The organism is Pseudomonas paralactis, assembly GCF_001439735.1.
Taxonomy (GTDB): domain Bacteria; phylum Pseudomonadota; class Gammaproteobacteria; order Pseudomonadales; family Pseudomonadaceae; genus Aquipseudomonas; species Aquipseudomonas paralactis.
This window is the reverse complement of sequence record NZ_JYLN01000013.1, coordinates 1-57671: the sequence shown is the minus strand read 5'-3', so window position 1 is coordinate 57671 and position 57671 is coordinate 1. Positions and strand designations below refer to the sequence as shown.

Here is a 57671-nt window from a genome sequence, read left to right as displayed (position 1 = left end):
AAAACCAAAGGAGCAAATCACGATGCGCGTGATGAAGTGGAGCATGATCGCCCTGGCTGTTTCAGCAGGCACCTCGCAGTTCGCAATGGCGTCCGCCCAGGACGATTCCAAGGGCTTTGTTGAAGACAGTACTTTCAGCATCAATACTCGCGCTCTGTACTTCAGCCGCGACTTCCGTAATGAGCCAGGAGGCGGTTACAGCACCGTCAACGGCAAGCGTAAAAGCCGTGCCGAAGAAACCGGCCTGGGCTTCAATGCCCTGTACGAATCGGGCTTCACCCAAGGCACCATTGGTGTCGGTGTGGACGTGATCGGCCTGATGGGCCTCAAGCTCGACAGCGGCAAGGGTCGCGCCGGCACGGGGCTGTTCCCTACCGGTTCCGACGGTCGCTCGCAGGACGACTACTCCAAAGGCGGCGGCGCAGTTAAGTTCCGCATCTCCAATACCGTGTTGAAAGTGGGTGACCAGTACACCACCGCACCGGTATTCGCCTCTGATGACAGCCGTCTGTTGCCGGAGCTGCCACAAGGTATCTCGATCACCAGCAACGAGATCAAGGGCCTGAAGCTTGAGGGCGGCCACTTCACCTCCAGCGCCGCGCAAAACCAGACCTACCATGACAGCCTGGGCCTGACCAAAACCGACTTCGTCGGCGGCGTCTACGCATTCACCCCGGAATTCACCGGCAGCCTGTACTACGCCAAGACCGAAGACTACTTCCGCAAGTACTACAGCAACCTGAACTGGACCCACGCCCTGAGCGATGATCAGTCGTTCGCGCTGGACTTCAACATCTACGACACCAAGAGCGACGGCGCCGGCCTGCAACGTGCAGAGAAGGATGGCGTGACCAAGCTCGATAACCGCGCCTTCAGCTTGCAGGGTGCGTACACCATCGGCGCGCACACCTTCACCCTCGCAGCCCAAAAGGTTACCGGTGACGGTGACTACGGTTACGGCGTAGACGGCGGCGGTACAGTATTCCTGGCCAACTCCATCGCCCGTTCCGACTTCAACGCCGAAGGCGAGAAGTCCTACCAGGCGCGTTACGACATCAACATGGCGACCTTCGGCATTCCTGGCCTGAGCTTCATGACGCGTTACGTCACCGGTAGCGGCGCCAACACCGGCACTACCAGCAACGGCAAAGAGTGGGAACGCGACATCGAAGCCAAGTACGTGATTCAGAGCGGCCCGGCCAAAGACCTCAGCCTGCGTCTGCGTCAAGCGACTTACCGCTCCGGCGATGGCGTTTACTACGGTTCGCCGTCGATCGACGAACTGCGTCTGATCGCGAACTACCCGCTGAACATCTTGTAATTGCCGGTCTAATTACAACGATGACTTGAGGCCTTGGCCTTAAACAAAAAGCCGCTCCTCTGGTTAACAGGGAGCGGCTTTTTTATTGCAGTTTTGTTTCAACCAACAAAACAACTAGCAAGCTAAGTAACTAGTTTTTCAAAGCTGACCTTTCGGCCAACTTCGATAGCATCACGCCAACTTACTTCGGCGCACTTTCCTGCATCACCCGAATAACCCGTTGCGGAAACGGAATATCAATCCCGGCCGCTTTCAAACGGTCACGCGCCAGTTCATTGAACATAAACATCACGTCCCAATAATCCGGTGTGTTGGTCCAGCAACGCAGGGAGACGGTGATGGAACTGTCGCCCAAGGTCGACACCACCGCCACGGCGGCAGGGTCCTTCAGTACACGCGGGTCTTCAGCCAAAGCCAGCAGCACTTCACGGGCCTTCTGCAGGTCCGCCTCATAGTCCACACCCACGTCAAACACAACCTTGCGGGTCGGCTGGCGGTTGGTGTTGGTGATAAGACCGTTGGACAGGCTGCCGTTGGGGATGATCACCGTCTTGTTGTCGCCGGTACGCAGCACCGTGTGGAAGATCTGGATGCTGTCGACGGTACCCGAGGTACCCTGGGCTTCGATCCAGTCACCGATACGGAACGGGCGGAACAACAGAATCAACACGCCGCCGGCAAAGTTCGCCAGGCTGCCTTGCAAGGCCAGGCCGATTGCCAGGGTAGCGGCACCGATCGCCGCAACGAACGAGGTGGTGGCCACACCAATCATCGAGGCCACGTTGACCACCAGCATGACTTTGAGCGCGATGTTAGCAAGGCTGGTGATGAAGTGTTGCAGTGCCAAGTCAGCGTTACGCATGGCCAGCAGACGGCCCACGCGGCGAGTCAAGACGTTGATCAGCCACCAGCCGATGGCCAGGGTGACCAACGCCAGCAATACGCGGCTGCCGTATTCCATGATCATGGGGAGCCAAGACTGGGAGGTCTTGATCAGGTGATCCATTTCAGCGTTCAAATCCATCTACTTTCTCCTGTTGTACGGCGATAAGGCTGTATTGACTGCCTGACAACGCAATTGAGCCCCGAAGGGCTCAATTGTAGGCAATGATGCTTGGGGCGTGGGACGTCAAAAGTGCCCACAGGTTCCCCAAAGTGCCATCAGTCGCGGAAGTTATTGAACTGCAGCGGCATGTCGAAGGTCTTGGCGCGCAGGGCTGCGATAGCCTCTTGCAGATCATCACGCTTCTTGCCGGTGACGCGAACCTGCTCGCCCTGGATGGCAGCCTGGACCTTGAGCTTGGCGTCCTTGATGTGCGCCACGATCTTCTTGGCCAGCTCCTTGTCGATGCCTTCCTTGAGCACGGCTTCCTGCTTCATCAGCTTGCCGGAAGCGTAGGCGTCCTTGACTTCAAGGCATTGCACGTCGATCTTGCGCTTGACCAGGGCCAGCTTGAGGATCTCGATCATCGCTTCCAGCTGGAAATCGGCTTCAGCGGTCAGGTTGACGGTCAGTTCCTTTTCCTTGAATTCGAAGCTGCCTTTGCCTTTCAGGTCATAGCGACGGTCCAGTTCCTTGACGGCGTTCTCGACGGCGTTGGTGACTTCGTGTTTGTCCAGTTCAGATACCACGTCGAACGAAGGCATGTGATTTCTCCAATATAAGGGGCGGGCTCAGTAGAGATGGAGCGCGCCCGAGCTAAAATGCCGGGGCATTATAGCGGTTCTTTCGCGCCGTTCACCGCTGGCGACCTTATGGAGCACACACTGATGTCGACCACCTGGCATATTCTTGGCGCCGGCAGCCTGGGCACGCTCTGGGCCACACGGCTGGCCCGCGCAGGCGTGCCCGTCAGGCTGATTCTTCGTAACCCGGCACGCCTGGCCAGCTATCGCGCCGGCCAAGGGTTGACCGTGGTGGAACACGGCGTGGAACAGACTTATCCGGTCATCGGGGAAACGCCTGACAGCCCGGTGCCGATTCGGCGTCTGCTGGTGGCGTGCAAAGCCTACGACGCCCAAAGCGCCATCGCCCAGTTGCAGCATCGACTGGCACCGGACGCCGAGCTGATTCTGTTGCAAAACGGCCTCGGCAGTCAGGACGCCGTGGCGGCGCAATGGCCGTCGGCGCGCTGCATCTTTGCCTCCAGCACCGAGGGCGCATTTCGCGATGGCGATTGGCGGGTGGTATTTGCCGGCCATGGCTACACCTGGCTGGGGGACGCGAGCCATCCCACCCCGCCGCTGTGGCTGGATGATTTGCAAGCGGCAGGCATTCCCCATGAATGGGCCACCGATATCCTCACGCGGCTGTGGCGCAAACTGGCGCTCAATTGCGCCATCAACCCACTGACCGTGCTGTACCACTGCCGCAACGGCGGTTTGAGTGCCCACCACTGCGAGGTCGCCACGCTCTGCGCCGAACTGGCCGAACTGCTGGAGCGCTGCGGCCAGCCTGCCGCTGCACAGGACTTGCACAGCGAAGTCGAGCGGGTGATCCAGGCCACCGCCGCCAATTATTCCTCGATGTACCAGGATGTCGCGAACGCCCGGCGTACAGAGATCAGTTACTTGCTGGGCTACGCGTGCCAGGCCGCGGCCCGTCATCAGTTGGCAGTGCCGCATCTGCAACAGGTGCACGCGCGGTTGGTGGCGCATTTGCTCGCACGCGGATTGGCCAGCGACTGAGGCACGCGCTACCCTGCGTACCTGTCTATCACCTGGAAAAACCCTGATGCCACTGCGCCAGCGTCTTGAAAATCTACCGGTAGGGCAGAAACTGCTGGCGGCCCTGCTGGTGCTGTTGACCACTGTATTGCTGGTGGCCAACCTGACGTTTATCAGCGCCGCTTACTGGATCTCCCAGGAAAGCATGGCCCCGCAGGCGTTGCAGGCCATCGGTCGGCTGGTGTCCAACCCGTCGCTTGCCGCCCAGGCGCTCGAATCGCCGGCCAAGGCAGAGGCACTGCTCAACGAACTGACCAGCTATTCACCGCTGCGCGCCGCGGCCTTGTACGACGGCGAAGGCAACCGTCTGGCGCAGATGCAACACGGCGACCGCCTGCACCTGCCGGACCACTACCGGCATATCGAAGCATGGCGTGTTACCGAGTTTCGCAGCAACCAAGTCATCACCCTGCCCCGCGGCGCCCAGCCTTCCGGGCATTTGCTGCTGGTGGCCAGCAGTGAGTTGCCGGTGGCCTTCTATACCGGCACGCTGACCGCGAGCCTGGGTATCCTGATCTTCAGTGTGTTGCTGTGGCTGGTCATCGCCCGGCAGATCAAACGCCTGATCACGCGGCCTATCCATGAACTGGAAGAACTGTCGCGCCAGGTCACTCGCGAAGAGAACTACGCCCTGCGCGCCGGGCCTGGCAACCATGATGAAATCGGCAGCCTGGCCGAAGCCTTCAACACCATGCTGTCGCGGATCGAAGCCCGCGAGCAACAGCTCAAGCGCGCGCGCGACGACTCCCAGGCCGCTTACGACCAGGCCCAGGGTTTGGCCGAAGAAACCCGGCATACCAACCGCAAGCTGGAACTGGAAGTTCAGGTGCGCAGCAAGATCGAGAAAAAACTCACGGGTTTCCAGAACTACCTCAACAGCATCATCGACTCGATGCCCTCGGCGCTGATCGCCCTGGATGAACAGCTCTACGTCACCCAGTGGAACCAGGAGGCCACCGCCCTTTCCGGTACGCGCCTGGACGAAGCCCTGAATCAACCGATCTTTCTCGCCTTCCAGCCGCTCAAGCCGTACCTGCCGCAAATCAAGGCGACGGTGGAGCAACACACGGTGGAACGGATCGAGCGGGTCACCTGGGTCAAGGACGACGAGCCCAAGCATTACGCCCTGACGTTCTACCCCTTGATGGGCGGTGCCGGGCGCGGGGTGGTGATCCGGATCGACGACATCACCCAGCGCCTGTCCCTGGAAGAAATGATGGTGCAATCGGAAAAAATGCTCTCGGTCGGCGGTCTCGCGGCCGGCATGGCCCATGAAATCAACAACCCGCTGGGCGCGATCCTGCATAACGTGCAGAACATTCGGCGGCGCCTGTCCCCCGACCTGCCCAAAAACCTGGAGTTTGCCGAGCAAGTGGGGATTGAGCTGGACACGGTCAATCACTACCTGCAAGGCCGCGAAGTCCCGAAATTGCTGGACGGCATTCAACAGGCTGGCGCGCGAGCGGCGAAAATCGTCACCCATATGCTCAGCTTCAGCCGCCGCAGCAATCGCCAGATGGCTCCCTGCGACTTGCCGGCCCTGATCGACCAGGCCGTGGAAATTGCCGGCAACGATTTCGACCTCACCATTGGCTTCGACTTCAAGGGCCAAGCGATCATCCGCCAGTTCGACCCGCAACTGGGACCCGTGCCTGGCACCGCCAACGAGCTGGAGCAAGTGCTGCTCAACCTGCTGAAAAACGCCGCCCAGGCGATTCACCTGCGCGAGGACGACAGCGAGCCGGGGCGCATCATCCTGCGCACCCGCCTCAACCCGCCGTGGGCGGAAATCCAGGTGGAAGACAACGGCATCGGCATGAGCGAAAACGTGCGCAAACGCACGTTCGAGCCGTTCTTCACTACCAAGGAAATCGGCCAGGGCACCGGGCTTGGGCTGTCGGTGTCGTATTTCATCATTACCAACAACCACAAGGGCCAGATGGAAGTGCATTCCACCCTGGGCCAGGGCACCTGCTTTACCTTGCGCCTGCCCCTTGCCGGCAGCCAATTGCCCGCCACTGAACTTACCCAACTGGAGCACTGACCATGGGCTTTCGCCTGTCGAAAATCTACACCCGTACCGGCGACAAGGGCGAAACCGGCCTCGGCGATGGCCGCCGCGTACCCAAGGACCACCCGCGCGTGGAGGCGATTGGCGAGGTGGATACGCTGAACAGCCAGTTGGGTTTGCTGCTGGCCAACCTGGAAGAACAAAGCGGCAAGCATCCGGCGTTAATGGATGTGATTGAGGTGCTCACCCCTTGTCAGCATCGTTTGTTTGACCTGGGCGGTGAGCTGGCGATGCCGGTGTACAAGGCACTCAATGCCGCGGAAGTGGATCGGCTGGAAGCGGCGATTGATCGCTGGAATGAGGAAGTTGGGCCGCTGGAGAACTTCATTCTGCCTGGCGGTTCGGCGTTGATCGCCCAAGCCCATGTGTGCCGCAGCCTGGCGCGCAGCGCCGAACGCCGCTGTCAGCACCTGAATGCGCTGGAGCCGTTGGAGGGTGTGGGGCTGGCGTATATCAATCGGTTGTCGGATTTGCTGTTTGTGGCGGCCAGGTTGATTGCCAAGCGCCAGGGGGTTGCGGAAGTGTTGTGGCAGGCGGCGGCCAAGCCACACTGAGCATAATGTGGCGCTTGAGAGTGCCCCATCGCAGGCAAGCCAGCTCCCACACTTGAAGTGTTCACCTATCAAATGTGGGGCTGGCTTGCCTGCGATGGGGCCATCAGAGCTGCATCACACCTGCGGCCAGAACGCTCGAATACCTGCCACACCTTGCGCACCAGCCTCCCAAGCCTGCTCCCGCTGCGCCGGCCCAACCCCGCCCAACAGAAACACCGGCTTGCTGAACCCGGCGATCAACTGCTGCACCTGCTCCCAACCCAACGGCTGCGCATCCGGATGGGTCTGGGTCGGCTGCACCGGCGACAGCGTGACAAAATCCACGTCCATCATCTCTGCCAGCGCCAGTTCTTCCGCGTTGTGGCAGGACGCCGCCAACCAGCGGTCTTTGGGCAGCGGCCGGCCCTTGCTCGCGTATTTGCGCAACTGCGCCGAGGTCATATGCCAGCCGGCGGCGGGGAAATCACCCAGCCACTCGAACGGCCCCTTGAGCATCAGTTGCGCCTTGCCTGCACACAGGCCCACCGCATCCACCGCCAGGTCACGGTATTTGGGGTCGTAGCCGTTAGGCGCACGCAGTTGAACCAGCTTGGTACCACCGGCGATAGCCTTCTGGATACCGCGCAACAATGTCGGGGTTTCCAGCTCACCGGGGGTGATCAGGTACTCGGCGGGCAGGCGCGCAGCGGCAACGATCGGCGCATTCGCCGCCGGGAACTCATAGTTGAGCAAGTCCCGCGGCGACACCCATTCCAATGGCTGCCCTTCGGCGCCATGAGGCTCGCCGGTAAAGGCCGAGACTTCCCAGACATCCAGCAATACCTGTTTGTCCGGGTAGTCATGCTGCACCTTGATCAGCGGCCGCGCCGTGATGACCTGGATGCCCAGCTCTTCCTGCAATTCACGGGACAAGGCCGTGGTGACCGACTCATCGGCCTCCACCTTGCCGCCAGGAAATTCCCAGAGGCCACCTTGATGCTGGGTATCGGCACGGCGCGCCAACAGGATCCTGCCGTCGACACCGCGGATCACCGCGGCTGCTACATGCACTCGTTTCACACCACTGCTTCCTCTCGTCATAGCCCTTGTAGGAGCGAGCTTGCTCGCGAAAAACTCAATGCCACCGCGAATATCCAGGATGCCCGCGTTATCGTTGACGCTCTTCGCGAGCGAGCTCGCTCCTACAGGGGGAGGGTCATTTTCAGGTACGGTATTCCGCGTTGATCTTCACGTATTCGTGGGACAGGTCGGTGGTCCAGATGGTTTCGCTGCACTCGCCGCGGCCCAGTTCGATGCGGATGGTGATTTCTTCCTGCTGCATTACCGCCGAACCCTGGGCTTCGGTGTAGGTTTCGGCGCGGGCGCCACGGCTGGCGATGCACACCTCACCCAGGAACACGTCGATCTTGCTTACGTCCAGGTCCGGCACGCCGGCACGGCCAACGGCAGCCAGGATACGGCCCCAGTTCGGGTCCGATGCAAACAACGCAGTCTTGATCAGCGGCGAGTGCGCCACGGTGTAGCCTACATCCAGGCATTCCTGATGATTGCCGCCGCCATTGACTTCAACCGTGACGAACTTGGTCGCACCCTCGCCATCGCGCACGATGGCCTGGGCCACGTCCATGCACACTTCAAACACTGCCTGCTTCAACGCCGCAAACAATGGGCCTTCGGTAGAGGTGATTTCCGGCAGGTTGGCCTGGCCGGTGGCGATCAGCATGCAGCAGTCGTTGGTGGAGGTGTCGCCGTCGATGGTGATGCGGTTGAACGACTTGTTGGCGCCGTCGAGCATCAGGCGTTGCAGCACATCGCGGGAGACTTTGGCGTCGGTGGCGATATAACCGAGCATGGTGGCCATGTTCGGACGGATCATGCCTGCGCCCTTGCTGATACCGGTCACGGTGACGGTCACGCCGTCGTGCACGAACTGGCGGCTCGCGCCTTTTGGCAGGGTGTCGGTGGTCATGATGCCGGTGGCCGCAGCCGCCCAGTTATCCACAGACAGGTCATCCAGCGCGGCCTGGAGGGCACCTTCGATTTTTTCCACCGGCAGCGGCTCACCGATCACACCGGTGGAGTACGGCAGCACCTGGCTGGCGTCCACGCCGGTCAGTTGCGCCAGCTTGGCGCAGGTGCGCGCAGCTGCCACCAGGCCAGGCTCACCGGTGCCGGCGTTAGCGTTGCCGGTATTGGTCAGCAGGTAGCGAATCGATCCGGCCACCCGTTGCTTGGCCAGAATCACCGGCGCAGCGCAAAAGGCGTTGAGGGTGAACACACCCGCCACGGTCGAGCCTTCGGCACAGCGCATCACTACCACATCCTTACGCCCCGGGCGCTTGATGCCGGCCGAAGCAATACCGAGTTCGAAACCGGCGACCGGGTGCAATGTGGGCAAAGGACCAAGACCAACAGCCATGTATGCGCTCCTTGAAATAGATGATGTCTGTGCCGTCGCTATCGACGGTGGGAATTAATGGCAAAACGCCGCGACGGCTGATGCCGGTCGCGGCGCGGGGTGTTGCAGCGTCAGGCGAAAATCTTATTCGATCTGGCCGTGGCAGTGTTTGTATTTCTTGCCCGAACCGCAGAAGCACAGCTCATTGCGGCCCAGTTTCTGATCATTGCGAACCGGGCTTTGAGCCAGGGCCACGTCGACCTCTTCGCCCAACGCCTCAGGTGCTTCCAGGCCCGGTGCCTCGTCATGCTGGAACTGCATGCGCGCAGCCAGCGCCTCGGCTTCCTGACGCAGGCGTGCCTCTTCCTCGATAGGGTCTTCACGACGCACCTGAACGTGGGAGAGCACGCGAATCGAATCGCGCTTGATCGAATCCAGCAGTTCGGAGAACAGCGTGAACGACTCGCGCTTGTACTCCTGCTTCGGGTTCTTCTGGGCGTAACCGCGCAGGTGGATACCGTGACGCAGGTGGTCCATGGTCGACAGGTGGTCTTTCCACAGGTCATCCAGCACGCGCAACACGATTTGCTTCTCGAAGGTGCGCAGTGCTTCGGCACTCGCCTGCTCTTCTTTCTCGTTGTACGCGGCCAGCAGTTCGGCCATCAGTTTTTCGCGCAGGGTTTCTTCATACAGGTGGTCGTCTTCGTCCAGCCACTGCTGAACCGGCAAGTCGACACCGAAGTCGCTCTTCAATGCCGCTTCCAGGCCGGCAACATCCCACTGCTCAGGCAGGGACTGTGGCGGGATATGGGCGCTGACGGTAGCGTTGAGCACGTCCTGACGGAAATCAGCGATGGTCTCGCCAATGTTGTCGGCAGCCAGCAACGTGTTACGCATGTGATAGATCACTTTACGCTGTTCGTTGTTGACGTCGTCGAACTCAAGCAGTTGCTTACGAATGTCGAAGTTACGACCCTCAACCTTGCGCTGGGCCTTCTCGATGGCGTTGGTCACCATGCGGTGCTCGATCGCTTCACCGGACTGCATGCCCAGAGCCTTCATGAAGTTCTTCACCCGATCAGAGGCGAAGATGCGCATCAGGCTGTCTTCCAGCGACAGGTAGAAACGGCTGGAACCGGCGTCACCCTGACGACCGGCACGGCCACGCAACTGGTTGTCGATACGGCGCGATTCGTGACGCTCGGAGGCGATCACCTGCAAACCACCGGATTCCAGCACGGCCTGGTGGCGCTTCTGCCAGTCAGCCTTGATCTGGGCGATCTGCTCAGGGGTCGGGTTATCGAGCGAGGCCACTTCCACTTCCCAGTTGCCGCCCAACAGGATGTCGGTACCACGACCGGCCATGTTGGTGGCGATGGTCAGCGCGCCTGGGCGACCGGCCTGGGCAATGATCTCGGCTTCTTTTTCGTGGAACTTGGCGTTCAGTACCTTGTGCTCGATGCCTTCCTTGTTAAGCAGGTTGGACACGTGCTCGGAAGTCTCGATGGTGGCGGTACCCACCAGGATCGGGCGGCCCTTGGCCATGCCGTCCTTGATGTCGTTGATGATCGCCGCGTATTTCTCTTCGGCGGTCAGGAACACCAGGTCGTTGTAGTCTTTACGCGCCAACGGCTTGTTCGGCGGAATGACCATCACAGCCAGGTTGTAGATCTGGTGGAATTCGAACGCTTCGGTGTCGGCCGTACCGGTCATGCCGGACAGTTTGTTGTACAGACGGAAGTAGTTCTGGAAGGTGGTGGACGCCAACGTCTGGCTTTCGGCCTGGATGTTGAGGTGTTCCTTCGCTTCGATGGCCTGGTGCAGGCCTTCGGACAGGCGACGACCGGGCATGGTACGACCGGTGTGTTCGTCAACCAGCACGACCTGGCCGTCCTGCACGATGTATTCAACGTTGCGATGGAACAGCTTGTGAGCGCGCAGGCCGGCGTACACGTGGGTCAACAGGCCCAGGTTATGCGCCGAGTACAGGCTTTCACCTTCGGCCAGCTCGCCGATCTGGGTGAGCATTTCTTCGACAAACTGGTGACCGGCTTCGTTGAGTTCGACCTGGCGGGTCTTCTCGTCGATGGTGAAGTGACCTTCTTTGGTCACCACGCCTTCCACTTCCTCGATGTGCTGCTCCAGGCGCGGGATCAACTTGTTGATCTCGGTGTACAGGCGCGAGCTGTCTTCGGCCTGGCCGGAGATGATCAGCGGGGTACGGGCTTCGTCGATGAGGATGGAGTCGACTTCGTCGATCACGGCAAAGTTGAGTTCACGCTGGAATTTTTCATCCATGCTGAACGCCATGTTGTCGCGCAGGTAGTCGAAACCGAATTCGTTGTTGGTACCGTAGGTGATGTCGCAGGCGTACGCGGCGCGCTTCTCTTCCGGCGGCTGGAACGGCGTTACCACGCCGACGGTCAGGCCGAGGAATTCATACAGCGGGCGCATCCAGTTAGCGTCCCGGCGGGCCAGGTAGTCGTTCACCGTCACAACGTGCACGCCCTTGCCGGACAGTGCGTTGAGGTAAACGCCCAGGGTTGCCACCAGGGTCTTGCCTTCACCGGTACGCATTTCGGCAATCATGCCTTCATGCAAGGTCATGCCGCCGATCAACTGAACGTCGAAGTGGCGCATGCCCATGACGCGCTTACCGGCTTCGCGGGCGACCGCGAAGGCTTCGGGCAGCAGCTTGTCGAGGGTTTCACCTTTGGCTATGCGGGCCTTGAACTCTTGGGTCTTGGCGCGCAATTGCTCGTCCGACAGAGCAACCATCTGCTCCTCGAAGGCATTGACCAGCTGCACCGTCTTGAGCATGCGTTTGACTTCGCGCTCATTCTTGCTTCCAAAAAGTTTCTTTAACAAAGGCGCAAACATATCGGCAGGTTCTTCCACACATAGGGATGGAGGGCGCACCGTGAGTGGCCCGAGCAGCCCTCACGGCCGCATTGCGAACGCGCATTCTACCCGGAATCGTGGGTGAGGAAAGTAACGTTGTTTCCCGATGCAGGCGCGGCGCTATGAGAGGGCTTGTTTAAAATAAGGGCTTTTGCGCGAACTTCAACCCATAGAGCGCAGAAGTTACTTATTGATTTCATGGGCAAAGCCCAGCCGAGGCATGGCCGCGGGGTGTACCGGCGCTTTCTGTTAAGATAACCGCTCTGTTACCTAAGGTGTCTAAACATGGCATTTCGCCCTCTTACAGCCCGCGCTCCCGGCGCGTTGCTCCGCGAAGCCAAGCCGTTGAAAGCCATCTTTGGCCATGCCAAGCGCCTGGGCCGTTTGCAGCGCCTGCTTGAAAGCCAGTTGCAACCGGCCGCACGTGAACATTGTCATGTGGCGTCCTGGCGTGAAGGCAATCTGCTACTGATTGTCACCGATGGTCATTGGGCCACGCGCTTGCGTTATCAGCAAAAACGCTTGCAGCGCCAGTTGATGGTGTTTGAAGAGTTCGCCGGTTTGACGCGCATTCAGTTCAAGGTGCAGCCGCCCACCGTGCCGCAAGGCGCAGTGGGGCATACGATGGATCTGTCGGAAAATGCAGCTGAAACCCTCCAGGCAACCGCCGAAGGGATCAGCGACCCAGGCTTGCGCGCCGCCCTGGAACGGCTGGCCGCCCATGCCCGGCCCAAGGCCTGAAACGCTATTTGCGTTTGCTGCCGCCCAGCAACGAACCCAACAGGCCACGTACCAACTGGCGCCCCATTTGATTGGCCGCCTGCTGCATTGCTGATTTCAGTGCCTTGCCGGCAGTAGTTCCAAGGAATGCACCGGCCTTGTCGGTAAAGCTCGGCTCTTCGGCGGTCGCTGCGGTTTCCTCGGTGGGCCCAAGCTCCTTGCGAGCCATCAGCACTTCATAGGCCGACTCCCGGTCAACCGGTTTGTCATAGCGACCCAACAGCGGCGAACCGGCGACCAACGCCGCACGCTCTGCTGCGCTGAGCGGCCCGATCCGCGATTGCGGGGGAGCAACCAGTACACGCTGGACGACTTCCGGCGTGCCCTTTTCCTGCAAGGTTCCCACCAACGCCTCACCAGTCCCCAGCTCTGTGAGCACCGACAAGGTATCGAAGGTCGGGTTGGGACGGAAACCATCGGCCACCGCCCGCAGGGATTTCTGCTCTTTGGCAGTGAACGCACGCAAACCATGCTGGATACGCAGGCCCAGTTGCGCCAGCACCGTATCCGGCAAATCGCCCGGCGATTGGGTGACGAAGTACACGCCGACGCCTTTGGAGCGAATCAAGCGCACCACTTGCTCCAGACGCTCCTGCAAGGCTTTTGGCGTATCGGCGAAGAGCAAATGCGCCTCGTCGAAAAACAGCGCCAACAGCGGTTTGTCGGCATCGCCCCGTTCCGGCAACTGCTCGAACAACTCTGCCAGCAGCCACAACAGGAAGGTCGCGTAGACCTTCGGCGCTTCATGCACCAGCCGGCTGGCATCGAGCAGGTGAATGCGCCCGCGGCCATCGCTGGCCGGCTGCAGAATATCTTCAAGTTGCAGGGCCGGCTCGCCAAACAGCGCTTCGGCGCCCTGCTGTTCCAGCACCGCCAGGCGCCGCAACAGTGCCTGGCTGGAGCCGGTGGTCATCAACGCCGCGTCGTCACCCAGCAGCTCCGGGTGATAGCGCAAGTGGTTGAGCAGTGCCTTGAGATCCTTGAGGTCCAGCAACAACAGACCTTCGCGATCGGCCACCTTGAAAGTCGCATAGAGCGCCGATTGCTGGCTGTCGGTGAGTTCCAACAGGCTGCCGAGCAACAACGGGCCCATTTCGCTGATGGTGGTGCGCAGCGGATGGCCGGTCTGCCCGTGGATATCCCACAAGGTGACCGGATACGCCTGGGCCTTGTAATCAAGGAACGGCATACCGGCAATGCGCTCGGCCACTTTGCCCTGGGGGTTGGCGGCGGCGCCCAGGCCGCAGAGGTCGCCCTTGATGTCGGCGGCGAACACCGCCACGCCCGCGTCACTGAAAGCTTCCGCCAGGCGCTGCAAGGTGACGGTCTTGCCGGTCCCCGTGGCACCGGCGATCAACCCATGACGGTTGGCCAGGCGCATGGACTGGGCGATGGGCTGGCCATCAAGGCCAGCACCGATAAGCAGTTGTGTGGAGTCAGGCATTTCGTCACCTATGGTTAATCTTTAGTGCTGCGAGGTCGATATAGACGGATGTAAGCCCGACAAAGACTAAAAAACGGTCAGATAATTCCGATACGGACCAACGGAGTTATCACCAGAAATACCACACCTTTTTTAACGCTGCCATTTTGCGCCTCCCCTATAGGACGCGCCTCGGATATTAAGACCTTAGCGGACCCTACAAGCCATGAATAAAAATCTGCGCTTCAGCCACAAGATCCTGCTTGCAGCCTCCCTTATCGTCATCGCCGCCTTCGCGTTGTTTACCCTTTACAACGACTACCTGCAGCGCAATGCGATTCGTGACGACCTCAATAACTACCTGCACGAAATGGGCGACGTTACCGCCAGCAACATCCAGACCTGGCTCACCGGGCGTATCGCCCTGGTGGAAAACGCTGCACAAAACATTGCCATCAACCCTGAACCCTCAGTGGTTGCCGGCCTGCTGGAACAGAAAGCGCTGACCTCTTCGTTCATGGCGACCTACGTCGGTGACAGCCAGGGCACCTTCACCATTCGCCCTGACACCAAGATGCCCGACGGCTTCGATCCGCGTGTTCGCCCCTGGTACAAGGGCGCCCAGGCCAGCAACGGTTCAACCCTGACCGAACCCTATATCGACGCGGCCACCGGCCAACTGATCATCTCCGTGGCCACCCCCAGTGCCAAGGGCGGCCAAAGTGTCGGCGTAGTAGGCGGTGACCTGAGCCTGCAAACCCTGGTGGATAACATTGGTGCACTGGATTTTGGCGGCATGGGCTATGCCTTCCTGGTCAGTGCCGATGGCAAGGTACTGGTGCACCCGGACAAGGCTCTGGTAATGAAGACCCTGGCTGACGTGTATCCAAAGGACACGCCGAAGATCAGCGGCGACTTCAGCGAAGTACAAGCCAACGGCAAAACCAACATCGTGACCTTTACCCCGATCAAGGGCTTGCCATCGGTGAACTGGTACCTGGGCGTGTCGGTGGATAAAGCCAAATCGTTTGCCATGCTCAGTGAGTTCCGCACTTCGGCCGTGATCGCCACCCTCATCGCAGTAGTGATCATCATCGCCTTGCTGGGCATGTTGATCCGCGTGCTGCTGCAGCCACTGCACCTGATGACCCGGGCCATGCAAGACATCGCCGACGGCGAAGGCGACCTGACCCGCCGCCTGGTCATTCAGAACAACGATGAGTTCGGCACCCTGGGCACCGCTTTCAACCGTTTCGTGGAGCGCATCCACACCTCGATTCGCGAAGTGTCGTCAGCCACCGAGCAGGTCAATGAAGTAGCTCTGCGCGTGGTCAGCGCCTCCAACTCGTCGATGGTCAACTCCGACGAACAGGCCAACCGCACCAACAGCGTCGCCGCCGCCATCAACCAACTGGGTGCCGCCGCCCAGGAGATCGCACGCAACGCCGCACAAGCCTCCAATCAGGCCAGCGACGCCCGGCATTTGGCTGAGGACGGCCAGCAAGTCGTTGAGCGCAATATCAAGGCCATGACGCAGCTGTCGAGCATGATCAGCACCTCCAGCAGCAATATCGAAGCACTTAACAACAAGACCGTGAATATCGGCCAGATCCTGGAAGTGATCACCAGCATTTCCCAGCAAACCAACCTGCTGGCACTCAACGCCGCCATCGAAGCCGCGCGCGCCGGGGAAGCCGGGCGTGGCTTTGCGGTGGTAGCCGATGAAGTGCGCAACCTGGCCCATCGCACTCAAGAATCGGCGCAACAGGTGCAGACGATGATTGAGGAACTGCAAGTGGGCGCGCGGGATTCGGTCAGTACCATGAGTGAAAGCCAGCGTCACAGCCTGGACAGCGTGGAAATCGCCAACCTGGCCGGTGAGCGCTTGAACAGCGTGACCCAGCGCATTGGCGAGATCGACGGCATGAACCAGTCGGTCGCCACCGCCACTGAAGAACAGACCTCAGTGGTGGAGTCGATCAACATGGACATCACCGAGATCAACACCCTCAATCAGGAAGGGGTGGAAAACCTGCAATCGACGCTACGCGCCTGCTCGGACCTGGAACAACAGGCCTCGCGCCTGAAGCAGCTGGTGGGCAGCTTCCGGATCTGAGGTCCGCCACCTTAATCCACCTGTAGGAGCGAGCTTGCTCGCGAAAAACGTCAACGATAACGCGGGCTGCCTGAAGAAACGCGGAGTCTGTGAGTTTTTCGCGAGCAAGCTCGCTCCTACAGCGTGCTGTTTGTCCGCACCGTCATCCTGCGAATCTAAACCGAACATCTATCCTTACCTCAGGTCCATCTAGGGAGAGCAATGGATCGGAGGGATGTTCACCGTGCATATCGCTGACATAACCATGTTCTACGCCCCGGCCAGTGGTGGCGTACGCACTTACCTCGACGCCAAGCACCGGCGTCTGGCGCTCAAACCCGGGATTCGCCATAGCCTGTTGATCCCCGGCGCGCACTTGAGCGAACAGGACGGTGTCTTCAAGGTACCGGCCCCTGCTCTGCCCTTTGGCAAGGGTTATCGCTTCCCCCTTCGCTTGGCGCCATGGCGAAATGTCCTGCACGATTTACAGCCCGATCTGATCGAGGTCGGCGATCCGTACCTGACTGCCTGGGCCGCGCTGGACGCCCGGCGACAGTTGGATGTGCCGGTCATCGGTTTTTACCACTCCGACCTGCCGTTGCTGGTCAGCAACCGCATGGGCCCCTGGTTCACGCCTAACGTTGAAGCCTACGTCAGCAAGCTCTATGGGAATTTCGACCGAGTGCTCGCCCCCAGCCAGGTGATGGCCGACAAACTCAGTGGGCTTGGCGTAAAAAACGTCTTCGTCCAATCCCTGGGTGTCGACCTGCACACCTTCACTCCGGAGGTGCGCGACCCCGGCCTGCGTGCCGAGTTGGGTATTGGCCAGGATACGCGGCTGTTGATTTTCGCCGGACGCGGTTCCAAGGAGAAAAACCTGCCGGTATTGCTCAACTGCATGAAGCGCCTGGGCGAGGGCTATCACTTGCTGCTGGTGGGCTCCGGTATGCCAGCCAACGTGCCGGACAATGTCACTGTGATAGACGGGTTCCGCCCCGCCCACCATGTCGCGCGGCTGATGGCCAGCGCCGACGCCTTGCTGCATGGCGGCGACCAGGAAACCTTCGGCCTGGTGATTCTGGAAGCCATGGCCAGTGGCATCCCGGTCGTCGCCGTCGCGGCCGGGGCTTTCACCGAGATTGTCGATAAGCGCTGTGGCCTGCTGTGTGCGCCCAACGACCCGAAGGCGATGGCCGATTCGGTGCGCGAACTGTTCAGCGCCGACAGCCGGCGTCTGGGCGCCCAGGCTCGGCGCCATGTCGAGCAGCATTACGCGTGGGACACGGTGGTCGACAGCCTGCTGGGGCATTACTACGCAGTGCTGGGCAGTCATAAGCCGATGCTTGCCCATGGCTGAGCCTGCGCTGATGCTGGTGCTGCACGATGTGGCACCGAGTACTTGGACCGACTACCGACCCTTTGTCGAGGCCGTTGATGCCTTGGGTAACGTGCCCATCACCTGGCTGGTGGTGCCGGACTTCCACCACCATGATGCCCTGGCAGCCCACAGCGATTTTCGTCGCCTGCTCGACAGCCGTGTCGCCAAGGGTGACGAACTCACCTTGCACGGCTATTACCACTGCGATGACCAACCTGCGCCGCGTTCACCGAAAGAGTGGTTTATGCGGCGCATCTACACTCATGAAGGCGAGTTTTACCAGCTGTCCGAGGCCGAGGCGTTGCAGCGACTGACCGCCGGTATCGAAATATTCCAGCGCAATGACTGGCCGCTGCACGGCTTTGTCGCCCCGGCCTGGTTGATGAGCGACGGCACCCGCCAGGCCTTGCGCCAATTGCCGCTTTGCTACACCAGCGACCCACAGCATCTTTATCGCCTGCCTGACTTCACCCCCATCAAGGCCCCGGGCCTGGTCTGGAGCGCCCGCAGCGCCTGGCGCCGGGGCTTGTCCAAAGTCCTCAGCGACCAACGCGAGCAGCGCTGGCACAAGGCCCCGTTGATCCGATTGGGATTGCACCCGGTAGACATGCGTCACGAGTTTTCCCGTCGTTATTGGCTGCAAACCTTGCAACGCTTGCTCAACGCGGGTCGACGCCCCCACACCAAGGCTGCCTGGCTAAAGATGCAGTCATGGGCCGACTGATCTGGCTGCTGTTGGCCCTCTTGGTCGCGCTGCTGATACCCGCGTGGCTGGGCGGCGGCGAAACGGTTGCGCGCCTTCGGCAGTTTCCCTTCCCCCAACTAGTGGGGATGTTTGCCATGATTATCGGCTGCTGGCTGATCAACAGCCTGCGTCTGCGTCTGTTGCTGGGCGAGCAAGGCCGCCAGCTGGGACGGCTCAAAAGCCTGGGTGCAGTGATATCGACCGAGTTCGCCATGTGCGCCACACCCGGCGGCAGCGGCGGGCCGCTGACCCTGATGGCATTGCTGGCGCGCAATGGCATACGCCCTGCCCGTGCGAGCGCGGTATTCGCCATGGACCAGTTGAGCGACTTGTTGTTTTTTCTGTGCGCCCTGGCGGGAATTGTTTTGTATGCGCTGTTCCATAGCCTCAACCCGCGCCTGGAATGGTTGCTGGGGCTCAGTGCCGTATCGATGATCGGCGGGGTTCTCACCGGCTTGGCGGTGGTGCGCTTTCATCGTCGGTTGATTCGCCTGGCCGGCGCGATGCTCAAGGCCATTAAGGTAAGGGCACGCACACGCCGACGCTGGGCCCGCAGGTTGCTGCGTTTTCTCGCGGCGTTCACTGCCACGCTGAAATTACCCTGGCCCTTATTGCTCGGGGTGTTCGCGCTGACCAGCCTGCATTGGTTGCTGCGCTACAGCGTGTTGTACCTGGCGTTGCGCGGTTTGGGGGGTGATGTGCAGTGGGCCTTGAGCTTCCTGATCCAGATGCTGTCTCTGACGGCGGGGCAGTTCAGTCTGTTGCCGGGCGGTGCGGGCGCGGCGGAGTTGACGTCTGCGGCCCTACTGGCCCCCATGGTCGGCAAGTCCACTGCGGCAGCGGCTATCCTGATCTGGCGGGCGGTTACCTATTACTTCTATCTGCTGGCCGGCGCCCCAGTCTTTGTGCTGATGGTCGGCAAACCGTTGCTCAAGCGTCTTTTACAGGGTCGACAGGTGGCTCGTCCTGCGCCTGCAGCTGTTCCCACAAACGGGCCGCATCGGGAAACTCAGTACCATCCTCGGCGCTCAGCGCCTGCGGGTCGTAGCGACTCAGACAGCCCTCGCCCACCGTAGCGGGCGCCCTGGAGGTGGCTTTATCGAGCGGATCGGTCATGGACGCCTCCTTAAGGCAGGAATAAAAAAGGGCCTGAGGAGTTTTACTCCCAGGCCCCTGCTTATTCAACCCAAGCGGGTCGATCAGAAGACTACGGTCTTGTTGCCATGTACCAATACCCGATCTTCCAAGTGGTAACGCAGGCCACGGGCCAATACCATCTTCTCGACGTCACGGCCGAACCGCACCATGTCTTCGATACTGTCACTGTGGCTGACACGCACCACGTCCTGCTCGATGATCGGGCCGGCGTCCAGCTCTTCGGTGACGTAGTGGCACGTCGCACCAATCAACTTTACGCCACGCAGGGAGGCCTGGTGATACGGCTTGGCCCCAACAAAGGATGGCAGGAAACTGTGATGGATATTGATCACCTTACCGGCGTATTCACGGCACAGTTCAGGTGGCAGGATTTGCATGTAGCGCGCCAGCACCACCACATCCGCTTCATGCTGCTTGACCAGGCGCGACACCTCGGCGAACGCCGGCTCCTTGTCCTGCGGGTTGACCGGTACGTGGTAGTACGGGATGCCATGCCACTCGACCATGCTGCGCAGGTCGTCATGGTTGGAGATCACGCAGGCAATCTCGCAGTCCAGCTCGTCGCTGTGCCAACGATGCAGCAGATCTGCCAGGCAGTGGGATTCGCGGCTGGCCATCAGCACTACGCGTTTCTTCTGTTCCGTGTCGGTGATGTGCCAGGTCATCGAAAACTCTTCGGCGATGGGCGCGAACGCCTCGCGGAAAGCTTCCAGGCCAAAGGGCAGCGTATCGGCACGGATTTCGTGACGCATGAAAAACCAACCGCTGAGATCGTCCGAGTGATGACTCGCCTCGGTGATCCAACCATTGTGGGAAGCCAGAAAGTTACTGACCTTGGCAACGATGCCAACCCGGTCCGGGCAAGCAATCACCAGCCGAAAAGTGCGCATTAGGGGGAACTCCAGAACTTCGCAAAGGCCGCTATTCTAGCGATTGCGCAGAAAAACTGCAGTATTCGTTGCGCCTTATTCTGCAGCCACCTCGTGACAACAGCCCTTAATAGCGTAAGGCCTTACCCTCGCTATATGACCGTACAACGGCAAGCTCAGACAGTTAGCGAAAATTAAGGTATTTATCTTTCGGCGTAACGGCTGCAATTAACACTTTTGCATCGCTTTGCCACAAACATTCAATCTCCTTCACATAAATATCGTCTTAAATGTTTACTTGGTGAAATTGCCTGACTATTATTAGGCCACTCACCCTGTCAATCAGCGTTCTACATAAGGTAGTCCACATGTCTCTGATCAACGAATACCGCGCCACTGAAGAAGCTATCAAAGAGCTGCAAGCCCGTTTGAAGAACCTGTCCCAAGACGACAAGCTGCAAACCGAGCTGGAATTCGAAGGCAAACTGCGCACCCTGATGGGTGAATACTCCAAATCGCTGCGTGACATCATCGCGCTGCTGGATCCAGAGTCGAAAGTTAAAGCGCCACGCGGTGCTGTAAAAACTACCGGCACCAAGCGTGCTCGCAAAGTCAAGCAATACAAAAACCCGCACAACGGCGAAGTGATTGAAACCAAAGGTGGCAACCACAAAACTCTGAAAGAGTGGAAAGCCAAGTGGGGCGGTGACGTAGTTGAAGGTTGGGCTACTCTACTGGGCTAAGCCTGGTCGGACGTTCCCCCGATACGCTACACATTAAAAACGCCAGCCTGCTGGCGTTTTTTATTGTCTGAATATTTTGTAATTACCGGCCTACAGGCTCAAGCGGGCCGCTAAAGAATCGGCATAGTCCTGCCATCCATCCAGCACCTGACGCTGGAATGAGGTGGCACTAAGCGCCAACTCCTCACGCGCCTGCTTAAATGCCATCAGGGTATTCGGTGCTCCCCATTGCGGATCCGACAAACGTTGCTGACAGAAAAGTCTCCAGCGTTGTTGTTCCTCGGCATTCAAGGTTTCAGGGAAGTTACGCGCGCGGTAGCGAAATAATAATTCCGGCAAACGATGGTCATCGAACGGCCACGACTGATGTGCTAATTGCGCGGGCTCCGCCAGGCGAACTTGTTCACATAAACGGCGATCCCGATCGCCAATAAAACCATCGTAGAGCTGCTGCTCCGGGTCCGCATTCGACGCAAAGTCTTCCTCGGCGTAAATGGCTGCCAACTTATCGCGCCAAACTTGCTGTGCGTCAGTTAGCCGCAGCGCCCGCGCCTGACAGGTGTCCATATCCAATTGCAAACGCTCGCGGTCTTGCGGGCGCAGCACCTTCAACGGTGCTACCACTGGGCAGCGGTTGATATGCAATAGTTTGAGAGGCACCGGCAGTTCACCGTCCGCCAACTCATCCCGGCGCGTATAGAGGCGCTCGCGCAAAGTCTGCGCATCCAGGTCCAGCAGCCCCTGTGGGTCGAGCCCAAGGTCGCAGACGATCAACGCATTGCGGTTGCGCGGGTGCCAGGCCAGGGGCAATACCACGCCCAGGTAATGGCGTTCGGCGGAAAAACGCCCGGAGATATGCACCATCGGTTGCAACAACCGCACCTCATCCATCACCCGCTGCTTGCTGCGCAGTTGAAATAACCACTCGTACAGCCTGGGCTGCTTTTCCCGGACCAATCGCGCCAGGGCGATGGTTGCACGCACATCAGACAACGCATCGTGTGCCTGACCATGATCAATGCCATTGGCTTGGGTCAGCCGCTCAAGCTTGAGGGTCACGCGCCCGTCTTGCTCAGGCCAGATAATTCCCTCCGGCCGCAACGCGTAGGCAGTGCGCATCACGTCGATCAAGTCCCAGCGGCTGTTGCCGCCCTGCCATTCGCGCGCGTAGGGGTCGAAAAAATTGCGATACAGGCTGTAGCGCGTCATTTCATCGTCAAATCGCAGGGTGTTGTAACCGGCGCCACAGGTGCCTGGCGCGGCCAGTTCGGCGTGCACCCGGGTCATGAAGTCGGCTTCGGCAAGGCCCTTCTGCGCGAGAACGCCTGGCGTGATACCGGTGATCGCGCACGCAGCCGGATGGGGCAGGATATCGTCGCCGGGCTGACAATAAAGATTGATCGGCGCACCGACCTCGTTGAGTTCAAGATCGGTGCGAATGCCGGCTACCTGGAGCGGGCGATCGTTGCGCGGGTTGATACCGGTGGTTTCATAGTCGTACCAGAAAATCGAGGTCACGGGCTATTCCTGTGCTGAAGACCGACAAAGTCTAGGCGTTGCAAGGCGTCTGGGGCCAGCGATACCTTTACTGTATAAATATCCAGCAAAACCTTGAGTGGTTGCTTCCAGCCTCGACACTGCTAGCATCCGTGTCTCTTAGTCGCTTTGCACTGCCAAGGATCGCAATGCCACCAGCTCCTTTGGATACCCATTACCAAATCGAGACCCCGGAGGGGATCGACCTGCCCTTGCGCCCTGCCGGCCTGCCACCCAGGGCATTGGCCTTTGCATTCGACCTGGGCGTGCGTGGCATCATCATGGGTATCCTGCTGGTGCCCCTGGCACTGCTGGGCAATATTGGCCTCGGGCTGGGTTCGCTGCTGCTGTTCCTGGTGAGCTGGTGGTACATGGTGCTGTTCGAAGTGCTCAACCAGGGCTGCTCGCCGGGCAAGCAGGTCATGGGCCTGCGGGTGGTCCAGGATGATGGCACGCCCATTGGCTGGTCGGCTTCGCTGATCCGCAACCTGCTGCGCTTTGTCGACATGCTGCCTTTCGGCTATTTCCTCGGCGCGATCAGTTGCCTGCAACATCCGCACTTCAAGCGCCTGGGCGATCTGGCCGCCGGCACACTGGTGGTCTATCGCGAACTACCGCTGGTGCGCCCGCGGGTCCCTCAAGCGGCCGCGCTGCGCCTGCCCTTTGCACTGGAGCTGAGCGAACAGCGGGCCATACTCGGCTTTGCCGAGCGCCAGGCCGAGCTCTCTGCCGAACGCGTGCATGAGCTGGCCGCAATCCTCGCCACGCCCCTGCAAGTCCCCCCGGCACGCGCCGTGGAACAACTCAACGGTGTGGCACGTGGTTTATTGGGGCCGACATGAAGCAAAGCCTTTTTGAAAGCCGCCACCAGCCGCAATGGCAAACCTTCGCGCAGCAACTTGAGCAGTTGGAGCAAGGCAAAGCCAAGGCGGGCGAGGTGGCGGACTTCCCTCACCAATATCGGCGCCTGTGCCAACACCTGGCCCTGGCCCAGCAGCGTGGCTACAGCAGCTACCTGGTAGACCGCCTGCAGCAACTGGCGCTGCGCGGCCATCAACAGTTGTATCGCCATCGCAGCGAACTGGCGGCCAATGTACTGGCGTTCCTGCTCGCCGATTTCCCGCGCCTGGTACGTGAACAATGGCGCTTCGTACTGATCGCTGGTTTGCTGTTCTTTGGCAGCCTGGTGGGCATTGCGCTGCTGGTTTACCTGTTCCCCGACCTGATCTACAGCATCGTCAGCGCCCAACAGGTGGCCGAGATGCAGGGCATGTACGATCCCGCTGCCAGCCGCTTGGGACGCGCCGCCGAGCGCGCAGCCAGCGAGGACTGGATGATGTTTGGCTATTATGTGATGCACAATATCGGCATCGCCTTCCAGACGTTTGCCGCTGGCCTGTTGTTCGGCCTGGGCAGCGTGTTCTTTCTGGTTTTCAACGGTTTGATGATCGGCGCGGTCTCGGGGCACCTGACCGACATTGGCTATGGGCAGACCTTCTGGTCATTCGTCATCGGTCATGGCGCATTCGAATTGAGCGCCATTGCGCTGGCCGGTGCTGCGGGTTTGCAATTGGGTTGGTCATTGATCGCTCCCGGGCGGCTGCCACGAGGCGAGGCCTTGCGCCTGGCAGCCCACAAGAGCGTGCGGATGCTCTGCGGGGTCATGGTGTTTCTGCTGATCGCGGCGTTCATCGAAGCCTATTGGTCCTCCACCACCCACTTCGAGCCCTGGCTCAAATACCTGGTAGGCACTGCGCTCTGGCTACTGGTGGCTGTTTACCTGATCTTCGCCGGACGGGCTCGCCATGCGCCTGACTGACGCCAGCGTGGTGATTCGCCCGCGCACTTCCTGGGAAGCCATGGACCTGGGCGTCCTGATGGCCAGGCAACATCGTTTGCTGCTGATGGGCAGTTGGGCAATGGTGAGCCTTCCTGTGTTTATTGCGCTGACCGTGCTGCTGTGGAATTACCCGTCGCTGGCCATGTTTCTGTTCTGGTGGCTCAAGCCGGCTTTCGACCGCCTGCCGCTGTACATTCTTTCCAAGGCCCTGTTTGGCGAGCGCCCCAGTCTCAAACAGGCCGTTCGCCAGTGGCCACACCTGCTCAAGGGGCAACTGTGTGCCAGCCTGACCTGGCGCCGCCTGAGCATGAGCCGCAGCTTCACACTGCCGGTCAGTCAACTTGAAGGGCTCGCGAGGCAGGCGCGGCAACAGCGCCTGGGGATATTACTGCAACGTAACGCCGGCGCCGCCCGCTGGCTGACGATTATCGGCGTACACCTGGAAATCGGCCTGTGGTTCGGCGCCATGGCGCTGTTCTATTTATTCATACCACAGCAGCTGGAAATGGATTGGGACTGGCAGCGCCTGGCGCTGGCAACCAGCTCGAACGTGTTGTGGGTGGAGCACCTGGGGAATGCCTTTTACGCACTGGTCCTGGTGTTTTGGGAACCCATCTACGTTGCCTGTGGCTTCAGCCTGTACCTCAACCGTCGTACAGCTCTTGAAGCCTGGGACCTGGAGTTGGTATTCCGCCGGTTGCGTCAGCGCCTGAGTAGCGTTGCGCCGCTGTTGCTGCTGGCCGTCGGCCTGGCGCTGATACCGTTCAGCCCATCCGCCATGGCCGATGAAACAACGGGCCACAAGCCACTCAATACCCAGGCTGCCAGTCAGTCCATCAAGGCACTGCTGGACAAGCCACCCTTCAAGAACCCGGAAACCGTCACCCGCTATCGGTTTGGTGAAGAAAAGCCGCCAGTCAAAAACACAGCCCGTGGCGACGGTAAATTACCCGGCTGGCTCCAGGCCTTACTCGACAACCTCAACAGCGACAGCTTCAAGCCCCTCGCCAAAACCCTGGAAATACTGCTGTGGAGCCTGGTGATTGGCGGACTGGCCCTGGTGGTATGGCGTTACCGGGAGTGGCTGCGCACCTTTGTCAGCCGCAACCGGCGCGCCCGCGCTAAAACCCCCGCACCTCCCCCTGCTCAGTTGTTCGGGCTGGAGCTGGGGGTCGAGACATTGCCGCAAGACATCGCCAGCGCCGCCGAACAGTTATGGCCCACCCAACCACGGCAAGCCCTTGGTTTGCTGTATCGCGGCCTGCTCAGCCGCCTGCTGCATGAATTCAATTTGCCGCTCAAAAGCGCCGACACCGAAGGCCAGGTGCTGGAGCGCGTTCAACAGTTGCAGCAACCGCAGTTGCTGGCGTTCAGTGACGAACTGACGCGTCACTGGCAAAACCTCGCCTATGGTCATCGCTTGCCGCCCTCCTCAATCCAACAAAAGCTGTGCAGCGATTGGCGCGCTCTGTTCAATGACGGAGCCAGCCAATGAAACGGCCATTATTGTGGTTGGCGCTGCTGGTAGGCCTGCTGGGTGTGGGTGGCTTGTATGCCTGGCATAAGGCAATCCCCTATGACGAAGTAGTGGATCGCGGCCCGTCGCCGGATGCACTGGCCAATCCTTATTTGGCCGCCGAGCATTTTCTGCACCAGCAAGGCCTGGTGGTGGAACACGCCAACGGCCTTGAGCAGCTTGCGAACCTACCGGCCAAAGGCCATAGCCTGTTGCTGCTGGGGGAGCGCAGCAACATGACCCCGCGCCAGGTCGAGCAACTGCTGGCGTGGGCAAAGTCCGGCGGGCACCTGCTGCTGGTCGCCGAGGCATTGTGGGACGAGGAAACCGGCAAGAGCGGCGACCTGTTGCTTGATCGCCTTGATATCCACCAGGCCTTGAGCGAAACCTTCGATGAACCGGCGCCCGCACGTAAAAAGCCCGCGGCAGACCTGACCAAATTTTATGTCGACAATGAAACTGACCCGGCGTATTTCAGTTTTGACACCGACTTCAACCTTATCGACCCCAAGCACCTGGCGCAGTTTTCCGCCAACAGCGCCGATTCAAGCCACCTGATGCAACTCAACCTGGGGCAAGGCCGCGTCACTGTGATTACCGATAGCGACCTGTGGAAAACCCCAAACATCGGCAAACACGATAACGCCTGGTTGTTGTGGTACCTGACCCAGGAGACTGACGTAACCTTGCTGTTCAACAGTGACACGGACGATCTGCTGACCCTGTTGATCCGATATTTCCCACAGGCCCTCGTCGCCCTTGCTGCACTGATCGCCCTGGCGCTGTGGCAGGCCGCCATGCGCCAGGGCCCGATCCAGGCACCGGTCCCCAAGGCACGTCGGCAACTTCAGGAACATTTGAAGGCCAGCGCCGATTTCCTGCTGCGCCGCAGCGGTCAGGGCACCTTGCTGCAAGCTTTGCAGCACGACCTCCTGCGCGCCGCTCGGCGGCGCCATCCAGGCTTTGAGCATCTCACTGCAGCAGAGCAGCGGCGGGTGCTGGAACACCTGACGCGACACCCCCCTCATATCATCAGCCAGGCGCTCGAACCACTGACGCAGAAACGGCTCTCCAGCGCCGATTTCAGCCGACAGGTTGCGTGCCTGCAAACCCTCAGGAATGCCTTATGAGCGACTCTCCAATGGCCACCGCCCTGACCGCCGAAAACCTGCAACGTGCCAACCAGCAGGCCCAGGCCCTGCGGGTGGAATTGCGCAAGGCCGTGATTGGCCAGGATCAGGTGATTGACGATGTGCTCACCGCCTTGATCGCAGGTGGCCATGTACTGCTTGAAGGTGTACCCGGCCTTGGCAAAACCTTGCTGGTACGGGCACTGGCCAGGTGCTTTGGCGGTGATTTCGCCCGTATCCAGTTCACCCCGGACCTGATGCCCAGCGATGTCACCGGCCACGCCGTGTACGACCTGCAGACCGAACAGTTCAAACTGCGCAAGGGGCCCGTGTTTACCCACCTGTTGCTGGCCGACGAAATCAACCGCGCCCCGGCCAAGACCCAGGCAGCGTTGCTCGAAGCCATGCAGGAACGCCAGGTCACCCTGGAGGGCGAGGCATTGCCCATCGGCCAGCCCTTCATGGTGCTGGCGACTCAGAACCCCATCGAGCAGGAAGGCACCTACCCATTACCCGAGGCCGAGCTGGACCGGTTCATGCTCAAGCTGCGCATGGACTACCCCGACGCCCAACAAGAACTGGACATGGTCCGCGAAGTGACACGCTCGTCCAGGGCAGACATGCTGGATGTGCAACCGTTGCGCACGGTGCTGCAAGCCGAGGATGTGGTGCTGATGCAGCAGATCGCCAGTGACCTGCCCCTGGATGAACAAGTGCTCGATTACGCTGTGCGCCTGGCTCGCGCCACGCGCAGTTGGCCAGGGCTGACCCTCGGTGCCGGGCCCAGAGCATCTATCGCCCTGGTACGCGGCGGCCGGGCCCGGGCGCTGCTGCGTGGTGCAGAATTCGTGACGCCCGATGACATCAAGGGCTGTGCCCTGGCAGTGCTGCGACATCGGGTACGCATTGCGCCGGAACTGGACATCGACGGCCTGGAGGTAGACCAGGTGCTCAAGCAGTTGCTGGACCAAGTTGCGGCACCAAGGCAATGACACGGCCATGAAACCAACCCGTTTGCTGCTGATCTGGCTGGGTGTGCTGCTTGGCCTGAACATCGTGTTGGGCGCTTCGGTTGCGTTGCAGATCAAGGTACCTGAAACCTTGCAGTCAGTGGCCTGGGGCCTGCTTCTGGCGTTGCTGCTGCTGGCGCTGCTGGATGCCGCACGCTTGCATCGATGCCCCTCGGCGCGCGTCCACAGGAAATTGCCCAGCAGCCTGGCGCTGGGGCGCTGGGAGGAAGTGCGCCTGTGCCTGGAGCACGACTATCCTCAGCCACTGACCGTGCAGGTATTCGATCACGTGCCCGATGGCCTGAGTGTGGATAACTTGCCTCAATCCATCCAATTGCGCCCCGGCGAGCACGGCGAGCTAGGCTATCGCGTTCGCCCCTTGCGACGCGGGCATTTCAGTTTCAGTCGCTGCGAACTTTGGCTGCCCAGCCCATTGGGCTTGTGGTCGGCACGGCGATGGGTCCAAACCCCCGACGCCACCCGGGTCTACCCGGATTTCGCCCGTTTGTACGGTGCGCAATTGCTGGGGGTGGATAACTGGCTGAGCCAGCTGGGCGTGCGCCAACATCAACGCAGGGGATTAGGCCTGGAGTTTCATCAATTGCGCGAGTTTCGTGAAGGTGACAGCCTGCGCCAGATCGACTGGAAGGCCACCGCCCGGCAACGCACACCAATTGCCCGGGAATACCAGGACGAACGCGACCAGCAAATCGTATTCATGCTCGATTGCGGCCAGCGCATGCGCAGCCAGGATGCCGAGCTATCCCATTTCGACCACGCCCTCAACGCCTGCCTGCTCTTGAGCTACGTCGCCTTGCGACAGGGCGATGCAGTGGGTTTATGCACCTTTGCCGGCGACCAACCGCGCTACCTGAAGCCGGTCAAGGGCAGTGGCCAGTTGAACACCTTGCTCAATGCTGTCTACGACTTGGAGGCCACCCGAAAAACCGCCGACTATGAGGCGGCCGCCCATCAATTGCTGGCACGGCAAAAACGCCGGGCACTGGTGATCATCGTCACCAACCTGCGAGATGAGGATGATGAAGCGCTGATGAGCGCCGTCAAACGAATCGGCAGGCAACACCGCGTACTGGTGGCCAGCCTCAGAGAGGAAGTTCTCGATCAACTGCGCCTGGCCCCTGTGCAAACACTCCCCGAAGCACTGGCTTATAGCGGCACAGTCGATTACCTCAACGCCCGCAACCAACTCCATGATCGCTTGAGCGCTCATGGGCTTTCAGTATTGGATACGTTGCCGTCAGACCTGGGCGCCACACTGGTGACGCGCTACCTGGGATGGAAAAAAGCCGGGGTTTTCTAACCAGCAGTGTTCAGACAGAGGCCTGTTGAGAATCAAAGCTGAAGTATTGCAACAAGGCGCTGATCAATTGCCCGTACTCTTCGGGCGGCTGCTGCACGCGAAATCCGGAGTCGTAATGCTGGGGATTGACATCCTCATGGCTCCATAAACAGGTCGCGGTGAGATTAATCGTCTGAAATTCGCCTTGTACCGTTGGTACTTTCAAACACAGTTCAAAATCTACATTGATCATCATGGGCAGTTGGCTGATGAGCATCAGCCCGTTTTCAGACACATTGCCCAAAAAACCGATGGGTTTGTCGGTGATACGGTTGAACACCTGCAAAAAGTAAGGCAATTGATGCCGTTCGATCCGTCGCTCAGTAAACATAATTATGTCGCCATCCAATAGCCAGAGTATGACCGTGCAGTGATTCGGAACAAGCAGCTGCTCGCTCTCCCTGTATCTCGGTGTGACGACGGATACCACCTGTCGTCAGACTGCTACCGAATCAGGGCCTTGCATCCGTTCGAATGGAAACCTATACAAACGGACATTCAAAGAATAGCCCAAGACTGGCGACGGGCCAGCTATGAAATGACAAATATCATTACAAAGACGCAGGCCGTGGTTTTGCGACGCTCCCGCCCTGGTAATGCCCCAGTTGCTGCAAGGTATCGAGCCGGGCACGGGCGCGGTAGGCATACTCGCTCGACGGGTATTGGCTGATGATGAACTGATAGGTTTGTGCGGCATCGACAAACAGTTTTTGTCGCTCCAGGCACTGCCCGCGCAACATCGAAACCTCCGGCTGCACATAGCGACGGGTCCGGCTTTCGCGGTCGACCTGGGACAATTCCAGGGTGACACGTGCGCAGTCGCCCACCCCATAGGCACGGTAGGCGTTGTTCAAATGGTGGTCCATGGACCAGCGGGTACAGCCGACAACACTGACGGCCAGGGCAGCAACAAGCAAAATTCGCATGGGGGTTCTCCTGTCATGTGCAGTGTATCGACCCCCGAGCGAAAATCTTCAAGGCTGTTTGCCTCTCCAACCGCAGCAAAAACAAAGGCAATCGTCGATAAGTAGTGCAAACGAACAATGACTACAACGAAAGAGCATAGTAGCCTTCCCCAGCGCTTGAACTCAGGAGTCTGTGCATGTCCGTCCGTCGTACCAAAATCGTCGCCACCCTTGGCCCGGCCAGCAACTCGCCGGAAGTCCTCGAACAGCTGATTCTGGCTGGTTTGGACGTTGCCCGTCTGAACTTCTCCCACGGCACCCCGGACGAGCACAAGGCTCGCGCCAAGCTGGTGCGTGACCTGGCCGCCAAACATGGCCGCTTCGTTGCATTGCTGGGTGACCTGCAAGGCCCGAAAATCCGTATCGCCAAATTCGCCAACAAGCGGATCGAGCTGAAGATCGGTGACAAGTTCACCTTCTCCACCAGCCACCCGCTGACCGAAGGCACCCAGGACGTCGTCGGTATCGACTACCCCGACCTGGTCAAGGATTGCGGCGTCGGTGACGAACTGCTGCTGGACGACGGCCGCGTGGTTATGCGCGTCGACACCGCGACCCCAACCGAACTTCACTGCACCGTGATCATCGGCGGCCCGCTGTCCGACCATAAAGGCATCAACCGCCGTGGTGGCGGCCTGACAGCGCCGGCCCTGACTGAAAAAGACAAGGCCGACATCAAGCTCGCCGCCGAAATGGAAGTCGACTACCTCGCCGTGTCCTTCCCGCGCGACGCCGCCGACATGGAATACGCCCGCAAACTGCGCGACGAAGCCGGCGGTACCGCCTGGCTGGTGGCGAAGATCGAACGTGCCGAAGCCGTGGCCGACGATGAAACCCTCGACGGTCTGATCAAGGCTTCCGACGCCGTGATGGTTGCCCGTGGCGACCTGGGCGTGGAAATCGGTGACGCCGAGCTGATCGGTATCCAGAAGAAGATCATCCTGCACGCACGCCGCCACAATAAAGCGGTGATCGTCGCGACCCAGATGATGGAGTCGATGATCCAGAACCCGATGCCGACCCGCGCCGAAGTGTCCGACGTGGCCAACGCCGTGCTCGACTACACCGACGCCGTGATGCTCTCGGCTGAAAGTGCCGCCGGCCCTTACCCGCTGGAAGCCGTCCAGGCCATGGCACGCATCTGCGTCGGCGCTGAAAAGCACCCGACCAGCAAGACCTCCAGCCACCGCATCGGCAAGGTCTTCGAAAGCTGCGACCAGAGCATCGCCCTGGCAGCCATGTACACCGCCAACCACTTCCCGGGCGTTAAAGCGATCATCGCCTTGACCGAAAGTGGCTACACGCCGTTGATCATGTCGCGCATCCGCTCCTCGGTGCCGATCTACGCGTTCACCCCACACCGCGAAGCCCAGGCCCGCGCGGCCATGTTCCGTGGCGTGTACACCATCCCGTTCGACCCGGCGTCGCTGGCACCGAACGAAGTCAGCCAGAAGGCGATCGACGAGCTGGTCAAACGCGGTGTCGTGGAGAAAGGCGACTGGGTCATCCTGACCAAGGGCGACAGCTACCACACCACCGGTGGCACCAATGGCATGAAGATCCTGCATGTGGGCGACCCACAGGTCTGAGTGACACGCTGAAAATACAAAGGCCCCGCCATGAAAATGGTGGGGGCTTTTGCATTTCAGTGCAGGCCACTGTGTTGAATTTCAGGGCCTCATCGCAGGCAAGCCAGCTCCCACAATAGTCAGACAACTCGGTCTACTGTGGGAGCTGGCTTGCCTGCGATGGCGTCATCAGCACCGGGCGATAAACTCCGATACAGCCTTGAACAGGCTTTTCATAAAGTGAACGGGCGGGATAGAAACACATCTGCCAGCAATTGATTACGCGGCAGTCCCGCCAGGAACAAGCGCTTGGAAAAGGCCTCGACGCTGGCAGGGTGCCCGCAAAGCAAGGCCAGGGTATGCCGGGAAGCCAGCCGCAGTTGCGCCAGTGCCGGCTGCAACTGCGCCGCAGTCAATAGCTCCACGGTCAGGTGCCCATGTTGCGCGGCAAGCGCTGCCAGGGGTTCAGCCAGATAATGAGCTTCGGCCTCATGAGCCAGGTGAATCACGCGAATCTCGCCTTGATGATCCTGGCGCAGTGCCTCGCGCAACACACCCCACAAGGGCCCCAGGCCAGTACCGGAAGCCAGCAGCCACAACGGCCGCGATTGCCAATCAGGGTCGTAGTGCAGCGCTCCACCCCGCAGTTCGCCCAAGCGTAGAGGCTCACCGACCTTCAACTGTCGTGCGGCATCGCTGAAGGCACCGGGTTGACGGCAATCGATATGGAACTCCAGATACGGCTCCTCCTGGGGCAAACTCGCCAGGGAATAAGGGCGCGCCACCTGCCCCGCCCACAGCACCAAATGCTGCCCGGCCCTGTACCGCAGGGCACGTTCCGGTTGCAGGCGCAGGCGCAGTACCGTCGAGCTCAGCCAATCGGCGCCCACCACCTGGGCGGGCAGGCCATCGCGCTGGGGGTCAAACGCTTCGACCTTCAGGTCCGCAATGACCCGGCACTGGCACGCCAGGCGCCACCCGTCCTGGCGTTGCGCCGCGCTCAGCGCGTCAGGCTGCTGGTCGTCAACCTCACCCTCGCAACGCACCAGGCACGCATGGCAACTGCCGGCCCGGCAACTGTAGGGCACGGCCACACCTGCCTGATTCAAGGCATCCAGCAGGTTGCTGCCGGTGGCGACCGACCAGTGGCGTTCGCCAACGTACAGTTCAGGCATAGCGCCGTCACCTCTATAGGTAGGAGCGAGCTTGCTCGCGAAGATCGCTAACGATAACGCGGACAACCTGATGAAACCCACCAGATTCACGCTTTTCGCCAGCACGCTCGCTCCTGCAGATAACCGGGCCGGGCATTCGTGACCATAGTCGGGTGTATCGGCCACCGTGCCGGGTTATACTGCCGCGCCTTTTTAGCGTCGCGCCTGCACCATTTTGGCGTGCCTTGGAAAGGTGAGCTCAGCCGACCGATGCAACACTGAGCCCACCTTTATTGAATGTTCCCTTAGAGAGGAGCGCGACTCATGACCGTGATCAAGCAAGACGACCTGATTCAGAGCGTTGCCGACGCCCTGCAATTCATTTCCTACTACCACCCCGTTGATTTCATCCAGGCCATGCACGAAGCCTACCTGCGCGAAGAATCGCCGGCAGCCCGTGATTCCATCGCCCAGATCCTGATCAACTCGCGCATGTGCGCCACCGGCCACCGCCCGATCTGCCAGGACACCGGTATCGTCACCGTGTTCGTGCGCGTGGGCATGGATGTACGTTGGGATGGCGCCACCATGGGCCTGGACGACATGATCAACGAAGGCGTGCGTCGCGCCTACAACCTGCCGGAAAACGTTCTGCGCGCCTCGATCCTCGCCGACCCGGCAGGCGCGCGCAAGAACACCAAGGACAACACCCCGGCGGTGATCCACTACTCCATCGTCCCGGGTAACACCGTGGAAGTGGACGTGGCAGCCAAGGGCGGCGGTTCCGAGAACAAGTCGAAAATGGCCATGCTCAACCCGTCCGACTCGATCGTCGACTGGGTGCTCAAGACTGTTCCGACCATGGGCGCCGGCTGGTGCCCACCGGGTATGCTCGGCATCGGTATCGGCGGCACTGCCGAGAAGGCCGCGGTGATGGCCAAGGAAGTGTTGATGGAATCCATCGACATCCACGAGCTGAAAAAGCGCGGCCCACAAAACCGTATCGAAGAGATGCGCCTGGAGCTGTTCGAGAAGGTCAACCAACTGGGCATCGGCGCCCAGGGCCTGGGTGGCCTGACCACCGTGCTCGACGTGAAGATCATGGACTACCCAACCCACGCCGCCTCCCTGCCGGTGTGCATGATCCCCAACTGCGCCGCCACCCGTCACGCGCACTTCGTGCTCGACGGTTCGGGCCCGGCGTCGCTGGAAGCGCCATCGCTGGATGCTTACCCGGAAATCGTCTGGGAAGCCGGCCCATCGGCCCGCCGCGTCAACCTCGACACCCTGACCCCGGAAGAAGTGCAGAGCTGGAAGCCGGGCGAAACCGTGTTGCTCAACGGCAAGATGCTCACCGGTCGCGACGCGGCGCACAAGCGCATGGTCGAGATGCTGAACAAGGGCGAAACCCTGCCGGTGGACCTCAAGGGTCGCTTTATCTACTACGTCGGCCCGGTTGACCCGGTGCGTGAAGAAGTGGTTGGCCCGGCGGGCCCGACCACCGCGACGCGGATGGACAAGTTCACCCGTCAGATCCTGGAGCAAACCGGCCTGCTGGGCATGATCGGCAAGTCCGAGCGCGGCCCTACCGCTATCGAAGCGATCAAGGATCACAAGGCCGTGTACCTGATGGCCGTGGGCGGTGCCGCTTACCTGGTGGCGCAAGCAATCAAGAAGTCGCGCGTGGTGGCATTCGCCGAGCTGGGGATGGAAGCCATCTACGAGTTCGACGTAAAAGACATGCCGGTTACCGTTGCAGTCGATAGCAACGGCGAATCTGTACACATCACCGGTCCTGCCATCTGGCAGAAAAAGATCAGTGAGAGCCTGGCGGTGGAAGTGCAGTAAGCGCTTTCTCCACAAGCATAAAGGCGACTGCGGCCCATGGCCCAGTCGCCTTTTTTATACCTGAAGCGATTGCCATGGCGAACGCCGTGAAATGTGGGAGCTGGCTTGCCTGCGATGACATCAAACCGGTGTGACTGAAGCACCGAGGTGTCTGCATCGCAGGCAAGCCGGCTCCCACACAAGCTCGTTCGCCACAAGATCCAGACAGCTCATGCTATGGTGCTCGCCCCTCACTGTGCCTGCTCATCATCGTATGATCGTGATCCCTCGCCCTCTGCGTCTGACGTTTTACTCGTTGCTGATCATCGCCGGCGCAGTGCTGGCCGCCGCCTTGGCCACCCGCCATGCCGAACGCCAGGCCCTGGTGGATGAGGCCGCCCGCGCCAATCAGCAACTGGCGCTGTACGCCAACTCTCTGCACACCCTGATCGAACGCTACCGCGCCCTGCCCGCCGTGCTGGCACTGGACTCAGAGATGATCCGCGCGCTGAAGGGCCCACTCGATAGCGCCACCCAGGATGCACTCAATCGCAAGCTCGAACGCATCAACGGCGCCGCCCAGTCCTCCACCCTGGAGCTGATGGACCGCACCGGCCTGGCAGTGGCCGCCAGCAACTGGAATTTGCCCAGCAGCTATGTCGGCCACAATTACGCGTTCCGTCCGTATTTCAGCCAGACCTTGAGCCAAGGCACCGGGCGTTTTTACGCGGTGGGGGTGACGACCGGCATTCCGGGGTACTTCCTGTCCAGTGCAGTGGTCGATGAGCAAGAGCAATTCCTTGGCGCCATGGTCGTCAAGCTGGAGTTCCCGGAACTGGAACGCGAATGGGCCCAGGGCAATGACTTGCTGCTGGTCAGCGATGCCCGCGGCATTGTGTTTATCGCCAACCAGCCGGGCTGGCGGTATCGCAACCTGCGGCCGTTGTCGGTGAGTGACCTGGCAGAACTCAAGGCCACCCGCCAATACGACAAGAAGCAACTGCAACCACTGGAAACCCAGACCCTGCAGCGCTTCGACGATAACAGCCACCTGATGCGCGTCAACGGCCCGGACGGCAGCGCCAACTACATCTGGGAATCCCTGCCGCTCAAAGCCGAAGGCTGGACCCTGCACCTGCTGCGCAAACCGCAATTTCCGTTTGAAGACCAACGCAACGCCGGCCTCGCCGCCGCCGGGTCCTGGCTGGCGCTGGTGTTTCTGGTGCTGTTCCTGAGTCAACGCTGGCGCCTGGCTCGCCTTCGCCAACGCAGCCGCGAAGAACTCGAACGCCTGGTAGAAGAACGCACCCAGGCCTTGCGCACCGCCCAGGATGGCCTCGTGCAGTCAGCCAAACTGGCGGCGCTGGGGCAGATGTCTGCCGCCCTTGCCCATGAAATCAACCAACCGCTGACCGCCCAACGCATGCAGCTGGCCACCCTGCGACTGTTGCTCGACCATGGCCGTGTGGACGATGCCTACAAGGCGCTCACGCCGCTGGATGACATGCTCACGCGCATGGCCGCGCTTACCGGCCACCTCAAGACCTTTGCGCGCAAAAGCCCCAGCGGCCTGCGCGAACGCCTGGATCTGGCCAGCGTGGTCGACCAGTCCCTGCACCTGCTCGACGCGCGTTTGCGCGATGAAGCCATCGGCGTGGTGCTGGACCTGGCCCGCCCGGCCTGGGTACGCGGCGACGCGATTCGCCTGGAACAGGTGCTGATCAACCTGCTGCGCAACGCCCTGGACGCCATGGCCGACAAGCCGCGCAAACGCCTGGAAATTCGTCTGCACGCCGATCAGCAGCTGTGGCAGTTGAGCGTCAGCGACAGCGGTGGCGGGATTGCCGAAGAACATTTGAACAACGTATTCGACCCGTTTTTCACCACCAAACCGGTGGGTGACGGGCTCGGCTTGGGGCTGGCGGTGTCCTACGCTATCGTGCATGAATTGGGCGGGCGCCTGATCGCCGGCAATCGTGGCGACGGCGCGGTGTTTACCCTGACCCTGCCCGTCGCACTGGAGACACCCGACCTATGTTGAACGCAGTGATTGTGGTGGATGACGAAGCCAGCATTCGTACGGCCGTCGAGCAGTGGCTGAGCCTGTCGGGGTTTGATGTTCAGTTGTACAGCCGTGCCGAGGAATGCCTGGCGCACCTGCCCAGGGACTTTGCCGGGGTGATCTTGAGTGATGTGCGTATGCCTGGGCTCAGTGGTCTTGAACTGTTGGCCGAGGTACAGCGGCGCGATGCCGACTTGCCGGTGATTTTGCTCACCGGCCATGGCGACGTGCCGATGGCCGTCGAAGCCATGCGCGACGGCGCCTACGACTTCCTGGAAAAACCCTTCAGCCCCGATGCACTGCTCAACAGCCTGCGTCGTGCGTTGGACAAGCGCGGCCTGATCCTGGAAAACCGCCGCCTGCACCAACAGGCTGATCACCGTGCACAACTGGAATCCAGCCTGCTGGGGGTGTCCAAGGGCCTGCAAACCCTGCGTCGCCAGGTGCTGGACCTGGCGACGCTACCGGTCAACGTGTTGATTCGGGGTGAAACCGGCAGCGGCAAAGAGCTGGTTGCCCGCTGCCTGCATGATTTCGGCCCACGCGCCAAGAAGCCGTTTGTGGCGCTCAATTGCGCAGCGATCCCCGAGCAGTTGTTTGAAGCCGAGCTGTTCGGCCACGAAAGCGGCGCGTTCACCGGCGCCCAGGGCAAGCGTATCGGCAAGCTGGAATACGCCCACGGCGGCACCCTGTTCCTCGACGAAATCGAAAGCATGCCTCTGGCGCAACAGGTAAAACTATTGCGCGTGTTGCAAGAGCAGAAACTGGAGCGTTTGGGTTCCAACCAGAGCATCAATGTCGACCTGCGCATCATCGCCGCCACCAAGCCGGACCTGCTCGAAGAAGCACGCGCCGGACGTTTTCGCGAGGACCTGGCTTATCGCCTGAACGTCGCCCAACTGCGCCTGCCACCGCTGCGCGAGCGTCGCGAAGATATTCCGCTGTTGTATGAGCATTTCGCCCAAAGCGCCGCCGAGCGTCTGGGCCGCCATCTTGAGCCACTGAGTGGGCCGCAGTTGAGTCGCCTGCTCAGCCATGACTGGCCGGGCAACGTGCGTGAACTGGCTAACGTCGCCGAGCGCCAGGTGCTGGGCCTTGGAGAACCTGAACCGGAAGCTATTGAACCTGGGCAATCGCTGGCGGCGCAGCAGGAGGCTTTCGAGGCGCATTGCCTGAAAGCCGCGCTGACCCGGCATAAAGGCGATATCAAAGCGGTGCTGGCCGAGTTGCAACTGCCACGTCGCACCTTTAATGAAAAGATGCAGCGGCATGGGTTGGCGAGGGAGATGTTTCTGTAGCGACCTTCTGATCGTCATCGGGGGCAGGCCCCCTCCCACAGTTTGATTTGTGAATACATTCAAGTGTGGGAGGGGCGGTGCGACAATTCGACTTGCTCCCGATGACGCCCGCAGCCATAAGCGGATTTCCGCTCACCACCCAAAAATCATCGGCAACTTTCCGCTCAAAAAAATCCTGTAACCCTTCTATTCCGGGCCTTCATCCACCTGGCACAGCTTCTGCTATAGCCCAAGTCAGGCAGTGCTCAAGCACGCTCCATAAAAACAACTAGATGAAGGATCCTTCAATGGATAACTCCAACTCCCTGCCTCTGGGATCGGCGTCTGCGCCGGCAAAAGAACGCACCACCTCCAGCCGTATCAAGTCGATCTTCAGTGGATCGGTCGGCAACATGGTCGAGTGGTATGACTGGTACGTCTACGCCGCCTTCTCGCTGTACTTCGCCAAGACCTTCTTCCCCGCCGGCTCTTCCACCGCACAGTTGATGAACACTGCCGCCATCTTTGCCGTGGGCTTCATCATGCGCCCCATCGGCGGCTGGTTGATGGGCCTCTATGCCGACTACAAAGGTCGCAAGGCCGCCTTGATGGCCTCGGTATTGCTGATGTGCTTCGGTTCGCTGCTGATCGCCCTGACACCGGGTTATGACACGATTGGTATCGGCGCGCCGATCCTGCTGGTGTTCGCACGCTTGCTGCAGGGCCTGTCGGTAGGCGGCGAGTACGGTACGTCAGCCACCTACCTGAGTGAGATGGCGACCAAGGAACGCCGTGGTTTTTTCTCCAGCTTCCAGTACGTGACGCTGATCTCCGGCCAGCTCATCGCCCTGGCAGTATTGATCGTGCTGCAACAAACACTGACCACCGAGCAGTTGTATGCCTGGGGCTGGCGTATCCCGTTCGCCATCGGCGCCCTGTGCGCAGTCGTTGCGCTGTTCCTGCGTCGCGGCATGGAAGAAACCGAATCGTTCACCAAAAAGGAAAAAGCCAAGGAAAGCGCCATGCGCACCTTGATGCGTCACCCCAAGGAAGTGATGACCGTCGTCGGCCTGACCATGGGTGGCACCCTGGCCTTCTACACCTACACCACCTACATGCAGAAATACCTGGTGAACACCGTCGGCATGAGCATCTCCGACTCCACCACCATTTCGGCGGCGACGCTGTTTCTGTTCATGTGCCTGCAACCCCTGGTTGGGGGGCTGTCGGACAAGGTCGGTCGCCGGCCGATCCTGATTGCCTTCGGCTTGCTCGGTACCCTGTTCACCGTGCCGATCCTCACCACGCTGCATACCATCCAAAGCTGGTGGGGCGCGTTCTTCCTGATCATGGCGGCGCTGATCATCGTCAGCGGCTATACCTCGATCAACGCTGTGGTGAAAGCAGAACTGTTCCCTACGGAAATCCGCGCACTGGGCGTAGGCCTGCCGTATGCATTGACCGTTTCGATCTTCGGCGGTACCGCTGAAGTCATCGCACTGTGGTTCAAAAACATCGGCATGGAGACGGGCTATTACTGGTACGTGACCGCGTGTATCGCGGTGTCGCTGGTGGTCTATGTGACCATGAAGGACACGCGTAAACACTCGCGTATTACCACAGACTAAAAATCGGGGGAGCGGGCTTGCTCCCGATAGCGGCGGTTCAGTTAACAAATCAGTGACTGATACACCGCAATCGGGGGCAAGTTGAATCGTCGCACCGCCCCTCCCACATTGGATATGATGAACGCCTCAGAATTAAGAGCAGAACAGGCCATGTCCGACGATATTCACTTTTACGAACCCGCCAATGGCCACGGCCTGCCACACGATCCGTTTAACGCCATCGTCGGCCCGCGCCCGATTGGCTGGATCTCCTCGCACGACAGCGAAGGCCGCCTGAACTTGGCGCCGTACAGCTTCTTCAATGCGTTCAACTACATTCCGCCGATCATTGGGTTTTCCAGTGTCGGGCGTAAAGACAGCCTGAATAACATCGAACAGACCGGCGAGTTTGTGTGGAACCTGGCCACCCGCCCGCTGGCCGAGCAGATGAACCAGAGTTGCGCGGCGGTCTCGGCGGATGTGAATGAATTCGAGTTGTCCGGCCTGACGCCGGTGGCCTCGAGGGTCATCGCTGTACCAAGGGTCGGCGAAAGCCCGGTATCGTTCGAATGCAAAGTGACGCAGATCATCCAACTGCAACGCGCCGACAAGGAGCTGGTGCCGAGCTGGCTGGTGCTGGGCGAAGTGGTTGCGGTGCACATTGCCAAGTGGCTGCTCAAGGATGGCATCTACGACACCGCTGCCGCCGAGCCGATTTTACGTGGGGGTGGGCCGGCGGATTATTTCCAGTTGGGGCCTGAGGCCCTGTTCAAAATGCACAGACCAGGCGCCACCAAACCCTGACTAAAATGCAATCAAAACTGTGGGAGCTGGCTTGCCTGCGATGACGGTGGGTCAGTTAACTCAGGAGTGACTGATACACCGCTATCGCAGGCAAGCCAGCTCCCACATTGGTTAGGTGTGCTGCCTCAGCGTTCAGCAGTCGCCCAGGTCAGTTGGCCTTCTGCATCCACATCGACCAAATGCTCGAGTTGCAACGTCGCCGCATCATCGGCATCGGACGCAGTCTTGAACGTCTGCCCATCAAGGATCTTGTGAAACCTGGGCGCGCCCATGCCGTCCAGTGCCTTGACGGCAACGGCGGCGCTGTAGCCACCTTCTCCCGGTACGACGGCGGAAACGGCTTCGTGGTGAGCAAATTGTTTACGTGCCATGTTGCAGGTCCTGGCCAATGGAAAGTTGGCCATTGTAAACCGGTTCAACCGGCCAGTTGCAGGTACTCGCCGTAGGCGTTGACGGCGGATGCGTCGGTGAAGGTCTGGAAGTCCATGCTGCGCACGACCATGTCGTTGAGCAACTGCGTAAAAATCATCAAGGCCGGCGAGCTGAAGTAGGTACTCATGGCCTCCTCGCTGCTCCAAAAACCGGATACCAGCCATACATCGGGGTCGACCTGGGAATGCTGCAACGAGAATTGCAGGCAACCCGGGGCCTGGCGACCCGGTTCGATCAAACTGCTCAAGCGTGCACCCAGTTCGGTGCTGCACCCGCTACGGGCGCGGATAAAGGCCATATGGCTCGCGGGAATGGGGGTGGACATGTTCGACTCTCCCGTTGAGAAGTGATGCTCGGCAAGCACGGTGAGGGTGTGTTGCCACAGCATCAAAGATAGCGGCCCGGCTGTGGCTGCGGTTAGTCGATTCCTGCAGGCTTATTGCACAATCCTGCGAGAAACATAGAAAGGACGTTCGGCCCCCGGGATTTATTCCATGCACAGGTCCAGTGTTTCAGGGAGATGACAGGCGGCCTGCTTGCCTGATTCACTACCTATCGCAGGATCAGGCAAGGATCCTGCAGGATCGGCGTAACACTTTTTGAAAAGCTGCCGCTAAGCTGAGCCCATCAAAGCAGCGTGTAGAGGACGTTCCATGTCGTCGCCCGAACCAAAGTCCATCCCCGTCGATGCCGAGATGGAGAAACAACGCGCCGAGCTGGCCAGTATCGTGCACCGCCACACCTGGGAAGACGGCTCCTACGGCACGGCGATCACCTCGCTGTATCTGAACCGCCATAACACGCCACGCGACTTCATGCCGGTGCTGGTGGAGCCTGCCCTGTGCATCCTCGCCAGCGGCAGCAAGGAAGTGCGCCTGGCCGATGAAATCTTTGCCTATGACCCGCTCAACTATCTGGTGTTTTCGGTCGCCATGCCGGTAGCCGGCAGAATCATCGATGCTACCCCGCAAGACCCGAACCTGTCGGTACGCATCAATATCGATCCGGCCCAGCTCACCGCGCTGATTGCCGAAGCCGGGCCTATGGGCGTGCCGTCGCGTCCCACTTCTCGCGGCATGTATGTGGATCGCATCGACACCCCGCTGCTCGATGCGGTGCTGCGCCTGACCCGCTTGCTGGACACGCCCAAAGACATCGCCATGCTCGCGCCGTTGATCAACCGTGAAATTCTCTATCGCTTGCTGCGTGGCCCACAGGGTTATCGACTGTATGAAATTGCCGTGGCCAACAGCCAGAGCCATCGCGTCAGCCAGGCAATCACATGGTTGAACGGCAACTATGAACAGCCACTGCGCATCGACGACCTGGCCAAGGAAGTGAACCTGAGCGTCTCGACCTTGCACCATCGCTTCAAGGCGATCACGGCCATGAGCCCGCTGCAGTATCAGAAGCAACTGCGCTTGCAGGAAGCGCGGCGCTTGATGATTGCCGAAGGGCTGGAAGCCTCGGCGGCGGGGTATCGGGTGGGGTATGAAAGCCCGTCGCAATTCAGCCGGGAATACAGCCGGTTGTTTGGGGCCCCGCCACTGCGCGACCTGGCCCGGTTGCGCCAAAGCATCTGATGTACGCAAAGCACCATGTGGGAGCTGGCTTGCCTGCGATGGCGGTGTGTCAGTCACTGATGAGTCAACTGAACCACCGCTATCGCAGGCAAGCCAGCTCCCACAGTAGGTCTGCGTATATTCAATCTAATCCGCGGGGAAGTTGCAGGGTGACGCGCAGGCCGCCTTCGCGCAGGTTCTGCAAACTCACTTCGCCGCCATGGCTATGGGCGATGTTGCGCGCGATTCCCAACCCCAATCCGTACCCCTGCTGCTGGCCGGCCAGGCGAAAGTGCGGTTCGAATACCTGCTCCAGACGCTGCTCCGGTACACCGGGGCCTTCGTCATCCACATGCAGGACGAACTGCACACCATCATCCTCGATGTGCAAATGCGCGTTCTGCCCGTACTTCAAGGCGTTGTCGATCAGGTTGCCGATGCAACGTTTGAGCGCCAGCGGCTTGCCTGGATACGCCGCCAGGGCAGCGCCATCGAGGGTTACTCGACCGTTTCCATTAGGCGCCAGGTACGGTTCCACCAGGCATTCGAGTACGTGATTGAGGTCTACCGGCTGAATGTTTTCGTGGATGTCGGTGTCTTTCACGCATTGCAGCGCACCTTTGACCAGCAGTTCCAGCTCATCCAGGTCGCGGCCGAATTTGGTTTGCAGGTTCTCGTCTTCGAGCAATTCCACCCGCAGGCGCAGGCGGGTAATCGGTGTGCGCAAGTCGTGGGAAATGGCGCTGAACAACTGGCTGCGTTCGGTCAGGTAACGGCTGATGCGTTCGCGCATTGCGTTGAAGGCGCGGCCCACTTCCACCACTTCACTGCCACCGCCCTCGGCCACCGGTTCTACATCGGCCCCCAGCGACATGTCCCGCGCCGCCCGCGCCAGGCGCTTGAGCGGCCGGCTTTGCCAATGCACCAGCAAACCGATAAACAGCAGCAAAAAACCACTGGTCAGCACGATAAACCACACCTGCTGGGACGGCAGGCCCTGTTCTTCAAGGCTGGTGTAAGGCTCTGGCAACAGCGAGGCGATATACAGCCATTCGCCGGGCGCCAGTTGAATCTGTGTGACCAACACTGGCGGGTTGACCGGTTCCAGGGTCAATGCGTAATGGGCCCAGGAGCGCGGCAGTTCGTCGAGCTTGAGACCGGCGTTGAAGATGCGCAGGTCTTCGGCGCTGACGAACTCCACCGAGATATGCACATCGGCACCCAGGGTCTGGCGTAACACCTCATCGACCGCTTCCAGCACCGCTTGCTTGCGCGGCGTCTGCGGCAGGATCGCCATGTCCAGCGGGCGGTCATTGAGGGTCACCACAAAGCGGGTGCCGCCCATGCTGCGCAACTGATCAAGGACCAAGGGCCGGTAGGCCACCGGCAGCGAACGGAAATAACTCACGCTGGCGGTCATCGAGTGCGCCAGGCTGCGGGCGCTGGTGACCAGGCCCTCAAGCTGGGTGGCGCGCAGTTGCGAGACCCAGATCACGCTGGACAGCGCCTGGGCGAACAGCACGACCAGTAAGGTCAGCAGTAACATGCGCCCCAGCAGCGAACGTGGCACCGGAAAGCGGCGGCGGCGCTCGGTCAAAGGTTCAGTGGGCATTGCCGGCAACCACGCTGGCTGCCAGTTGATAACCGCTGCCGCGCACGGTGCGGATCAGCCTCGGGGGTTTTTCGGTATCGCGCAGGCGTTGGCGCAAGCGGCTGACGGCCATATCGACGATACGGTCAAGCGGCATCAGGTCACGCCCACGGGTAGCGTTGCCGATGGTGTCGCGGTCGAGGATCTGTTGCGGGTGGTCGAGAAACAACTTGAGCAAGGCAAAGTCAGCACCGGAAAGGATGACCTCTTCGCCATCAACGTGAAACAAGCGGTGGCTGATCATGTCCAGACGCCATTCATCGAATACCAATACATCGCCGCCAGTGCTGCGCTCCTGGCCAAACTGGCATCGACGCAGCAACGCCTTGATGCGCGCCTGCAACTCGCGGGGGCTGAACGGCTTGCCGATATAGTCGTCGGCGCCCAGTTCCAGGCCGATCACGCGGTCGGCTTCGTCGGAACTGGCGGTGAGCATGATGATCGGCACCTGCGCCTGGCGCGGGTGCTGGCGGATCCAGCGGCACAGACTGAACCCGTCTTCATCCGGCAACATCACATCGAGGATGACCAGGTCGCACGGCGCCTCGTTCATCGCCTGGCGGAACCCCGCGCCATCGGCCACGCCACGGACCTGGAAGCCGGCGCGACTGAGGTAGGTTTGCAGCAATTCGCGGATCTCCTGGTCGTCGTCGACGAGGAGAATGGATTTACTGATTACGCTCACGGGGTCCTCCTTGTGGTTATGGCCTGGCTTAAATCATCGGGTGCGCTTTAGGCCGTCATCGCAGGCAAGCCAGCTCCCACACTTGGAATGCATTCCAGACTGTGGGAGCTGGCTTGCCTGCGATGGCGCCATTATGACCTATGCAAAAGCTTGCTCAAGCGCCACACCCGCCCCGGTCAAACCGGAATACGGCGCTGTCACCAACCACACTGGAATACCCTTGAAGTAGTCGCTCATGCAGCCTTTATCCGCAAAGCTTTTGGCGAAACCGCTGGCGATAAAGAAGTCGGCAAACCTGGGTATCACACCGCCCACGATGTACACGCCACCGCGCCCACCGGTGGTCAATACGTTATTGCCCGCGACCCGGCCCAGCCAGATGCTGAACTGGTCCAGGACCTCCATGGCCACCGCGTCGCCGGCCAGGCCCGCTGCGGTGATGGCTTCGGGCGTGTCCAGCAGCGGCTCGTGCCCGTCCACCGCACAAATAGCGCGATACAGACGCGGCAAGCCGCCGCCGCTCAATACGGTTTCGGCGCTGACATGGCCGATCTCTGTGTAAATATGCTGCCACAGCTGGGTTTCCCGCGGGCTGCTCAGGGGCAGGTCGACGTGCCCGCCCTCCCCCGGCAATGCCGCGAAACGCCCGGCGCCGAGGTCCAGCAAAGTGCCAACGCCCAAGCCAGTGCCAGGCCCGATCACCACCGCAGGGCGCAACGGCTCCGGCGTGCCTTCACAGACCACGCGGAACTCGTCGGGCTTGAGGCGTGTCATGCCCAGGGCCATGGCCGAGAAGTCATTGACCAGCAGCAGTTCATCCACTTGCAGGGCCTGGCAAAACGCAGTCTTGCTCAGGCGCCAGTGATTGTTGGTGAACTTGAACTCATCGCCACTCACCGGCCCGGCCACCGACAGGCACACCGCACCGATGTCCCCGATTTCCAGGCCTTCCTCTTTGAGATAGACCTTGATCGCCTCTTCAGGGCTGCCGTGATCCGCCGTGGCATGCACGCGAATCGAATGCAGCTCCTGATCGCGCCACAACGCAAAACGGGCGTTGGTGCCCCCGATATCACCGACCAGCGCAAGCTTCACTTAAGCGTCTCCAAGGCAGAGGTAAAGGCGCTGGCGCCCTGCTCTGCGGAGCTTGCGGCCAAGCGCATGAATGCAAACAGCTCGCGACCGGCTCCCACGTTATTGCCCAACAGGCCCGTGGCAGGCGTGCGCGCTGCAAATACTTCGGCGTCCACCTTAAGCTCCAGGGTGCCGGTAACGCCATCGACGCGAATGATATCGCCATCCTGGACCCGCGCCAGCGGCCCGCCGCTCTGGGCTTCGGGGTTGACGTGGATCGCGGCAGGGATCTTACCCGACGCGCCGGACATTCGCCCGTCTGTTACCAACGCCACTTTGAAACCACGGTCCTGCAACACGCCGAGAAACGGGGTCATCTTGTGCAGTTCCGGCATACCGTTGGAGCGCGGCCCCTGGAAGCGCATCACCGCAACGAAGTCTTTTTCCAGCTCGCCAGCCTTGAAGGCGTCGGCCAGGTCCTGCTGGTCCTGGAACACCACCGCCGGCGCTTCGACCACCTGATGCTCGGGCGCGACAGCCGAGACTTTCATCACGCCACGGCCAAGGTTGCCTTCCATCACGCGCAAGCCGCCTTCCGGCGAAAACGCACGGGCCACGGGGCGCAGGATGGTTTCGTCGAGGCTCTCGATCGGGCCGTCGCGCCACACCAGTTCGCCGTCTACCAGGAACGGTTCCTGGATATAGCGGCTCAAGCCCTTGCCGGCCACGGTGTTGACGTCTTCGTGGAGCAGGCCCGCTTCGAGCAGCTCGCGGATCAGGAACGACATGCCGCCCGCCGCCTGGAAGTGGTTGATGTCGGCCTTGCCGTTTGGGTACACATGGGACAGGGTCGGCACCACCTCGGAGAGGTCGGCCATGTCTTGCCAGGTGAGGATGATGCCCGCCGACATGGCGATGGCCGGCATGTGCAGCGTGTGGTTGGTGGAACCGCCAGTGGCGTTCAGCGCAACGATGGAGTTGACGATGGATTTCTCGTCGACGATCTCGCCGATCGGCGTGAAGTTGCCATTGGCCTTGGTCAAGCGCGTGACCTGATGCGCGGCTTCGCGGGTGAGCGCATCACGCAGCGGCGTATACGGGTTGACGAATGACGCGCCCGGCAAGTGCAGGCCCATCACTTCCATCAGCAGCTGATTGGTGTTGGCGGTGCCGTAGAAGGTGCAGGTGCCGGGGCTGTGGTAGGACTTCATCTCCGATTCCAGCAGCTCTTCGCGGCTGGCCTTGCCTTCGGCGTAGCGCTGGCGCACATCGGCTTTTTGCTTGTTGGAAATACCCGACGGCATCGGCCCGCCCGGCACGAAGATCATCGGCAGATGGCCGTAGCGCAGCGCGCCCATCATCAGGCCGGGGACGATCTTGTCGCAGATGCCCAGCATCAACGCGGCGTCGAACATGTTGTGGGACAGCGCTACCGCCGTGGACATGGCGATGACTTCACGGCTGAGCAGGCTCAGCTCCATGCCCGGCTCGCCCTGGGTCACGCCGTCGCACATGGCGGGGGTGCCGCCGGCGAACTGACCGACCGAGCCGACTTCGCGCAGCGCCTTTTTGATTTGTTCAGGGAAATGCTCGTAGGGCTGATGCGCCGAGAGCATGTCGTTATAAGAAGAAACAATTGCCACGTTGGCGGCATTCATCATGCGCAGGCTGTTTTTGTCTTCGGTGCCGCAACCGGCCACGCCATGGGCGAAGTTGGCGCATTGCAGCTTGCCGCGCATCGGACCGTCGCTGGCTGCGCCGCGAATGAGCGCAAGGTAAGCCTCGCGGGTGGCGCGGCTGCGGGCGATAAGCCGTTCGGTGACCTCAAGAACGCGGGGATGCATGTATAGAACTCCAGGCTAACGGATGTGGCGACCTGAGTGTCTATGCTGATCAAACGCCCACGGCTCATGGGATGGCAGGGGGTCGTTTGGATCATCGGACCAGTTGATTCAGGTCACTCGTTGTAGATTGAACAAAATATTGCCACTAAAAAGGCTTGTTTTCTATTTTTATGCGAATAATCTTGTAATTCTTACAACAAATCGACGACAGGCACTTTCCAATGACTCTTCGTATCGCAATCAATGGTTTTGGCCGTATCGGCCGTAATGTCCTGCGCGCACTGTATACCCAAGGCTATCGCCAGGATTTGCAGATCGTCGCCATCAATGATTTGGGCGACAGCTCGATCAACGCCCACCTGCTCAAATACGACACGGTACACGGCACTTTCGATGCAGAGGTCGCCCACGATCAGGAAAGCCTGACCGTCAATGGTGACCGGATTGCCGTCAGTGCCATTCGCAACCCCGCCGACCTGCCATGGGCTGCGCACAAGATCGACGTGGTGTTCGAGTGCACCGGCCTGTTCACCGATCGTGACAAGGCTGCCGCCCATATTAGCGCCGGCGCACGCAAGGTGATCATTTCGGCCCCGGCCAAGGGCGCGGATGCCACTGTGGTGTATGGCGTAAACCATGACATTTTGCGCCAGTCCCACCAGATCATCTCCAACGCATCGTGCACCACCAACTGCCTGGCGCCGGTCGCCCAGGTGCTGCACCGCGAGCTGGGTATCGAAAGCGGCCTGATGACCACCATTCACGCCTACACCAACGACCAGAACCTGACCGACGTCTACCACACCGACCCTTACCGCGCACGCTCGGCCACCCAGAACATGATCCCGAGCAAGACCGGCGCGGCTGAAGCAGTCGGCCTGGTGCTGCCGGAACTGGCGGGCAAGCTGACCGGCATGGCGGTGCGTGTACCGGTGATCAACGTGTCCCTGGTGGATCTGACTGTACAGCTGAAGAAAGAAGCCACGGCCGATGAAGTCAATGCCCTGCTCAAACAGGCCAGCCAACACTCGAAAATCCTGGGCTACAACACCCTGCCGCTGGTTTCCAGTGACTTCAACCACAACCCGCTGTCGTCGATCTTCGACGCCAACCACACCAAGGTAAGCGGCAAGTTGCTCAAAGTGCTGGCCTGGTACGACAACGAGTGGGGTTTCTCCAACCGTATGCTGGATAACTGCCTGGCGCTGTGCAACGCCGAGTAATCCCTGGGCTGGATTGTGTGAACTGGCTTGTGTGGGAGCCGGGTTTGCCCGCGATGCAGACGACTCGGTCGTTCAGTCAAACCGAGGTGATGCTATCGCAGGCAAGCCCGGCTCCCACATAAGCCTGGTTCCCACACGATCTCCAAGGCATCTCAAAGTGCCACTTGCCATTTGCGTTGATGATAAGCATTATCATTCACTGCAAATCGGTCTGGTATCACTGTGAGCCAATCTCGCTTCAACCAAGTCTTTCTCACCCAACGGGTGATTCTGCTACGCACCTTGCAGCGGATGGTGAATAACCACAGCACCGCCGAGGACCTGTTGCAGGAAACCTACCTGCGCGTCACTCGGGCCCTGAGCGAGCGGCCGATCGATCACCTTGAACCCTTTGTCTACCAGACCGCGCGCAATCTGGCGCTGGATCACCTGCGCTCGCGCCGGATCCAGGCCCGTACGTTGCAGGAAGACGTGCCGCTGGATGTACTGCAAAGCGTCGCCGCCCCTGCCAGCACCCCTGAAGAAGCCATTCAGGCCGAGCAACTACTGGAGCACCTGAGCGTCAGCCTCGGCCAGTTGAGCGCTCGTCAGCAGCGGATTTTCATCCTCAGCCGCTTGCACGGTTGCAGCTACCAGGAGATTGCCGATCAGTTGAACGTGTCCTTGAGCACCGTGCAAAAGGAACTGAAATTGATCATGGCCATCTGTGTAGGTGTGGCCGAACGGCTGGATCAGCCTTAAGCTCCATCCGACAGAGCTATTGATCCAGGCTGTACGAAAAAATGAATAGAACGTGGCGAAGACCCGAGGAACACCGTGACGGACCCGAATAAACTGCGCCCCCATGCGTTGGCTCATGAGGTGCTGCAAGACACGGCCATGGACCAAGCCCTCGATTGGCTGATCGCCTTGCAATGCCCGCAACCCGGGCAGCAGGCCGAGTTCGACGCCTGGCTGGCCAAGGACCCGGCGCATGTTCACGCGTTCAGCAAAGCCCAGGCGACCTGGGGAGGAGCACCGGTACACAGCGCTGCCGTGGCCCTCGCAGTGCCACGCAAGCCAAGCGGCTGGCGCCGGATCAAACCACACTGGAAGCCCCTGGCCACCGCCGCCGTGCTGTTGATCGGGCTGTTCAGCTTCAGCAACTTGCCGGTGCGCCTGCAGGCCGATCACCTCACCGTGGTCGGCGAGCGCCAGCGCCTGCAACTGGACGATGGGTCCAGAGTGCTGCTCAACACCAACTCGGCGTTTTCCAGCCACATCACCGACCGCCAGCGCATGGCGCGCCTGTACCAGGGCGAAGCGTTCTTCGACATAGCCCCAAGCCGTGACCTGCCCCTGGAAATCGACGCCGGCCCCGTACGTGCCAGCGTGCGCGACACCGCCTTCGCCGTGCGCTACCTCGATGGTGAGGCTCAGGTACAAGTGCAGCGCGGCGATGTCGACCTGAGCAACAGCTTCGACGATGCCCGCGTACGCCTGAGTGCCGGGCAAAGCATCCGCATCGGCCCCAAGGGTTTCGGCCAACCGGCCAAGCTCGATGCCGGCAAGGATCTGGCCTGGGTGCAAGGCCGGCTAGTGTTTGAAAATTGCCCGCTGAGCGAAGTCCTGGCGGAACTGCGCCGTTATTACCCTGGCTGGATCGTCAACAACAATGAGCAACTGGCCAGCGTCGCCGTCACCGGCAACTATCGCCTCGACCAGCCCCTGGACGTGGTGCGCTCCCTGGCCCACATCACCTCAGCCAAGCTGTCGGAATACCCGGCACTGGTGATCCTGAACTAAATGAGAATTATTTTTACTCGATGTTAACCGGCGATACGTCTCGTTATAGCCAATGCAACTGATTCCTATTTGGTTCAGTCCGCAACTATAAGATTCGTATCCCGGAGCGCTCTCGATGTCCTCTCGTTTCAACCGCCGGTGTTCTTCGCCCGTTCTGTCCTTGCTGACCGCTGCGATCCTGCTGGCTGGCGCGCCTGTCATGAGCGCCGCCGCCGCCGAACCCGCCCCTCGCAGCCACGGCAATTACAACTTCAGCATCGAGCAGCAACCATTGGTGTCGGCGCTCAACGCCTTTACCGCGGTGACCGGCTGGCAAATCGGCCTGCCGGCAGAGCTGGGCCAGGGTGTGTCGTCCCCTGGCGTGCGTGGCCCGCTGTCGCCGGAAAAAGCGCTGGACCGGTTGTTGGTGGGGACCAACCTGAGCTACCGCAAACTGGGCAATAACAACATCGTGCTGGAGAAACGCACCGCGGGCAGCGCCCTCGCCCTGCAACAGGTGACCATCAGCGCCACCCGTAACGAACAGGCGGTGAGCAGCGTACCCAGTACCGTCAGCGTGCACGACCGCGAAGAACTGGACCGCCAGAACACCAACAACATCCGCGAACTGGTGCGCTACGAACCCGGCGTTTCCGTCGGCGGTGCCGGTAGCCGCTCGGGTAACTCGGGCTACAACATCCGTGGTATCGACGGCGACCGCATCCTCACCCAGGTGGACGGCGTCGAAGTGCCCAACAACTTCTTCAACGGCCCCTACGCCAAGACCCGTCGCAACTATGTCGACCCGGAAATCGTCAAGCGTGTGGAGATCCTGCGCGGCCCGGCCTCGGCCCTGTACGGCAGCAGCGCCATCGGCGGTGCCGTGAGCTATTTCACCCTCGACCCGGATGACATCATCAAGCCGGGCAAGGACGTCGGCGCCCGCCTGAAGACCGGCTACAGTTCCGCCGACGAGAGCTGGCTGACCTCCGGCACCTTCGCCGGGCGCGTACAAGACTTTGATGGCTTGCTGCACCTGAGCCAGCGCAATGGCCATGAAACCGAATCCTACGACGGCAACAACGCCACCGGCCTGGCCCGCACCGGCGCCAACCCGGAAGAGGCGCGCACCACCAATGTGCTGGCCAAGCTGGGCTGGAACTATGGCGATGACAACCGTCTAGGCTTGACCTACGAGAAGTTCAAGGACGATCGCGACGTCAATCTGAAGAATGCCGTAGGCGGCCCGTTCATTGGCGGTCGGGGCATGAACCTCTACCGTGCCCGCTCGGGCAACGACACCATCACCCGCGAGCGCTTCGGCCTGGAAAACAGCTTTGCCCTGGAGTCGCCGATCGCTGATCGCATCAAGACCAGCCTCAACTACCAGATCGCCAAGACCGATCAAACCACCGCCGAGATCTACCAGTCTGGCCGCCACGTGCTGCGCACCCGCGACACCCTTTACGAAGAAAAACAGTGGGTCTTCGACGCTCAACTGGACAAGGCTTTCAGCCTGGGTGAGACCGACCACCAGGTAACCTACGGCACCACCCTCAAACAGCAGAAAGTCACCGGCTCACGCGAAGGCTCGGCCTCGTGCCTGGCCATTGGTAGCGGCTGCACCGCCATCGGCGCGCCCAGCCCACAGGCGAGCGACAGCGTGAAAAAGTCCAGCGACTTCCCCGACCCGACGATCAACACCTACTCGCTGTTCGCCCAGGACCAGATCAGCTGGGACAAATGGACCTTCCTGCCCGCCGTGCGTTATGACTACACCCGGCTCAAGCCCAAGCTGACCCAGGAGTTCCTCAACACCGTCAACCCAACTGGCGAATATGCCGTCGATGGCAAGGACAAAACCTGGCACCGCGTCACGCCCAAGTTCGGCCTGACCTACGCCCTGACCGATAACTACACCTGGTTCGGCCAGTACGCTGAAGGCTTCCGCACGCCCTCGGCGAAGGCCCTGTATGGCCGCTTCGAAAACCTCAACATTGGCTACACCGTCGAACCCAACCCCGACCTCAAGCCGGAGACCAGCAAAGGCATCGAGACCGGGATACGCGGCAAGTTTGACGAAGGCTCCTTCGACATCGCGGTGTACTACAACAAGTACCGCGACTTTATCGACGAAGACAACGCTGTGGTCGGCGGCACCGTAGAGCAGTTCCAGGCCGTCAATATCAAGCGCGCCACCATCAAGGGCATGGAAGCCAAGGGCCGCCTGAACCTGGATGCCTTCGGCGCGCCGAAGGGCCTGTACACCCAGGGTTCGATTGCCTACGCCCATGGCCGCAACGACGACAATGGCGAGCCGTTGAACAGCGTCAACCCGCTCAAGGGCGTGTTTGGCCTGGGTTACGACCAGGACAACTACGGCGGCCTGCTGAGCTGGACCCTGGTGAAGAAACAGAACCGCGTCGACAGCACCACCTTCCACGCTCCCGACGGCAGCACCGACGGCCCGTTCAAGACCCCGGGCTTCGGCATCCTCGACCTGACCGCCTACTACAAGGTCACCAACGACGTGACCATCAACGGTGGCCTCTACAACCTGACCGACAAGAAGTACTGGAACTGGGACGACGTGCGCAGCTACGACAGCGTCGGCGAAGCCGGTGTGACCGGCCCGGCCAACCTGGACCGCCTGACCCAGCCCGGTCGCAACTTTGCGATCAACCTGATCTGGGACATCTGAGCCCTCAGCCTCACCTCGCCAGGATCAATCCCGGCGAGGTGAGGATTTTTTACTGTGCCGCGTCTTCTTGTTCGTCTAGTTGATAACAGCTCTCTTTAAGGGCACCCAGGCGCTCCCTCTTTCAAGGACTTTTTACATGACCGCTTCTCCTACCGCAGAACGCCCAAGCCTGCGCTCCCAGCGCCTGAACCAGATCACCAATGAACCGCACACCAAGCTGGATGCGTTGGTCAAGGCCCATGCGCCGTTCGAAACCCAGGCCAACTTCGCCCGCTTCGTGGTGGCCCAGTACCTGTTCCAATCGGAACTGGTGGCGCTGTACAACGATGCCAAGCTGAACACGATCATCCCCGACCTGGCCGCCCGCTGCCGCGCCGAAGCCGCCAAGCTCGACCTGGCAGACCTCGACACCGACGTTCCGGCCCCGGTCGCCGGCGCGGTGAAAAACCCAAGCCAGGCCGAAGCCCTGGGTTGGCTATTCGTGTCCGAAGGCTCCAAGCTGGGCGCCGCGTTTCTGATCAAGCGCGCCGTGGGCCTGGGCCTGAGTGAAACCTTCGGTGCGCGCCACCTGGGCGAGCCCGCCGGTGGCCGCGCCGAAGGCTGGAAAAGCTTCACCCGCACCCTCGACGGCCTGCAGTTCAGTGCCGAAGAAGAAGCTGCGGTAGAAAAAGGCGCGATCGATGCGTTTGTGCGCTTCACCGTGTTGCTGGAACAGGCGTACGCTAGCGCCCCAGAACTGGCATAAGTATTCCGGTAGACAGCGGTTCAATGTGGGAGCTGGCTTGCCTGCGATAGCGGTGAGTCAGCTCCAGATGTTTAACCTGATACACCGCTATCGCAGGCAAGCCAGCTCCCACATTTGAGTGCATTTCATGGCAAATAATGTGTAAACCCTCCCACCAGAAAACTGCAGCATGACCGGCAAAACCCAATCCTCCTCAAAGATCGCCCAACTTCTCTATGGCCTGCTGGCCTACGTCAGCCTGGGGATTGGCTTGGTGGCGATTGTCATACCGGGTTTGCCGACCACCGAATTCATCCTGCTGGCCGCCTGGGCCGCCACCAAAAGCTCACCGCGCTTGAGCGCCTGGCTGGAAAACCACCGCCTGTTCGGCCCGATCCTGTCCAACTGGCGCAACGGCAAGATCATTGCTCGCCGGGCCAAGGTCAGCGCCACCGTGAGCATGGTGCTGTGTGCCCTGTTGATGCTGGTGATGCTCGATCACGGCTGGCCGGTGTACCTGGCAATTGCCGGAATGGGCCTGGGCAACCTGTGGATCTGGTCCCGCCCCGAGCAGCTCGCACGCCCCGCATAACGGCCGGTGTAGGCATTTTCCTACCGCTCATCGCCTATTTCTCATGAATTGATTTGTGACGCCGATGTTTCAGGCATGACGCCGAAGGGACTTGGCGCGTTTGCGTGCATACCAACAAGTCCATTCGTGAGTGAACCTATGTTCGACACCCTCTCCATCCGCTTGAAAATCGTGCTGCTGTCCGGCCTCTGCCTGCTGGGGGTGATCGCACTGGTGGTCGGCATCAATATCTACAACACCAACCAGAACGATCGGTTGGTCAGTGATTCAAGCTCACGAATGCTCACCGCCAGCGTCGAACAACTGCTGCAAGTCAAGGCCGCTGAACAGGCCGGGCACTTGCAAAAGACCTTCGGTGAAAACCTGCTGGCGGTCACCGCCCTCGCCGACCAAATCAAGGATCTGCGTCAATTGGGCACCAAGCGCTCCGTTGAAGCCGGCGCCCTGCGCGAAGAAATCAACCAGAGCGTCAAAACCGTGTTCGAGCGCAACACCAAGGTGCTGGGCATCTGGCTGTCGTTCGAGCCCAACGGCCTGGATGGCAAGGACAGTGAGTTCATTGACGACAAGGCACGCGTCTCCAACGAAAAAGGGCGTTTTTCCAGCTACTGGAGCCGGGCCGGCGGCGAGAGCCTGAACACCATCATGGTCGAGGATGACCTGACCAAGACCACCCTCAACCTCAGCGGTACGCCCTACAACATTTGGTATACCTGCCCACGCGACACGCGTAACACATGCCTGCTGGACCCGTACGAAGACACCGTAGCCGGCAAACCGGTGCTGATGACCACCATTTCCCTGCCCCTGATCGTCGACGGTAAAGTCATCGGCGTCGTGGGTGTCGACATCGCCCTCACCGCCCTGCAAGCCACCACCGACGCGGCACAAAAGGATCTATTCAACGGTGCAGCTCACCTGGAAATCCTGTCCAGCACCGGCCTGATTGCAGCCTACAGCGGTGAACCGGCCAAGGTCGGCAAGAACCTGATCGACAGCCTCGGCGCCGAAGGCAAGGAGATCGTGCAACTGCTGGGCAATGATCGGCCCATGATCCGCGAACAGGACGACACCATTCGCGCCGTGTACCCGGTCAAGCCGATTGCCGACGCCAAATCCTGGGGGGTGGTGATCAAACTGCCTAAAAGCGTAATGCTGGCTGATAACGAAAAGCTGCAAGCTGTGCTGGATGACGCCCAGGCTACCGGCACCATCAAAGCCTTACTGGTGGCCGCCGCCGCCGGCTTGCTGGGCTTGTTGCTGATCTGGCTGACCGCCACCGGCGTGACCCGGCCGATCAACAGCGTGGCGGCCATGCTCAAAGACATTGCCAGCGGCGACGGCGACCTCACCCAACGCCTGGCCTACACCAAGAAAGACGAACTGGGCGAGTTGGTGAACTGGTTCAACCGCTTCCTCGACAAGCTGCAACCGACCATCGCGCAGATCAAGCAAAGCATCACCGAAGCCCGGGGTACGGCGGATCAATCCTCGGCCATTGCGCGCCAGACCAGCGAAGGCATGCAGGTGCAGTTCCGCGAAATCGACCAGGTTGCCACCGCCTCAAATGAAATGAGCGCCACCGCCCACGATGTCGCCAACAGCGCCTCCAATGCCGCCAGCGCGGCACGCGGCGCCGATCAGTCGGCCCGTGAAGGCATGTCGATCATCGAGCAGAGCACCCGCGACATCACCACCCTCGCCGAGGAAGTCAGCAAAGCCGTAACCGAAGTCGAAGCCCTGGCGGTCAACAGCGAGCAAATCGGTTCTGTATTGGAAGTGATCCGCAGCATTGCCGAACAGACCAACCTGCTGGCATTGAACGCAGCGATTGAAGCGGCACGCGCCGGGGAAAGCGGGCGCGGTTTTGCGGTAGTGGCCGACGAAGTACGCAACCTGGCCAAGCGCACCCAGGATTCGGTCGAGGAAATCCGCGTGGTGATCGAACGTATCCAGAGCGGCACCCGTGGGGTGGTGGCGACCATGCACTCCAGCCAGCACCAGGCCCAGAGCAATGCTGGCCAGATCCATCAAGCGGTACAGGCCCTGGGCAAGATCAGCGACGCAGTCACGGTGATCAGCGACATGAACCTGCAAATCGCCAGTGCTGCCGAAGAGCAAAGCGCGGTGGCCGAAGAGGTCAACCGCAATGTCTCGGCGATTCGTACCGTGACCGAAACCCTCACCGGCCAGGCCACCGAGTCGGCGGCGATCAGCAGCCAGCTCAACGCCCTGGCCAGCCAGCAGATGAAGTTGATGGATCAGTTCAGGGTCTGATTCGGTCCTGAAACATTGCCCCCTGTAGGAGCGAGCTTGCTCGCGAAAAACGTCAACGATAACGCGTGCTTTCTGAATAAACGCGGCGCCTTTGAGTTCTTCGCGAGCAAGCTCGCTCCTATGTATGGACTCGCCCCCACTGTCAACCCGCTTTTCAAACATTGGTACCCAGTTGCATCTATGTATCAGGCCTATTCGAGGAAGCTCCAAACAGCTTCTGGCCAACATTGGATCAGCTCGCGATCTGCCCATTACAAAAAGGCCTCAAGGGCCGGTAGGAGCGCAGGCATCAATTCGCGACGGTCTGACCAGGGGTCAATGTT

Annotated in this window: 47 protein-coding genes and 1 pseudogene; 31 read left to right on the top strand and 17 right to left on the bottom strand. The window is 60.5% G+C overall.

What is annotated here, in order from left to right; genetic code table 11:
• Positions 1-22: 22 nt before the first annotated feature.
• Positions 23-1321: an OprD family porin gene (locus TX23_RS24435; protein WP_057704418.1), complete on the top strand. Its 1299-nt coding sequence runs from the start codon at positions 23-25 to the stop codon at positions 1319-1321.
• Positions 1322-1502: 181 nt separating this feature from the next.
• Here TX23_RS24435 and TX23_RS24430 read toward each other — a convergent pair whose 3' ends face one another.
• Together TX23_RS24430 and TX23_RS24425 are read right to left on the bottom strand one after the other, a co-directional pair.
• Positions 1503-2345 carry a mechanosensitive ion channel family protein gene (locus tag TX23_RS24430; protein WP_057704417.1) on the bottom strand — a complete coding sequence of 281 codons (843 nt, stop codon included), beginning with the start codon at positions 2343-2345 and terminating at the stop codon, positions 1503-1505.
• Between the two features lie 137 nt (positions 2346-2482).
• A complete protein-coding gene (locus TX23_RS24425; protein WP_003193880.1) occupies positions 2483-2968 on the bottom strand; it encodes a YajQ family cyclic di-GMP-binding protein in 486 nt (161 codons plus the stop codon).
• Positions 2969-3091: 123 nt separating this feature from the next.
• Between TX23_RS24425 and TX23_RS24420 the strand changes: the two genes are divergently transcribed.
• Genes TX23_RS24420 through TX23_RS24410 form a run of 3 tightly spaced genes read left to right on the top strand, consistent with a single transcriptional unit; the run spans position 3092 to position 6673 of the window.
• Complete coding sequence (locus TX23_RS24420) at positions 3092-4009, top strand: putative 2-dehydropantoate 2-reductase (RefSeq protein ID WP_057704427.1); 918 nt, start codon at positions 3092-3094, stop codon at positions 4007-4009.
• 46 nt (positions 4010-4055) lie between these two features.
• Positions 4056-6092 carry a sensor histidine kinase gene (locus TX23_RS24415; RefSeq protein WP_057704416.1) on the top strand — a complete coding sequence of 679 codons (2037 nt, stop codon included), beginning with the start codon at positions 4056-4058 and terminating at the stop codon, positions 6090-6092.
• 2 nt (positions 6093-6094) lie between these two features.
• Complete coding sequence (locus TX23_RS24410; RefSeq protein ID WP_057704415.1) at positions 6095-6673, top strand: cob(I)yrinic acid a,c-diamide adenosyltransferase; 579 nt, start codon at positions 6095-6097, stop codon at positions 6671-6673.
• Positions 6674-6787: 114 nt separating this feature from the next.
• Here TX23_RS24410 and TX23_RS24405 read toward each other — a convergent pair whose 3' ends face one another.
• The 3 genes from TX23_RS24405 to secA form a co-directional block, all read right to left on the bottom strand.
• Positions 6788-7732, bottom strand: a complete 945-nt coding sequence (locus TX23_RS24405) for a Nudix family hydrolase (protein ID WP_057704414.1) — start codon at positions 7730-7732, stop codon at positions 6788-6790.
• Between the two features lie 142 nt (positions 7733-7874).
• A complete protein-coding gene (gene argJ, locus TX23_RS24400) occupies positions 7875-9092 on the bottom strand; it encodes a bifunctional glutamate N-acetyltransferase/amino-acid acetyltransferase ArgJ (protein WP_057704413.1) in 1218 nt (405 codons plus the stop codon).
• Positions 9093-9215: 123 nt separating this feature from the next.
• The gene (secA, locus tag TX23_RS24395; protein ID WP_057704412.1) at positions 9216-11951 is read right to left on the bottom strand and encodes a preprotein translocase subunit SecA; all 2736 of its coding nucleotides are present in this window, start codon (positions 11949-11951) and stop codon (positions 9216-9218) included.
• 306 nt (positions 11952-12257) lie between these two features.
• Between secA and TX23_RS24390 the strand changes: the two genes are divergently transcribed.
• The gene (locus TX23_RS24390; protein ID WP_057704411.1) at positions 12258-12713 is read left to right on the top strand and encodes a DUF721 domain-containing protein; all 456 of its coding nucleotides are present in this window, start codon (positions 12258-12260) and stop codon (positions 12711-12713) included.
• Between the two features lie 4 nt (positions 12714-12717).
• Here the strand turns inward: TX23_RS24390 and TX23_RS24385 are convergent, their stop codons facing one another.
• On the bottom strand, positions 12718-14196 hold the full coding sequence (locus TX23_RS24385) for a helicase HerA-like domain-containing protein (RefSeq protein ID WP_057704410.1): 1479 nt from the start codon (positions 14194-14196) through the stop codon (positions 12718-12720).
• A gap of 205 nt (positions 14197-14401) precedes the next feature.
• Between TX23_RS24385 and TX23_RS28910 the strand changes: the two are divergent.
• From TX23_RS28910 to TX23_RS24365, 5 genes and pseudogenes are all read left to right on the top strand, one after another.
• Positions 14402-15433, top strand: a pseudogene (locus TX23_RS28910) (cache domain-containing protein); the annotation flags it as partial.
• A 93-nt stretch (positions 15434-15526) separates the two neighbouring features.
• Positions 15527-16291 (top strand): methyl-accepting chemotaxis protein, encoded by a 765-nt coding sequence (locus tag TX23_RS28905; protein WP_407071394.1) that lies wholly within the window; start codon positions 15527-15529, stop codon positions 16289-16291.
• A 214-nt stretch (positions 16292-16505) separates the two neighbouring features.
• Positions 16506-17627: a glycosyltransferase family 4 protein gene (locus tag TX23_RS24375; protein WP_057704408.1), complete on the top strand. Its 1122-nt coding sequence runs from the start codon at positions 16506-16508 to the stop codon at positions 17625-17627.
• Complete coding sequence (locus TX23_RS24370; protein ID WP_057704407.1) at positions 17620-18372, top strand: DUF2334 domain-containing protein; 753 nt, start codon at positions 17620-17622, stop codon at positions 18370-18372. The genes TX23_RS24375 and TX23_RS24370 overlap by 8 nt, the downstream gene beginning before the upstream one ends.
• Entirely contained in the window at positions 18360-19469 is a 1110-nt protein-coding gene (locus TX23_RS24365; protein ID WP_057704406.1) for a lysylphosphatidylglycerol synthase transmembrane domain-containing protein, read from the top strand. The genes TX23_RS24370 and TX23_RS24365 overlap by 13 nt, the downstream gene beginning before the upstream one ends.
• A gap of 123 nt (positions 19470-19592) precedes the next feature.
• Here the strand turns inward: TX23_RS24365 and purU are convergent, their stop codons facing one another.
• Positions 19593-20441, bottom strand: a complete 849-nt coding sequence (gene purU / locus TX23_RS24360; protein WP_005790961.1) for a formyltetrahydrofolate deformylase — start codon at positions 20439-20441, stop codon at positions 19593-19595.
• Between the two features lie 347 nt (positions 20442-20788).
• Here purU and mvaT point away from each other — a divergent pair, with 347 nt between their 5' ends.
• Entirely contained in the window at positions 20789-21163 is a 375-nt protein-coding gene (gene mvaT / locus TX23_RS24355; RefSeq protein ID WP_005790963.1) for a histone-like nucleoid-structuring protein MvaT, read from the top strand.
• Between the two features lie 90 nt (positions 21164-21253).
• Here mvaT and sbcB read toward each other — a convergent pair whose 3' ends face one another.
• Positions 21254-22681, bottom strand: a complete 1428-nt coding sequence (gene sbcB / locus TX23_RS24350; RefSeq protein WP_057704405.1) for an exodeoxyribonuclease I — start codon at positions 22679-22681, stop codon at positions 21254-21256.
• A 167-nt stretch (positions 22682-22848) separates the two neighbouring features.
• On the opposite strand from sbcB, the gene TX23_RS24345 reads away from it, so the two are divergent.
• Genes TX23_RS24345 through TX23_RS24320 form a run of 6 tightly spaced genes read left to right on the top strand, consistent with a single transcriptional unit; the run spans position 22849 to position 29516 of the window.
• Positions 22849-23541, top strand: a complete 693-nt coding sequence (locus tag TX23_RS24345) for an RDD family protein (RefSeq protein WP_057704404.1) — start codon at positions 22849-22851, stop codon at positions 23539-23541.
• Entirely contained in the window at positions 23538-24518 is a 981-nt protein-coding gene (locus TX23_RS24340; protein ID WP_057704403.1) for a stage II sporulation protein M, read from the top strand. Before TX23_RS24345 ends, TX23_RS24340 begins: the two co-directional genes overlap by 4 nt.
• Positions 24505-26034 carry a DUF4129 domain-containing protein gene (locus TX23_RS24335; RefSeq protein ID WP_057704402.1) on the top strand — a complete coding sequence of 510 codons (1530 nt, stop codon included), beginning with the start codon at positions 24505-24507 and terminating at the stop codon, positions 26032-26034. The genes TX23_RS24340 and TX23_RS24335 overlap by 14 nt, the downstream gene beginning before the upstream one ends.
• On the top strand, positions 26031-27185 hold the full coding sequence (locus TX23_RS24330) for a DUF4350 domain-containing protein (RefSeq protein ID WP_057704401.1): 1155 nt from the start codon (positions 26031-26033) through the stop codon (positions 27183-27185). Before TX23_RS24335 ends, TX23_RS24330 begins: the two co-directional genes overlap by 4 nt.
• The gene (locus TX23_RS24325) at positions 27182-28177 is read left to right on the top strand and encodes an AAA family ATPase (RefSeq protein ID WP_057704400.1); all 996 of its coding nucleotides are present in this window, start codon (positions 27182-27184) and stop codon (positions 28175-28177) included. Before TX23_RS24330 ends, TX23_RS24325 begins: the two co-directional genes overlap by 4 nt.
• A 7-nt stretch (positions 28178-28184) precedes the next feature.
• Complete coding sequence (locus TX23_RS24320) at positions 28185-29516, top strand: DUF58 domain-containing protein (RefSeq protein WP_057704399.1); 1332 nt, start codon at positions 28185-28187, stop codon at positions 29514-29516.
• Positions 29517-29526: 10 nt separating this feature from the next.
• Here TX23_RS24320 and TX23_RS24315 read toward each other — a convergent pair whose 3' ends face one another.
• A complete protein-coding gene (locus TX23_RS24315) occupies positions 29527-29886 on the bottom strand; it encodes a PilZ domain-containing protein (protein WP_057704398.1) in 360 nt (119 codons plus the stop codon).
• 220 nt (positions 29887-30106) lie between these two features.
• Positions 30107-30481 carry a tetratricopeptide repeat protein gene (locus TX23_RS24310; RefSeq protein WP_057704397.1) on the bottom strand — a complete coding sequence of 125 codons (375 nt, stop codon included), beginning with the start codon at positions 30479-30481 and terminating at the stop codon, positions 30107-30109.
• Positions 30482-30657: 176 nt separating this feature from the next.
• Between TX23_RS24310 and pyk the strand changes: the two genes are divergently transcribed.
• Positions 30658-32109 (top strand): pyruvate kinase, encoded by a 1452-nt coding sequence (pyk, locus tag TX23_RS24305; protein WP_005790976.1) that lies wholly within the window; start codon positions 30658-30660, stop codon positions 32107-32109.
• 212 nt (positions 32110-32321) lie between these two features.
• Here the strand turns inward: pyk and TX23_RS24300 are convergent, their stop codons facing one another.
• Positions 32322-33263 carry an iron-sulfur-binding ferredoxin reductase gene (locus tag TX23_RS24300; protein WP_057704396.1) on the bottom strand — a complete coding sequence of 314 codons (942 nt, stop codon included), beginning with the start codon at positions 33261-33263 and terminating at the stop codon, positions 32322-32324.
• Positions 33264-33566: 303 nt separating this feature from the next.
• Here TX23_RS24300 and TX23_RS24295 point away from each other — a divergent pair, with 303 nt between their 5' ends.
• The 5 genes from TX23_RS24295 to TX23_RS24275 all read left to right on the top strand — a co-directional run bounded on the left by TX23_RS24295 (position 33567) and on the right by TX23_RS24275 (position 40819).
• Complete coding sequence (locus TX23_RS24295; RefSeq protein WP_032879675.1) at positions 33567-35090, top strand: fumarate hydratase; 1524 nt, start codon at positions 33567-33569, stop codon at positions 35088-35090.
• Between the two features lie 253 nt (positions 35091-35343).
• On the top strand, positions 35344-37110 hold the full coding sequence (locus TX23_RS24290; protein ID WP_057704395.1) for an ATP-binding protein: 1767 nt from the start codon (positions 35344-35346) through the stop codon (positions 37108-37110).
• The gene (locus tag TX23_RS24285; RefSeq protein ID WP_057704394.1) at positions 37104-38429 is read left to right on the top strand and encodes a sigma-54-dependent transcriptional regulator; all 1326 of its coding nucleotides are present in this window, start codon (positions 37104-37106) and stop codon (positions 38427-38429) included. Before TX23_RS24290 ends, TX23_RS24285 begins: the two co-directional genes overlap by 7 nt.
• 287 nt (positions 38430-38716) lie before the next feature.
• On the top strand, positions 38717-40036 hold the full coding sequence (locus TX23_RS24280) for an MFS transporter (protein WP_057704393.1): 1320 nt from the start codon (positions 38717-38719) through the stop codon (positions 40034-40036).
• Positions 40037-40186: 150 nt separating this feature from the next.
• Positions 40187-40819 carry a flavin reductase family protein gene (locus TX23_RS24275; protein ID WP_057704392.1) on the top strand — a complete coding sequence of 211 codons (633 nt, stop codon included), beginning with the start codon at positions 40187-40189 and terminating at the stop codon, positions 40817-40819.
• 125 nt (positions 40820-40944) lie between these two features.
• On the opposite strand, the gene TX23_RS24270 is transcribed toward TX23_RS24275, so the two are convergent.
• Together TX23_RS24270 and TX23_RS24265 are read right to left on the bottom strand one after the other, a co-directional pair.
• Positions 40945-41190 (bottom strand): hypothetical protein, encoded by a 246-nt coding sequence (locus TX23_RS24270; RefSeq protein ID WP_019817340.1) that lies wholly within the window; start codon positions 41188-41190, stop codon positions 40945-40947.
• A gap of 44 nt (positions 41191-41234) precedes the next feature.
• Entirely contained in the window at positions 41235-41576 is a 342-nt protein-coding gene (locus tag TX23_RS24265; protein WP_057704391.1) for an antibiotic biosynthesis monooxygenase family protein, read from the bottom strand.
• A 328-nt stretch (positions 41577-41904) separates the two neighbouring features.
• Here TX23_RS24265 and TX23_RS24260 point away from each other — a divergent pair, with 328 nt between their 5' ends.
• Complete coding sequence (locus tag TX23_RS24260; RefSeq protein WP_057704390.1) at positions 41905-42834, top strand: AraC family transcriptional regulator; 930 nt, start codon at positions 41905-41907, stop codon at positions 42832-42834.
• A gap of 121 nt (positions 42835-42955) precedes the next feature.
• Here the strand turns inward: TX23_RS24260 and TX23_RS24255 are convergent, their stop codons facing one another.
• The 4 genes from TX23_RS24255 to edd all read right to left on the bottom strand — a co-directional run bounded on the left by TX23_RS24255 (position 42956) and on the right by edd (position 48067).
• Positions 42956-44383, bottom strand: a complete 1428-nt coding sequence (locus TX23_RS24255) for an ATP-binding protein (RefSeq protein ID WP_198706762.1) — start codon at positions 44381-44383, stop codon at positions 42956-42958.
• Between the two features lie 31 nt (positions 44384-44414).
• Positions 44415-45149, bottom strand: a complete 735-nt coding sequence (locus tag TX23_RS24250; protein WP_005790997.1) for a response regulator — start codon at positions 45147-45149, stop codon at positions 44415-44417.
• A gap of 138 nt (positions 45150-45287) precedes the next feature.
• The gene (locus tag TX23_RS24245) at positions 45288-46244 is read right to left on the bottom strand and encodes a glucokinase (RefSeq protein ID WP_057704388.1); all 957 of its coding nucleotides are present in this window, start codon (positions 46242-46244) and stop codon (positions 45288-45290) included.
• The gene (gene edd / locus TX23_RS24240; RefSeq protein ID WP_057704387.1) at positions 46241-48067 is read right to left on the bottom strand and encodes a phosphogluconate dehydratase; all 1827 of its coding nucleotides are present in this window, start codon (positions 48065-48067) and stop codon (positions 46241-46243) included. The genes TX23_RS24245 and edd overlap by 4 nt, the downstream gene beginning before the upstream one ends.
• 221 nt (positions 48068-48288) lie before the next feature.
• On the opposite strand from edd, the gene gap reads away from it, so the two are divergent.
• The 7 genes from gap to TX23_RS28930 all read left to right on the top strand — a co-directional run bounded on the left by gap (position 48289) and on the right by TX23_RS28930 (position 57348).
• Positions 48289-49290, top strand: coding sequence for a type I glyceraldehyde-3-phosphate dehydrogenase (gap, locus tag TX23_RS24235; protein WP_057704386.1), 1002 nt, complete (start codon positions 48289-48291; stop codon positions 49288-49290).
• A 222-nt stretch (positions 49291-49512) separates the two neighbouring features.
• Positions 49513-50031: an RNA polymerase sigma factor gene (locus tag TX23_RS24230; RefSeq protein ID WP_005791005.1), complete on the top strand. Its 519-nt coding sequence runs from the start codon at positions 49513-49515 to the stop codon at positions 50029-50031.
• A 75-nt stretch (positions 50032-50106) separates the two neighbouring features.
• Positions 50107-51075, top strand: a complete 969-nt coding sequence (locus TX23_RS24225; RefSeq protein WP_057704385.1) for a FecR family protein — start codon at positions 50107-50109, stop codon at positions 51073-51075.
• Positions 51076-51190: 115 nt separating this feature from the next.
• Entirely contained in the window at positions 51191-53755 is a 2565-nt protein-coding gene (locus TX23_RS24220) for a TonB-dependent receptor (protein WP_057704384.1), read from the top strand.
• Between the two features lie 136 nt (positions 53756-53891).
• The gene (locus TX23_RS24215; RefSeq protein ID WP_057704383.1) at positions 53892-54500 is read left to right on the top strand and encodes a biliverdin-producing heme oxygenase; all 609 of its coding nucleotides are present in this window, start codon (positions 53892-53894) and stop codon (positions 54498-54500) included.
• Between the two features lie 169 nt (positions 54501-54669).
• On the top strand, positions 54670-55071 hold the full coding sequence (locus tag TX23_RS24210; protein WP_057704382.1) for a YbaN family protein: 402 nt from the start codon (positions 54670-54672) through the stop codon (positions 55069-55071).
• A 138-nt stretch (positions 55072-55209) separates the two neighbouring features.
• The gene (locus TX23_RS28930) at positions 55210-57348 is read left to right on the top strand and encodes a methyl-accepting chemotaxis protein (protein ID WP_057704381.1); all 2139 of its coding nucleotides are present in this window, start codon (positions 55210-55212) and stop codon (positions 57346-57348) included.
• The last annotated feature ends 323 nt before the right edge of the window (positions 57349-57671 follow it).

Excerpts from the sequence above, each read along its gene's own strand:
- TX23_RS24295 (WP_032879675.1), top strand. The coding sequence starts at position 33,567 with ATGACCGTGATCAAGCAAGACGACCTGATTCAGAGCGTTGCCGACGCC.
- TX23_RS24330 (WP_057704401.1), top strand. The coding sequence starts at position 26,031 with ATGAAACGGCCATTATTGTGGTTGGCGCTGCTGGTAGGCCTGCTGGGT.
- TX23_RS24310 (WP_057704397.1), bottom strand. The coding sequence starts at position 30,481 with ATGCGAATTTTGCTTGTTGCTGCCCTGGCCGTCAGTGTTGTCGGCTGT.
- edd (WP_057704387.1), bottom strand. The coding sequence starts at position 48,067 with ATGCATCCCCGCGTTCTTGAGGTCACCGAACGGCTTATCGCCCGCAGC.
- TX23_RS28905 (WP_407071394.1), top strand. The coding sequence starts at position 15,527 with ATGGTCAACTCCGACGAACAGGCCAACCGCACCAACAGCGTCGCCGCC.
- TX23_RS24390 (WP_057704411.1), top strand. The coding sequence starts at position 12,258 with ATGGCATTTCGCCCTCTTACAGCCCGCGCTCCCGGCGCGTTGCTCCGC.
- TX23_RS24270 (WP_019817340.1), bottom strand. The coding sequence starts at position 41,190 with ATGGCACGTAAACAATTTGCTCACCACGAAGCCGTTTCCGCCGTCGTA.
- TX23_RS24325 (WP_057704400.1), top strand. The coding sequence starts at position 27,182 with ATGAGCGACTCTCCAATGGCCACCGCCCTGACCGCCGAAAACCTGCAA.
- argJ (WP_057704413.1), bottom strand. The coding sequence starts at position 9,092 with ATGGCTGTTGGTCTTGGTCCTTTGCCCACATTGCACCCGGTCGCCGGT.
- TX23_RS24375 (WP_057704408.1), top strand. The coding sequence starts at position 16,506 with ATGTTCACCGTGCATATCGCTGACATAACCATGTTCTACGCCCCGGCC.
- TX23_RS24410 (WP_057704415.1), top strand. The coding sequence starts at position 6,095 with ATGGGCTTTCGCCTGTCGAAAATCTACACCCGTACCGGCGACAAGGGC.
- TX23_RS24335 (WP_057704402.1), top strand. The coding sequence starts at position 24,505 with ATGCGCCTGACTGACGCCAGCGTGGTGATTCGCCCGCGCACTTCCTGG.
- TX23_RS24415 (WP_057704416.1), top strand. The coding sequence starts at position 4,056 with ATGCCACTGCGCCAGCGTCTTGAAAATCTACCGGTAGGGCAGAAACTG.
- TX23_RS24280 (WP_057704393.1), top strand. The coding sequence starts at position 38,717 with ATGGATAACTCCAACTCCCTGCCTCTGGGATCGGCGTCTGCGCCGGCA.
- TX23_RS24275 (WP_057704392.1), top strand. The coding sequence starts at position 40,187 with ATGTCCGACGATATTCACTTTTACGAACCCGCCAATGGCCACGGCCTG.
- pyk (WP_005790976.1), top strand. The coding sequence starts at position 30,658 with ATGTCCGTCCGTCGTACCAAAATCGTCGCCACCCTTGGCCCGGCCAGC.
- mvaT (WP_005790963.1), top strand. The coding sequence starts at position 20,789 with ATGTCTCTGATCAACGAATACCGCGCCACTGAAGAAGCTATCAAAGAG.
- TX23_RS24265 (WP_057704391.1), bottom strand. The coding sequence starts at position 41,576 with ATGTCCACCCCCATTCCCGCGAGCCATATGGCCTTTATCCGCGCCCGT.
- TX23_RS24435 (WP_057704418.1), top strand. The coding sequence starts at position 23 with ATGCGCGTGATGAAGTGGAGCATGATCGCCCTGGCTGTTTCAGCAGGC.
- TX23_RS24315 (WP_057704398.1), bottom strand. The coding sequence starts at position 29,886 with ATGTTTACTGAGCGACGGATCGAACGGCATCAATTGCCTTACTTTTTG.
- TX23_RS24300 (WP_057704396.1), bottom strand. The coding sequence starts at position 33,263 with ATGCCTGAACTGTACGTTGGCGAACGCCACTGGTCGGTCGCCACCGGC.
- TX23_RS24420 (WP_057704427.1), top strand. The coding sequence starts at position 3,092 with ATGTCGACCACCTGGCATATTCTTGGCGCCGGCAGCCTGGGCACGCTC.
- TX23_RS24340 (WP_057704403.1), top strand. The coding sequence starts at position 23,538 with ATGAAGCAAAGCCTTTTTGAAAGCCGCCACCAGCCGCAATGGCAAACC.
- TX23_RS24210 (WP_057704382.1), top strand. The coding sequence starts at position 54,670 with ATGACCGGCAAAACCCAATCCTCCTCAAAGATCGCCCAACTTCTCTAT.
- secA (WP_057704412.1), bottom strand. The coding sequence starts at position 11,951 with ATGTTTGCGCCTTTGTTAAAGAAACTTTTTGGAAGCAAGAATGAGCGC.
- TX23_RS24215 (WP_057704383.1), top strand. The coding sequence starts at position 53,892 with ATGACCGCTTCTCCTACCGCAGAACGCCCAAGCCTGCGCTCCCAGCGC.
- TX23_RS24260 (WP_057704390.1), top strand. The coding sequence starts at position 41,905 with ATGTCGTCGCCCGAACCAAAGTCCATCCCCGTCGATGCCGAGATGGAG.
- TX23_RS24430 (WP_057704417.1), bottom strand. The coding sequence starts at position 2,345 with ATGGATTTGAACGCTGAAATGGATCACCTGATCAAGACCTCCCAGTCT.
- TX23_RS24365 (WP_057704406.1), top strand. The coding sequence starts at position 18,360 with ATGGGCCGACTGATCTGGCTGCTGTTGGCCCTCTTGGTCGCGCTGCTG.
- TX23_RS24285 (WP_057704394.1), top strand. The coding sequence starts at position 37,104 with ATGTTGAACGCAGTGATTGTGGTGGATGACGAAGCCAGCATTCGTACG.
- TX23_RS24370 (WP_057704407.1), top strand. The coding sequence starts at position 17,620 with ATGGCTGAGCCTGCGCTGATGCTGGTGCTGCACGATGTGGCACCGAGT.
- TX23_RS24385 (WP_057704410.1), bottom strand. The coding sequence starts at position 14,196 with ATGCCTGACTCCACACAACTGCTTATCGGTGCTGGCCTTGATGGCCAG.
- purU (WP_005790961.1), bottom strand. The coding sequence starts at position 20,441 with ATGCGCACTTTTCGGCTGGTGATTGCTTGCCCGGACCGGGTTGGCATC.
- TX23_RS24320 (WP_057704399.1), top strand. The coding sequence starts at position 28,185 with ATGAAACCAACCCGTTTGCTGCTGATCTGGCTGGGTGTGCTGCTTGGC.
- TX23_RS24425 (WP_003193880.1), bottom strand. The coding sequence starts at position 2,968 with ATGCCTTCGTTCGACGTGGTATCTGAACTGGACAAACACGAAGTCACC.
- gap (WP_057704386.1), top strand. The coding sequence starts at position 48,289 with ATGACTCTTCGTATCGCAATCAATGGTTTTGGCCGTATCGGCCGTAAT.
- TX23_RS28930 (WP_057704381.1), top strand. The coding sequence starts at position 55,210 with ATGTTCGACACCCTCTCCATCCGCTTGAAAATCGTGCTGCTGTCCGGC.
- TX23_RS24220 (WP_057704384.1), top strand. The coding sequence starts at position 51,191 with ATGTCCTCTCGTTTCAACCGCCGGTGTTCTTCGCCCGTTCTGTCCTTG.
- TX23_RS24345 (WP_057704404.1), top strand. The coding sequence starts at position 22,849 with ATGCCACCAGCTCCTTTGGATACCCATTACCAAATCGAGACCCCGGAG.
- TX23_RS24290 (WP_057704395.1), top strand. The coding sequence starts at position 35,344 with ATGATCGTGATCCCTCGCCCTCTGCGTCTGACGTTTTACTCGTTGCTG.